General features: G+C 60.7%; 51 protein-coding genes, 1 tRNA gene and 1 pseudogene (2 of these 53 only partly in view). 35 read left to right on the top strand and 18 right to left on the bottom strand.

The window, feature by feature from the left end; genetic code table 11:
- The 3 genes from C9E91_RS16730 to C9E91_RS16720 all read left to right on the top strand — a co-directional run.
- Window positions 1-465, top strand: the final stretch of a protein-coding gene (locus C9E91_RS16730) for an aldose 1-epimerase (protein WP_331371032.1). It extends 486 nt beyond the left edge of the window; 465 of the gene's 951 nt are visible here — the last part of the coding sequence; its start codon lies beyond the left edge, outside the window; its stop codon occupies window positions 463-465.
- A 28-nt stretch (window positions 466-493) separates the two neighbouring features.
- Window positions 494-1270: an SDR family oxidoreductase gene (locus C9E91_RS16725; RefSeq protein ID WP_107109377.1), complete on the top strand. Its 777-nt coding sequence runs from the start codon at window positions 494-496 to the stop codon at window positions 1268-1270.
- A gap of 159 nt (window positions 1271-1429) precedes the next feature.
- Window positions 1430-3016, top strand: a complete 1587-nt coding sequence (locus C9E91_RS16720; RefSeq protein WP_107109376.1) for an aldehyde dehydrogenase (NADP(+)) — start codon at window positions 1430-1432, stop codon at window positions 3014-3016.
- Between the two features lie 209 nt (window positions 3017-3225).
- Here C9E91_RS16720 and C9E91_RS16715 read toward each other — a convergent pair whose 3' ends face one another.
- From C9E91_RS16715 to C9E91_RS16700, 4 genes are all read right to left on the bottom strand, one after another.
- Entirely contained in the window at window positions 3226-4131 is a 906-nt protein-coding gene (locus tag C9E91_RS16715) for an AraC family transcriptional regulator (RefSeq protein WP_107109375.1), read from the bottom strand.
- 217 nt (window positions 4132-4348) lie between these two features.
- Window positions 4349-5578: an adenylate/guanylate cyclase domain-containing protein gene (locus C9E91_RS16710; RefSeq protein WP_107109374.1), complete on the bottom strand. Its 1230-nt coding sequence runs from the start codon at window positions 5576-5578 to the stop codon at window positions 4349-4351.
- A gap of 33 nt (window positions 5579-5611) precedes the next feature.
- A complete protein-coding gene (locus C9E91_RS16705) occupies window positions 5612-7228 on the bottom strand; it encodes a DHA2 family efflux MFS transporter permease subunit (protein WP_107109373.1) in 1617 nt (538 codons plus the stop codon).
- 108 nt (window positions 7229-7336) lie between these two features.
- Window positions 7337-8503 (bottom strand): HlyD family secretion protein, encoded by a 1167-nt coding sequence (locus C9E91_RS16700; RefSeq protein ID WP_107109372.1) that lies wholly within the window; start codon window positions 8501-8503, stop codon window positions 7337-7339.
- A 136-nt stretch (window positions 8504-8639) separates the two neighbouring features.
- On the opposite strand from C9E91_RS16700, the gene C9E91_RS16695 reads away from it, so the two are divergent.
- Together C9E91_RS16695 and C9E91_RS16690 are read left to right on the top strand one after the other, a co-directional pair.
- Complete coding sequence (locus tag C9E91_RS16695; protein ID WP_107109371.1) at window positions 8640-9542, top strand: LysR family transcriptional regulator; 903 nt, start codon at window positions 8640-8642, stop codon at window positions 9540-9542.
- A 115-nt stretch (window positions 9543-9657) separates the two neighbouring features.
- Complete coding sequence (locus C9E91_RS16690; protein WP_107109484.1) at window positions 9658-10641, top strand: substrate-binding domain-containing protein; 984 nt, start codon at window positions 9658-9660, stop codon at window positions 10639-10641.
- Window positions 10642-10706: 65 nt separating this feature from the next.
- Here the strand turns inward: C9E91_RS16690 and C9E91_RS16685 are convergent, their stop codons facing one another.
- From C9E91_RS16685 to C9E91_RS16660, 5 genes are all read right to left on the bottom strand, one after another.
- Window positions 10707-11972, bottom strand: a complete 1266-nt coding sequence (locus C9E91_RS16685) for an ABC transporter substrate-binding protein (protein ID WP_107109370.1) — start codon at window positions 11970-11972, stop codon at window positions 10707-10709.
- A 137-nt stretch (window positions 11973-12109) separates the two neighbouring features.
- A complete protein-coding gene (locus C9E91_RS16675) occupies window positions 12110-12946 on the bottom strand; it encodes a carbohydrate ABC transporter permease (RefSeq protein WP_107109369.1) in 837 nt (278 codons plus the stop codon).
- On the bottom strand, window positions 12943-13866 hold the full coding sequence (locus C9E91_RS16670) for a carbohydrate ABC transporter permease (protein ID WP_107109368.1): 924 nt from the start codon (window positions 13864-13866) through the stop codon (window positions 12943-12945). The genes C9E91_RS16675 and C9E91_RS16670 overlap by 4 nt, the downstream gene beginning before the upstream one ends.
- The gene (locus C9E91_RS16665; RefSeq protein WP_107109367.1) at window positions 13859-15022 is read right to left on the bottom strand and encodes an ABC transporter ATP-binding protein; all 1164 of its coding nucleotides are present in this window, start codon (window positions 15020-15022) and stop codon (window positions 13859-13861) included. Before C9E91_RS16665 ends, C9E91_RS16670 begins: the two co-directional genes overlap by 8 nt.
- A complete protein-coding gene (locus tag C9E91_RS16660) occupies window positions 15019-15855 on the bottom strand; it encodes a metallophosphoesterase family protein (RefSeq protein WP_107109366.1) in 837 nt (278 codons plus the stop codon). The genes C9E91_RS16665 and C9E91_RS16660 overlap by 4 nt, the downstream gene beginning before the upstream one ends.
- A 236-nt stretch (window positions 15856-16091) precedes the next feature.
- On the opposite strand from C9E91_RS16660, the gene C9E91_RS16655 reads away from it, so the two are divergent.
- Together C9E91_RS16655 and msrA are read left to right on the top strand one after the other, a co-directional pair.
- A complete protein-coding gene (locus C9E91_RS16655; RefSeq protein ID WP_107109365.1) occupies window positions 16092-16301 on the top strand; it encodes a SlyX family protein in 210 nt (69 codons plus the stop codon).
- A gap of 159 nt (window positions 16302-16460) precedes the next feature.
- Window positions 16461-17213, top strand: a complete 753-nt coding sequence (gene msrA / locus C9E91_RS16650) for a peptide-methionine (S)-S-oxide reductase MsrA (RefSeq protein ID WP_107109364.1) — start codon at window positions 16461-16463, stop codon at window positions 17211-17213.
- Window positions 17214-17220: 7 nt separating this feature from the next.
- Here the strand turns inward: msrA and C9E91_RS16645 are convergent, their stop codons facing one another.
- Window positions 17221-17637 (bottom strand): NUDIX hydrolase, encoded by a 417-nt coding sequence (locus C9E91_RS16645; protein ID WP_107109363.1) that lies wholly within the window; start codon window positions 17635-17637, stop codon window positions 17221-17223.
- Between the two features lie 154 nt (window positions 17638-17791).
- On the opposite strand from C9E91_RS16645, the pseudogene C9E91_RS16640 reads away from it, so the two are divergent.
- The 9 genes and pseudogenes from C9E91_RS16640 to C9E91_RS16600 all read left to right on the top strand — a co-directional run bounded on the left by C9E91_RS16640 (window position 17792) and on the right by C9E91_RS16600 (window position 27161).
- Window positions 17792-18714, top strand: a pseudogene (locus C9E91_RS16640) (bestrophin family protein).
- A gap of 61 nt (window positions 18715-18775) precedes the next feature.
- A complete protein-coding gene (locus C9E91_RS16635) occupies window positions 18776-19312 on the top strand; it encodes a sigma-70 family RNA polymerase sigma factor (RefSeq protein WP_107109362.1) in 537 nt (178 codons plus the stop codon).
- Window positions 19299-20069, top strand: a complete 771-nt coding sequence (locus C9E91_RS16630; RefSeq protein ID WP_107109361.1) for an anti-sigma factor family protein — start codon at window positions 19299-19301, stop codon at window positions 20067-20069. Before C9E91_RS16635 ends, C9E91_RS16630 begins: the two co-directional genes overlap by 14 nt.
- Window positions 20070-20092: 23 nt before the next feature.
- Window positions 20093-20809, top strand: coding sequence for a Bax inhibitor-1/YccA family protein (locus C9E91_RS16625; RefSeq protein ID WP_107109360.1), 717 nt, complete (start codon window positions 20093-20095; stop codon window positions 20807-20809).
- Between the two features lie 405 nt (window positions 20810-21214).
- Entirely contained in the window at window positions 21215-22258 is a 1044-nt protein-coding gene (locus tag C9E91_RS16620) for a LacI family DNA-binding transcriptional regulator (protein WP_107109359.1), read from the top strand.
- Entirely contained in the window at window positions 22255-23265 is a 1011-nt protein-coding gene (locus C9E91_RS16615; protein ID WP_107109358.1) for a Gfo/Idh/MocA family protein, read from the top strand. Before C9E91_RS16620 ends, C9E91_RS16615 begins: the two co-directional genes overlap by 4 nt.
- Before the next feature lie 8 nt (window positions 23266-23273).
- Window positions 23274-24887, top strand: a complete 1614-nt coding sequence (locus C9E91_RS16610; RefSeq protein WP_107109357.1) for an acyl CoA:acetate/3-ketoacid CoA transferase — start codon at window positions 23274-23276, stop codon at window positions 24885-24887.
- Window positions 24880-25653 (top strand): enoyl-CoA hydratase/isomerase family protein, encoded by a 774-nt coding sequence (locus tag C9E91_RS16605; RefSeq protein ID WP_107109356.1) that lies wholly within the window; start codon window positions 24880-24882, stop codon window positions 25651-25653. The genes C9E91_RS16610 and C9E91_RS16605 overlap by 8 nt, the downstream gene beginning before the upstream one ends.
- The gene (locus tag C9E91_RS16600; RefSeq protein ID WP_107109355.1) at window positions 25653-27161 is read left to right on the top strand and encodes an aldehyde dehydrogenase family protein; all 1509 of its coding nucleotides are present in this window, start codon (window positions 25653-25655) and stop codon (window positions 27159-27161) included. Before C9E91_RS16605 ends, C9E91_RS16600 begins: the two co-directional genes overlap by 1 nt.
- Before the next feature lie 61 nt (window positions 27162-27222).
- On the opposite strand, the gene C9E91_RS16595 is transcribed toward C9E91_RS16600, so the two are convergent.
- On the bottom strand, window positions 27223-28275 hold the full coding sequence (locus C9E91_RS16595) for a LacI family transcriptional regulator (protein ID WP_414124348.1): 1053 nt from the start codon (window positions 28273-28275) through the stop codon (window positions 27223-27225).
- Between the two features lie 311 nt (window positions 28276-28586).
- Here C9E91_RS16595 and C9E91_RS16590 point away from each other — a divergent pair, with 311 nt between their 5' ends.
- The 7 genes from C9E91_RS16590 (at window position 28587) to C9E91_RS16560 (ending at window position 36926) form a co-directional block, all read left to right on the top strand.
- On the top strand, window positions 28587-29837 hold the full coding sequence (locus tag C9E91_RS16590) for an ABC transporter substrate-binding protein (protein WP_107109353.1): 1251 nt from the start codon (window positions 28587-28589) through the stop codon (window positions 29835-29837).
- Between the two features lie 237 nt (window positions 29838-30074).
- Window positions 30075-30956 carry a carbohydrate ABC transporter permease gene (locus tag C9E91_RS16585; RefSeq protein ID WP_107109352.1) on the top strand — a complete coding sequence of 294 codons (882 nt, stop codon included), beginning with the start codon at window positions 30075-30077 and terminating at the stop codon, window positions 30954-30956.
- Window positions 30953-31834 (top strand): carbohydrate ABC transporter permease, encoded by an 882-nt coding sequence (locus C9E91_RS16580; protein ID WP_107109351.1) that lies wholly within the window; start codon window positions 30953-30955, stop codon window positions 31832-31834. Before C9E91_RS16585 ends, C9E91_RS16580 begins: the two co-directional genes overlap by 4 nt.
- 4 nt (window positions 31835-31838) lie before the next feature.
- The gene (locus C9E91_RS16575; protein WP_107109350.1) at window positions 31839-32957 is read left to right on the top strand and encodes an ABC transporter ATP-binding protein; all 1119 of its coding nucleotides are present in this window, start codon (window positions 31839-31841) and stop codon (window positions 32955-32957) included.
- Between the two features lie 8 nt (window positions 32958-32965).
- Entirely contained in the window at window positions 32966-34471 is a 1506-nt protein-coding gene (locus C9E91_RS16570; protein ID WP_414124349.1) for an FAD-dependent oxidoreductase, read from the top strand.
- Complete coding sequence (locus C9E91_RS16565; protein ID WP_107109348.1) at window positions 34468-35238, top strand: 3-ketoacyl-ACP reductase; 771 nt, start codon at window positions 34468-34470, stop codon at window positions 35236-35238. The genes C9E91_RS16570 and C9E91_RS16565 overlap by 4 nt, the downstream gene beginning before the upstream one ends.
- Window positions 35239-35270: 32 nt before the next feature.
- Window positions 35271-36926, top strand: coding sequence for a GMC family oxidoreductase (locus C9E91_RS16560; RefSeq protein WP_107109347.1), 1656 nt, complete (start codon window positions 35271-35273; stop codon window positions 36924-36926).
- A 302-nt stretch (window positions 36927-37228) separates the two neighbouring features.
- Here the strand turns inward: C9E91_RS16560 and dgoD are convergent, their stop codons facing one another.
- Window positions 37229-38377, bottom strand: a complete 1149-nt coding sequence (gene dgoD, locus C9E91_RS16555) for a galactonate dehydratase (RefSeq protein ID WP_107109482.1) — start codon at window positions 38375-38377, stop codon at window positions 37229-37231.
- Between the two features lie 62 nt (window positions 38378-38439).
- A complete protein-coding gene (locus C9E91_RS16550) occupies window positions 38440-39207 on the bottom strand; it encodes a FadR/GntR family transcriptional regulator (protein ID WP_107109346.1) in 768 nt (255 codons plus the stop codon).
- A 223-nt stretch (window positions 39208-39430) separates the two neighbouring features.
- Between C9E91_RS16550 and C9E91_RS16545 the strand changes: the two genes are divergently transcribed.
- The 8 genes from C9E91_RS16545 (at window position 39431) to C9E91_RS16510 (ending at window position 49424) form a co-directional block, all read left to right on the top strand.
- Window positions 39431-40414 carry an arabinose ABC transporter substrate-binding protein gene (locus C9E91_RS16545; RefSeq protein ID WP_107109345.1) on the top strand — a complete coding sequence of 328 codons (984 nt, stop codon included), beginning with the start codon at window positions 39431-39433 and terminating at the stop codon, window positions 40412-40414.
- A gap of 69 nt (window positions 40415-40483) precedes the next feature.
- On the top strand, window positions 40484-41989 hold the full coding sequence (gene araG, locus C9E91_RS16540; RefSeq protein WP_107109344.1) for an L-arabinose ABC transporter ATP-binding protein AraG: 1506 nt from the start codon (window positions 40484-40486) through the stop codon (window positions 41987-41989).
- Window positions 41990-42006: 17 nt separating this feature from the next.
- The gene (araH, locus tag C9E91_RS16535; RefSeq protein WP_107109343.1) at window positions 42007-42972 is read left to right on the top strand and encodes an L-arabinose ABC transporter permease AraH; all 966 of its coding nucleotides are present in this window, start codon (window positions 42007-42009) and stop codon (window positions 42970-42972) included.
- A 221-nt stretch (window positions 42973-43193) separates the two neighbouring features.
- Window positions 43194-43625, top strand: a complete 432-nt coding sequence (locus C9E91_RS16530; RefSeq protein ID WP_107109342.1) for an OsmC family protein — start codon at window positions 43194-43196, stop codon at window positions 43623-43625.
- Between the two features lie 182 nt (window positions 43626-43807).
- Entirely contained in the window at window positions 43808-44287 is a 480-nt protein-coding gene (locus tag C9E91_RS16525) for a hypothetical protein (RefSeq protein ID WP_107109341.1), read from the top strand.
- Between the two features lie 130 nt (window positions 44288-44417).
- Window positions 44418-45026, top strand: a complete 609-nt coding sequence (locus C9E91_RS16520) for a TetR/AcrR family transcriptional regulator (RefSeq protein WP_107109340.1) — start codon at window positions 44418-44420, stop codon at window positions 45024-45026.
- A gap of 73 nt (window positions 45027-45099) precedes the next feature.
- Window positions 45100-46254: an efflux RND transporter periplasmic adaptor subunit gene (locus C9E91_RS16515; protein ID WP_107109339.1), complete on the top strand. Its 1155-nt coding sequence runs from the start codon at window positions 45100-45102 to the stop codon at window positions 46252-46254.
- 20 nt (window positions 46255-46274) lie between these two features.
- Entirely contained in the window at window positions 46275-49424 is a 3150-nt protein-coding gene (locus tag C9E91_RS16510) for an efflux RND transporter permease subunit (RefSeq protein WP_425503976.1), read from the top strand.
- A gap of 66 nt (window positions 49425-49490) precedes the next feature.
- On the opposite strand, the gene C9E91_RS16505 is transcribed toward C9E91_RS16510, so the two are convergent.
- The 4 genes from C9E91_RS16505 to C9E91_RS19845 form a co-directional block, all read right to left on the bottom strand.
- Window positions 49491-50246, bottom strand: coding sequence for a metallophosphoesterase family protein (locus tag C9E91_RS16505; RefSeq protein ID WP_107109337.1), 756 nt, complete (start codon window positions 50244-50246; stop codon window positions 49491-49493).
- Window positions 50247-50667: 421 nt separating this feature from the next.
- Window positions 50668-51684, bottom strand: a complete 1017-nt coding sequence (pdxA, locus tag C9E91_RS16500) for a 4-hydroxythreonine-4-phosphate dehydrogenase PdxA (RefSeq protein WP_107109336.1) — start codon at window positions 51682-51684, stop codon at window positions 50668-50670.
- Entirely contained in the window at window positions 51681-52883 is a 1203-nt protein-coding gene (locus tag C9E91_RS16495) for a four-carbon acid sugar kinase family protein (protein WP_107109335.1), read from the bottom strand. Before C9E91_RS16495 ends, pdxA begins: the two co-directional genes overlap by 4 nt.
- Before the next feature lie 15 nt (window positions 52884-52898).
- The gene (locus C9E91_RS19845; protein ID WP_181316097.1) at window positions 52899-53063 is read right to left on the bottom strand and encodes a hypothetical protein; all 165 of its coding nucleotides are present in this window, start codon (window positions 53061-53063) and stop codon (window positions 52899-52901) included.
- A 63-nt stretch (window positions 53064-53126) separates the two neighbouring features.
- Between C9E91_RS19845 and C9E91_RS16490 the strand changes: the two genes are divergently transcribed.
- Together C9E91_RS16490 and C9E91_RS16485 are read left to right on the top strand one after the other, a co-directional pair.
- Window positions 53127-53474 carry a CAP-Gly domain-containing protein gene (locus C9E91_RS16490; RefSeq protein ID WP_028753663.1) on the top strand — a complete coding sequence of 116 codons (348 nt, stop codon included), beginning with the start codon at window positions 53127-53129 and terminating at the stop codon, window positions 53472-53474.
- A gap of 255 nt (window positions 53475-53729) precedes the next feature.
- Window positions 53730-55709: an AAA family ATPase gene (locus C9E91_RS16485; protein WP_107109334.1), complete on the top strand. Its 1980-nt coding sequence runs from the start codon at window positions 53730-53732 to the stop codon at window positions 55707-55709.
- A 168-nt stretch (window positions 55710-55877) separates the two neighbouring features.
- On the opposite strand, the gene C9E91_RS16480 is transcribed toward C9E91_RS16485, so the two are convergent.
- Window positions 55878-55952: transfer RNA gene (locus C9E91_RS16480), tRNA-Thr, on the bottom strand.
- Window positions 55953-56106: 154 nt separating this feature from the next.
- Between C9E91_RS16480 and C9E91_RS16475 the strand changes: the two genes are divergently transcribed.
- Together C9E91_RS16475 and murA are read left to right on the top strand one after the other, a co-directional pair.
- A complete protein-coding gene (locus C9E91_RS16475) occupies window positions 56107-56376 on the top strand; it encodes a hypothetical protein (protein WP_245407507.1) in 270 nt (89 codons plus the stop codon).
- A gap of 141 nt (window positions 56377-56517) precedes the next feature.
- Window positions 56518-57492, top strand: the 5' portion of a protein-coding gene (gene murA / locus C9E91_RS16470) for a UDP-N-acetylglucosamine 1-carboxyvinyltransferase (RefSeq protein ID WP_107109333.1). Its footprint extends 318 nt past the window's final position; the window shows 975 of its 1293 coding nt (coding positions 1-975); its start codon is at window positions 56518-56520; its stop codon lies beyond the right edge, outside the window.

Raw genomic sequence — 57492 nt, 5'->3', positions numbered from 1 at the left:
GGAGCGGAGGCGCTTCCTTTCGGCCTGGGTTGGCATCCCTACTTCCCAATGACACCTGCCACGACCCTCAAGGCGCCGGCGCGGCGGTTCTGGACGGAAGTGGAGGGCTGGTTGCCGGGAGAGGCGGCGGATATTCCCGGCGACCTCGATTTCGCAACAGCGCGCGGATTGCCGCATCGCTGGGTCAATAACGGTTTCGAAGGATGGAACGGTGTCGCGGAGATCGCCTGGCCCGAGCATGATGCGCGGCTGCATCTGACGGCGGACCGGCGGCTCAAGCACTATTTCATTTTCATTTCGGATGCCGGCTTCGATCCGGGTTTCCAGCGCGACTATTTCTGTTTCGAACCGATGTCGCATCTCGCAAACGGCCAGAACCTGCCGGACCTCGGCGATCTCACCGTGCTGGAGCCGGGCGAGGCGATGACGGCTGGCCTGCAATTGCGCCCGGAAACGATCGCCTAGCGGTTTTCAGTTCAAGAAAGGGACCCCCATGAGCAACCGCCTTTCGGGCAAGCGTATCCTGATCACCGGCGCGGCGCAGGGTATCGGCCTTGCGATTGCCAAGGCCTGTGCTGCGGAAGGTGCGGCCCTATTCCTGATCGATATGGACGACGCATTGTTGACGCGCGAGGCGGAAGCGTTGAAGGCGGCGGGTGCTGTGCTCGGCTATGCGGCGGCTGACATAACTGACGCCGCAAAGATCGAGGCTGTGGTGGCGCAGGCGGGCAGGGAGATTGGTCAACTCAATGCACTGATCAACAATGCCGGCGTGAATGTTTTCTCCGAACCGCTGGCGACGACCGATGAGGAGTGGCAGCGCTGTTTCGACATCAATCTCAAGGGGGCTTGGAATTGCTGCAAGGCAGTGCTGCCCGGCATCATTGCAGGGGGCGGTGGTGCGATCCTCAACATTGCCTCCACGCATGCTTTCACCATCATCCCGCAAACCTTTCCCTATCCGCTTGCCAAGCATGCCCTGCTCGGCATGACAAAATCGCTGGGGCTCGAATATGCGGCTAGGGGTGTCAGGGTGAACGCGCTGGCGCCGGGCTATGTCGCGACGCAGAAGGTCATCGACTATTGGAACAGCTTTCCCGACCCTGAAGCCGCCAGGGCGGAAACGATGCGGCTGCATCCGGGCGGACGCATCGCGACACCGGAGGAGATCGCGCTCGCCGCCGTTTTCATGATTTCCGACGAATGCCCCTTCATGAATGCCACCTGCCTGACCGTCGATGGCGGTTTAAGCGTGCAGCAGCATCCTTGATTTCGAAACGCTGCAGTGCATAAGGTCGCAGCCGCTTTATCTCCCCGGATAAGGCTTGATATTTAGATGACGGTTATCATCTTACATCTGTCATTTCATCTTGCTATCTGCTTCTGAGGGGCGCAACTCCCGGCGCCCTGGCATCATCAAGGAATACCCATGACACAGTCTTTTGTGATTAGCGGCGATCTGCTGATCGGCGCGGATTCGACCGGCGACAACAAATCCGTGCGCGCCATCAACCCGGCGACCGGCGCGAATCTGGAACCAGCCTTCGCAATCGCTAGCGAGGCGGAGGTCGCCCGCGCCTGCGAGCTGGCGGGCAAGGCGTTCGATATCTATCGCGCCACCAGCCCCGAGGCACGCGCGACGTTCCTGGAGACGATCGCGACCAATATCATGGAGATCGGCGATGCGCTGATCGAGCGCGCCACCGAAGAAACCGGCCTGCCGGTCGCTCGCCTTCAGGGCGAGCGCGCCCGTACCGTCGGTCAGCTCCGGCTGTTCGCGCAGGTGGTTCGTTCGGGCGAATGGCTCGACCTGCGTGTCGATCCGGCGTTGCCGGAGCGTAAGCCGCTGCCGCGTTCGGACCTGCGCCTGCGCCAGATCCCGCTCGGCCCTGTCGCCGTCTTCGGCGCCAGCAACTTCCCGCTCGCCTTCTCGGTTGCCGGTGGTGATACCGCTTCGGCGCTGGCCGCTGGCTGCCCTGTTGTCGTCAAGGGCCATCTTGCTCATCCGGGCACTGGCGAACTGGTCGGCCGCGCCATCCGCGCCGCCGTCGTTGCCTGCGGCCTGCCGGAAGGCACCTTCTCGCTCCTGACCGGCGCCAATGAGACCGGTGCCGCGCTGGTGCGCAATCCGCATATCAAGGCGGTTGGCTTCACCGGCTCGCGCGCTGGCGGTGTGGCGCTTGGTGCAATCGCCGCAGCCCGGCCGGAGCCTATCCCGGTCTATGCGGAAATGAGCAGCGTCAACCCTGTCTTCCTGTTCCCGGCAGCGCTTGCGGCTCGCGCGGAAGCGATCGGCACGGGCTTCATCGACTCCCTGACGCTCGGCGCGGGCCAGTTCTGCACCAATCCGGGCCTGCTTTTTGCGATCGAAAGCCCCGATCTCGACCGTTTTGTGCAGGCTGCCAGCGATGCCCTTACCGGCCGCGCGCCGGCACCGATGCTGACGCCGGGCATTCACGCTGCCTTCGACAAGGGCGTTGCCGCACTGGCAGAGCATGACGCGGTCAAGACCGTGGCTCACGGCGCACCGGCCGAAGGCGTCAATCGCAGCCCCGGCATTTTCTTCGAGACGGATGTCGAGCCTTTCTTGGCTGATGAGCGCCTGGGCCACGAAGTTTTCGGCGCGGCAAGCCTTCTGGTGCGGTGCAAGGACATCGAACAGATGATCGCGGTCGCGGAAAAGCTCGAGGGTCAGCTCACTGCGACGCTGCAGATCGAAGCGGATGACCATGCCGTTGCCGCCAAGCTGCTGCCGGTGCTGGAGCGCAAAGTCGGCCGCATTCTCGCCAATGGCTGGCCAACCGGCGTCGAAGTCAGCCATGCCATGGTGCATGGCGGCCCGTTCCCTGCGACATCGGACAGCCGCACGACCTCGGTCGGCACGCTCGCTATCCGCCGCTTCCTGCGCCCGGTATCCTACCAGGACCTGCCGGAGGGGCTGTTGCCGGTCGAGCTTCGCGATGACGGCGTCAAGTCGCTGCCGCATCTGCTGGATGGCGTGCGCGGCGGCAACTGAGGGCGCCATCTCGACCTACCCTCGCCCCATCGGGAGTCCGAAGGACGGTTGAGACCCATGGCTCAACCCCGTTATGGGTAGCGCGGGGTGAGCGGGCGTTAAAGGCAATCTGACAGATAATGGTGCGGCGCTTTTGCGCCGCGCCCTCATCCGCCATCCTGAGTCTGTCGAAGGACGGGCATCTTCTCCCCGAGGGGAGAAGGAGGCTCTCAAACAACCGTAATCGGTGCCATATCGAAAGTGGCCGATATCTGCGATTCCCGCCATCGCCCCGGCGTGAGGCCGACGGAATGCGAAAAGACGCGGGTCAGGTGGCTTTGATCCGAAAAACCGCACATCAGCGCGATTTCGGCAAGCGGCATTCCTGCCCGCATCAGCTCCTTGGCGCGATCGACGCGGCGTTGCATCACCCAGCGATGCGGCGGGATACCGGTGCTGCGCGCGAAGGCGCGGGCGAAATGGCTGGTGGAGAGGCCGCAGTCGCTGGCAAGCTGCGCCAGGGACACATCCTGATCCAATCGGGCATTGATCGTGTCGCGGGCGCGGCGCAACTGCCAAGGCGTCAGGCCGCCGACCACGGTGGATCGCGTCATCTGCATGCGGCCGTAGCGCTGGGCGATATGGGCATTGAAGGCCTTGCCGACATGATCGATGAACAATGCGCTGACGCGATCCGGTTGTTCGAGGGCCGGGGTCAGGCAGGAAAACAGGTTTTCGATGACGGTGTCGCCGCTGGCGATGCCGGGCGCGAGGGGAAGTTCGATGATACGCTCAGTGCCAAGCGTGTCGGCGATCTGGTCGAAGGTCCGGCGCGACAGATAGATATTGGTCGTTTCCTCGCGGCGCATCTTGCCCGGCGGGTCGAGGATGAGGCTGGCAAGCCCTATCGTGCCTTGCGGAAAGGGAATGACGGGAACGAAGTATTCGCCGAGCTTTATCCGGTCCAGCGCCGGCTCCTGACGCTGCAGGCCAAGCACGAAACCGGCTTCACCGGCACGGCCCCCAGCCGTCTCGGGACAGTCCAGGGCAATTCCGTTTTTGCATAGGACAGCTTCCAGCGCAGACGCTGGCGTGCTCAGCCTGAAATAGTCTTCCGACCCCGCACCATGATGCATTGTTGCTACGCCCCAGCCTCACAACAACCGGCCCCTTCTCAGACCGATGCCAGTGACGATTACCAATTTTCGGACCACTATCCTAGATAGAGTGGCGCGAAAGCAGCAAATTGAGTCCAGGTGTGATATAAATGTCCTATCGCTAATATGTCATCCGCGTCAGCAGTCTCACTGCCGCAATCGATGGGGATATCCTCGCTCTGAGGCAGGATAGACGTCATCGGATGGGTGGCACAAACAGCTCGATTTCTTCGTCAAATCCCTTGAGCGGTCGGCTGCCGATCGAGATGCTCGGTTGATAGCCGAGCTTCTTGGCAAAATCCTCTGACATCAGCAGCGGCTCGCCGCTATCGCTGCACACGCCCTGTATCCGGCTGACGAGATTGACGTCGGGGCCGATGACGGTGAAATCCAGGCGGCGGCCTGAGCCGATATTGCCGTAGCTGACTTCGCCATAGTGCAGGGCGATGCCGGCCTGCAGGCGGGCATCGGGGAAATGCAGCGTTTCGAGGCGGGCGAGGATGGTATTGGCGGCGGCGAGCGCGGCATCGCTGGAGCGGGTTGCATCGTAGCCGGGGAAAACCGCGAGAACGGCATCGCCCATGAATTTCAGGACTTCGCCGCCTTCGCGGGCGATTGCCGGCACGACAGCGTCGAAATAGACGTTCAGCAGCTCCAGCACCCGCTCGCCGGGCAGGCGGTTGGAAAGTTCGGTAAAGCCGCGGAGGTCGCAGAGCATGAGCGCGGCCTCCATGGTCTCGATCTCGCCCTTGCGGATATGGCCGGCGAGGATGCGCTGCGCCGTCATCGGACCGATGTAGATATCGAGCAGGCTGAGCTCGACCTGGCGCAGCGTCCGCAGTTCGCAGGCATTGCGCAGCGACGGCATGATGCGCTCGATCAGTTGCCGTTCCGATGCCGTGAAGCCGCCGGGACGTTTGGTGGCGAAAGAGGCAGCACTGACGGGACCGTCGGCATTGCAGAGCGGCACGATCATCAGTTCCACCAGACCACGGCCGGCAAATGTGTCGAGCTGTTCCCACCGGTCGCCATCGTCGCCCCGGCCAGCAATGACGATGTCGCGGGTGTTCATGGCCTTCCATAATGCGCTGTGCAGGAACGTCTCGGTAATGGCCCCATGCTCGCGGTCGCGGATCTGTACAGGCTCGTTCGGTGACCAGGCGATGGAGCGGCCGAGGATTTCCGGATGTAGGGTCATGAGATGCAAGCTCAGCCGGTCGAGGGGAAGGCCGAGGCTCCTTAGGCGACGACCGAGGCCGAAGGTCAGGCCGGCCTCATCCAGCGCGTGGGCCTCGTCGCCCGAGAGCCATTCGATGAGGGCGAGGATGGCGGCCGGGCTGATGGCGCCCCGCTCGGAGACAGGATTTTCGATATCGAGAAGATCAGACAATGAAGCTGCTGCCTGGCGGGTTTTGACGGTGGTCATGATCGTATCTCCTTGGGGGCGGGGGCGCGGCGCTTAGTGAGCGCCGCCGCCTTCGATATGGCCGGGTTTCTTGAGTAACAGGCTGGCGATAAGCGCGGCGACCAGCGCGATGCCGAGTAAGTAGAAGGTGTCGCTGTAGGCCATGATATTGGCCTGTTCCCGCAGGCGCAGCGCGACGGCGACGATGGCCTTGTGCTGGGCGGTCGCAACGTCCGAGACGCCCTGGTTCATGAAATAGGCAGTCAGTCGTGCGATGCGGGCGCGGGTGGCTTCGTCGAAGACCGTGACCGAGTCCGTCAGAATGTTCGAATGGAACTGTTCACGCTTCTGGGCGAAGGTCTGCAGCATGGCGATGCCGACCGCGCCGCCGAGATTGCGCATCATGTTGAAGAGCGACGAGGCGGAACCGGCATTTTCTTTTTCAATGCCCGAAGTAGCGATGGCCGACAGCGGGGTAAAGACGAGAGCTTGGCCGATGGCGCGGACGATGTTCGGCCAGAACAGTTGGTCACTGGCATAGTCGGCGGTCATGTAGATGTTCATGAAGTTCGAGGTAGCGAAGAGGGCGAAGCCGACGACGATCATGATGCGCAGGTCGATACGCTTCATGAGGCGCGGAACCAGCGGGATCAACAGGAGCTGCGGGATGCCGGTCCAGGCGAGCACCATGCCGATCTGCTCGGAATTATAGCCCTGAATGCGGGTCAGGTAGATCGGCAGGATGAAGACTGAGCCATAGAGCGCGATGCCGAGCAGGAAGTTGGCGACGATGCCGAAGCCGAAGTTGCGGCGCAACAGCAGGCGCAGGTTCAAGAGCGGATGGGAGGCGCGCAGCTCGATGATCAGGAAGAGGGTCAGCGAGACGGCGGCGATGACCGACAGGCGGACGATGAAGGGCGAGCCGAACCAATCGTCCTTGTTGCCTTCTTCCAAGACGGTCTGCAGCGCGGCGAGGCCGATCGCCATGGTGACGATGCCGGGCCAGTCGCCCTTGGCGAGTAGGCCAAGGTTCATCGGCGCGCGGTCGAGCGAAGCCCAGAGCATGCCGACCATGATCGCGCCGGGAACCAGGTTGACGTAGAAGATATATTCCCAACCCCAGTTCTCGGTGAGATAGCCACCGATCGTCGGGCCGATGGCCGGCGCGAAGGTGGCCGACAGCGCAAAGAGGGCAAGGCCGATGGGCTGCTTGGCCTTGGGCAGCAGCGTGATGATGATGGTAAAGGCCATCGGGATCAGCACGCCGCCGGAAAAGCCCTGAATGGCGCGCAGGATGATCATCTGCTGGAGGTTGGCGGCGAAGGCGCAGGCGACCGAGAAGATGAGGAAGAGGATGGCGTTGACCAGGAGATAGGTGCGCACCGAGAACACGCGGACGAGCCAGCCGGTCAGAGGAATGACGACGATCTCGGCGATCAGGTAGGAGGTCGAAATCCAGCCGCCGTCATCCGTGCCGGCGCCGATCGCGCCCTGTATGTCGGCGAGCGAGGCGTTGACGATCTGGATATTCAGGACCGCCATGAAGGCGCCGAGGGTGGAGCCGATGACGGCGGTCCACATCTTCAATGGGCTCATGGTTGCCGCGCCACCGGCGAAGGGCACGGGTTTTGCGGAGGAATTGCTATTTGTGGCGATCTGAAGCGTAGCCATGACGTTTCTCCTCTGGCTCTCTGGGAGAGACAGTCTCACGGGGAGGTCCAAGTGATAATCGAGGAAGGAAGGGAAGGATCATCCAGTCTGGCTGGATAATCCCTCGTCTCAGTGTCCGCCTTGAACTGCGGCCTTGGTGTCGATCTCGGGTTCGACCGACATGCCGGAGCGGAGCAGGCCGGCAAGGCTTGCATCGTCGAGCGTGATCTTCACCGGGATGCGCTGGACGATCTTGGTGAAGTTGCCGGTGGCGTTGTCCGGAGGCAGCAGAGAGAATTCCAGGCCGCTTGCCGGCGATACACTGTCCACACGGCCTTTGATGGCGGCATCAGGGAAGCTGTCGACCTTGATTTCGACCGGCTGGCCGGGGCGGACATAGGTCAACTGCGTTTCCTTGAAGTTGGCGACGACATAGACCGCGTTGAGCGGAACGACGGCCATCAACTGCGTACCTGCCGTGACGAACTGGCCGATCCGCAGCGTGCGGGCGCCGACTGTGCCGCCTACGGGGGCGACGATTTCGGTATAGGAAAGATTGAGCTCGGCCTGATGGGCGGCGGCGGCGCTGCGGTCGCGCTGGGCAACGGCCTGGTCATGCTGGGTTTGAAGGACCGCGATCTTCTTCTGTTCGGCAACGAGAGCGGCTTGATCGCGCTGGAGATTGGCTGCGGCTTGATCACGGGCAGACTGGCTCTGCTCGGCGCGCTGCGTTGTGCCCGCGCCGTTGCGGATAAGGTTCTGCGAGCGTTGGGCATCGGCCTCGGCGAAGGTCAATGACGCCTGCGAGGCGACGATGGTGGCCTTGGCCTGGTCGATGACGGATTGCTGCAGGGCGATCTGCGCATCGAGATTGGTAACGGCCGCCCCGGCTGCCTTGACGTCGGCCTGGGCCTGGGTCAGCGCTGAGCGATAGTCGCGGTCGTCGACATGGGCGAGCACCTGGCCGGCCTTGACGTGATCGTTGTCGTTGACCAGCACCTCGGCGATGTAGCCGGAAATCTTCGGAGCAATGGTGGTGTAGTCAGCCTTCACATAGGCATCGTCGGTCGATTCGATGAAGCGGCCGGTCGTCCAGTAATGATAGCCATAGTTGCCGGCGAAGGCGGCGCCGGCCAGCAATGCGACGGCAATGATGGAGCGCTTGACGATTTTGCTGCCCGACTTGTTCTTCGGGGTTTCGGCGGCGGGGGTTCCAGTAACCGGAGCCTCGGCGACGGCGGGGGTTTTGACATCTGCTTCCAGAACGAACTGTTCCTTGCGCGGCAACTCAACCATTGTCTCTCTCCATGGTCTCGACCTCTGGGCGGAGGCCGGTGTTTCGTTGCCTGGAGAATGCTCCCTGACGCGTCGCGTGATAATGTGCTTAAATCGGGAAGGATCATCAACTCAGAGCGGATAATCGAGGGTCAATATGGACAGGCTGACGAGCCTCCAGGTGTTTGGGCGCGTGGTGGAATGCGGCGGGTTTTCGGCAGCGGCCCGGCGTCTCAACATGTCGGTCACCATGGTCGGCAACCATATACAATCATTGGAGGATCGCCTCGGCGTGCGACTGCTGAACCGCACCACGCGCAAGGTCAGCCTCACCGAAACCGGCAAGCTCTATTACGAGCGTTCCAGCCAGATTCTCGCCGATCTGGAGGAAGCCGACAGCGCCGCGGGCGCTGCGACCTCGACGCCGCGCGGCACACTGAAATTCTACACCAGCACGCATATCACCCGCTTCCTGTCGCCCGTCATCAGCGAGTATCTGAGCCTCTATCCTTCCGTGACGGTCGATTTGAGCATCGGCGAACGGATGATCGACCTGATCGAAGAAGGCTATGATCTCGCCATCCGCACGACGATGCCGCCCGATTCCAGCTTGGTAGCACGGCGATTGACGCCCTGGCGGCATGTACTCGTCTGCTCGCCGGACTATCTCCGGACGCATCCCGCCGTGACGGAGCCTGCCGATCTCGCGAGCCACAATTGCCTGCGTTACTCCTATTACCCCTATGGCGACGACTGGCGTTTTTTCACCGAGACCGAGAAACAGATTGATGTGAAGGTCGGCGGCAATATCGTCACGACGAGTGCCGAGACCTTGCGCTATATGGCGCAGAACGGGCAGGGTGTCTTCCTGGCGCCCAGCTTTCTCATCATGGACGATCTGGCCTCCGGCGCGTTGGTGCGGATGCTGCCGGACTACAAGCCGGCGGAATTCTCGATCAACGCCATCTATCCCAACCGCACCTATCTGCCGACGAAAACCCGGATCTTCATCGATCTCGTCGCGGAGCGTTTTGCGGAACATCGGAAATGGATGAGCTGAGAGGGACAAAAATCCTTCAAATAACTGTCACGGACCTCGGATAAATAGCCGGCCACTCCAGTAGCTCGATATTATCTCGTTGCTGCCGGACCTGAAGCCGGAGGTGCATGAGATCATGTCGACGCTCCAGCAGGTCGCCTTTCGTGCCGGCTGCTCGGTTGCGACGGCCAGCCGGGTGCTGAATCGCAACGGCCCGGTCAGCGACGAAATGGTGCGCCGCGTGCGTCGCGCCGCAGCCGAGATCGGCTATCGGGCGGGCAGCCGCAGCGGTAACGGCCGGCCGGCCATTGGCGTGCTCATTCCCAGCATCACCAATCCTGTTTTTGCGGCATCGCTTTCGAGCATCCAGAACAGGGCGTTGCATGCCGGGCATAGCGTACTGATCGCACAATCGAATTATGATCCGGCCCAAGAGGCCGATGCCGTCGCCTCGCTTCTCCAGCAGCAGCCGACCGGACTGATCCTCACGCTCTGCGATCCCGAACGCAGCCTGGTTTTGCCGTCTGCCCTGCCGCCGACCGTATTGCTCGGCAATCTGCCGACCGCTCGCTTCACCGCAGCCGTCGCGACCGACAATTTCGGTGCGGGCCGGGATTTGACGGGTCATCTCCTGCACAAGGGGCATCGCCGCATCCTGTTCATCTCCGGCCATTTTGCGGCATCGGATCGGGCGAAACTGCGCTATCTCGGCTATGTCAAAGCGATGGAAGCGGCGGGACAGCAGCCTCTCGATGCCCTTGAGATTTCCTTCGTGAGCAGCCTGGAACAGCTCGATCTTTCGGATGCGGTTTCGAGGCTAAGCCCGACGGCGATCATTGCTTCCAACGATCTTCTCGCGCTCGGTGTCATGGGTGCGCTTCGGCGCCAGGGGCTATCGATCCCGCGCGATATTTCCGTCGCGGGCTTCGACGGGCTTTCCCTCGGCCTGTTGGCGGAAGTTTCGTTGACGACGGTGGAAATACCGGACGGGACTATCGGGGCCGCGGCTGCCTCGCTGCTGCTCGACATGGCGGAAAATGCCGCCCCGCCGCGTCATCTGACCGTGCCCTATCGGCTGCGCTCGGGTGGAACAGTACGCAATCTCACCATTCCGTGTTGATGCATCGCCGCAATTGAAAACGCCGCCTCTCCGAGGAGAAGCGGCGCGGATTTTGCGATCAGATATCAGCTACGCGGCAACATGCCTTCGACATCGGAAGCAGCGTCATCAAGTGCTTCCTTCGGCTTGGCCGAGCCGTCGACGATGCGCGATAGGTTGTCGACGATGGTCTGCGTGACCTTGACTCCGTTGGCGCCCGGGAAGGCGTACCAGGGGATCATGACCGACATCTGGCTGAGGCCTGCCTGGAACAGTGGGTTCTTCTTGTAGAAGTCGCCGAGATATTCAGGAGATTTGGCGGCGAGTTCGTTGTTCGGAACATAGCCGGTGCCGGGAACGACGACCGAGGCGCCATAGGGGCCGGCGGCGAACTTGGCGAACTTCCAGGCAGCTTCTTCCTTGACCGGGTCATGGGTCAGGATGACGACGGCGTTGCCGCCGGTCGGCAGGCGGCCGTTGACCGGGTCGATCAGCGGGATCTTGGCGGTGCGCAGGTCGAACTTGGCGCCGACATTCTTGATGGTGTTGACGAGTGCACCGGTGGTCTGGAATTCGAAGCCGACCTTGCCGGCAGCGAAGGCTTGCTCGCCGGCAGGCTTGGTGAAGACCGGCATGCCGCCTTCCTTGACGAAGCGCTCGATCAGATCGACGGCCTTCTGTCCCTCAGGACCGTTGAAGGCAACTTTCGTCTCGTCGTCGCTCAGCATCTTGCCGCCGGCGCCGAAGAGGAGAGCGGAGAACATCCAGTCGTCGCCCTGCCAGCGGAAGTCCATGCCGTCGACGCCGTTGCCGAGCGCCTTGATTTTGCCGGCGAGCGCGATGACTTCATCCCAGGTCTTCGGCGGGTTGTCCGGATTGCCACCGGCAGCCTTCACCAGGTCGGCATTGTAATACATGATCGGGTTCGACGTCGCGAAGGCGAGGCCGACCTGCTTGCCCTTGACCTGGGCGAGCTTCAGGATCGTGTCCGAGAAGCCCTGGTCGGCCATGTTGCCCTCTTTTTTGACGAGGGGGCCGAGATCGACGGCGACATTGCGCTCGTCCATCATGCGCAGGCGGTTGAGGCCGATGAAGGTGACATCGGGCATTTCGCTCGTGCCGGCCTGGCGCAGGATGGTCTGGATGCCTTCCTCATAGGTGGCCGAAGGAGCGGCGAACTGGATCTTGATGTCGGGGTTTTCTTCCATGAACTTCTTCGAGATCGTGTCCATCACGTTCTTGAAGAAGCCGGGCATGGGATAGTGAACAGTCAGGGTCGTTTCGGCGTAGGCCGGGACCGTCACGACCATCGAAATGGCCGCGGCGGCGAGAATCTGGGTGATATGCTTCATCGCTCGTTCTCCTGTCGAGCATGATGCCGAAAAATGCATGCGGTTTTCGGACGACATCATGCTCTACTTCTTTGATTCTAGAGCGGATTCAGATTTTAGATCGATACGATCTAAAATCATCCGCTCTAGGGAACCAGTCAGCCTTTGAGACCGGTCATGGTGATGCCCTCGACGAAACGCTTCTGTGCGAGAAGGAACGCCGCGACGAGGGGAAGGGTGATGATCAGGGTTGCCGCCATGAGGGCGCCGTAGTCGTCGCCGGCTTCGGCGGCGCGGAAATACATGAGGCCCAGCGGCGGGGTGGCGTAGTCCTGCTTGCTGATGACAATCAGCGGCCAGTAGAGGTCGTTCCAATGCGCGACGACCGAGAAGATCGCGAAGGCCGTAACTGCGGGCCAGGCATTCGGCACGATCACACGAGCGACGATGCCGAGTTCCGACATGCCGTCGAGGCGGGCAGCGTGGATCAGATCGTCGGGCATGGCGCGGAAGAACTGCAGGAACATGAAGATCGCGAAGACCGAGATCGAGAAGGGCGCGACGAGGGCCGTATAGCTGTTCAGCAGCGATAGGCTGTTGAAGCCGACATAGAGCGGCAGAGCCGTTGCATGGATCGGAATCAGCAGACCGAGCATGACCAGCACCATCATCATGCGTGCGGCTGGAAATTTCAGCTTCGCCATAGCGTAGGCGCAAGGGATGGCGATCAGCACTTGGAAGAAGAAGATCAGGCCGCAGACGAGGACGCCGTTGAGCAGCAGCGTGCCCATCGGCACCTTGCTCAACGCATGGGTGATGTTCTCGATGTAGAAGAAATGCGTCGGGATCAGCTTCAGGGCGGAGGTGAAGATATCGTCCTGCGCCTTGCCGGCGGTCGAGATCATAAAGATGTAGGGCGCCAGGAAGACGAGCGAGCCCAAGATCAGCGCTGAGAGGCGCAGGATGCGGCCGGGAGTGAAGCCTGTCGAGGTCATGTGTAATGCACCTGCCGGTCTTGAACGCGATATTGCAGGAAGGTCAGCACCACTAGGATGGCGAGAAACACGGTCGTCATCGCCGAGGCGTAGCCGACCCGGAGATAGACGAAGCCTTCCTGGTAGATGGTGAAGAGCAGCACTTCCGAGGCATGGTTCGGGCCGCCGTCGGTCAGCGTCTTGACGGTATCGAAGACCTTGACGGCGTTGATGATGCTGATCGTGGTGACGAAGAGCGTCGTCGGTCCGAGCATCGGCCAGGTGACCAGCCAGAAGCGGTCGAGCGCCGATTTCGCACCATCCACTTCGGCGGCGGCGTAGAGTTCGCGCGGGATGGCGGTGAGGCCGGCGAGGAACAGCACCATGTTGAAGCCGACCGACTGCCAGACGCCGATGATCGACAGGCTGTAGAGCGCGGTCGCCGAGGAGCCGAGCCAGTTCGGGCCGCGTACACCAATCTCGGCCAGAAGCGCGTTGATCGGGCCGATGGTCGGATGGAAGAGATATTGCCAGACGGTCGCCATGGCGACGATCAACGAGGCGACGGGCAGGAAGTAGGCCGTGCGGAAGAAGCTGCGGCCGATGCCTTCACTCTCGATCAGCAGCGCCACGCCGAGGCCGAGTACGATCGAGACGGGCGCGACGATGGCGGTATAGACCGTCGTGTTCCACAGGGATTTCTGGAACGTCCGGTCCCGAAGCAGGTGTGCGAAATTCTCGAAGGCGACGAAGCGGAAGCTTTTGTCGCCGAGCTGGAAATCGGTGAAGCCGAGGAAGACGACGGCGACGATCGGCAGCAAAATGAAAATCACGATCAGGACGATGGCGGGCAGCGCCAGCAGCAGGGCCGTGCGGGCTTCGCTGCGCTCGCGCGCCGCCACCGACTGCATCGGCATCGACGTGGCGGCCATGCTAGCCATGGGCTTTCTCCCTGGCGGCATCGGCCGCAACAGGCACGGCGCGCAGACGGCGGCCATCTTCGGCAAAGACCATGGCCTGTTCCGGCGCCAGCGTCAGGGCGACGGGCATGCCCGCGGATAGGCCATTCGCATCGGCGGGGGTGAGCTTGGCGATCATGCTTTCGCCGATGCCATCGAGCCGGGCGTGCAGGATGACTTCGGAGCCGAGGAATTCCATCCGTTCGATATGGGCGGCGAGTGCATCCTGGCGACTGTCGGCCAAGCGGACGAATTCCGGACGGATGCCGAGCGTGACCGCAGTGCCTGCAAAGCTGGTTTCTGCGAGCGCCAGCCTGATGCCGCCGAAGGCGACGATGCCGTTTTCGGCCAGGGCCGGCAGGAGGTTGATACGCGGCTGGCCGACGAAGCGGGCGACTTCGATATGGGCCGGATCGTCATAGATCGTCTGCGGAGAGGCGAGCTGCAGCAACTGCCCACCGATCATGACGGCGACGCGATCGGCCATGGAAAGCGCTTCGGCCTGATCATGGGTGACGTAAACGGTGGGAACGCCGGCGCGGCGATGCAGGTCGACGATCTCGCCGCGGGCATGGACGCGCAAATTGGCATCGAGATTGGAGAGCGGCTCGTCCATCAAGAAGACGCTCGGCTGGCGCACCATGGCGCGAGCGAGCGCCACGCGCTGACGCTGGCCGCCGGACATCTGGCCGGGCTTGCGGTCGAGCAGATGGTCGATCTTCAGCGAAACCGCCATCTCGCGGACATCGCGGATGATGCCGGAGCGGATGTTCTTTTGACCCGGCAGCAGGGCGCCGATGAAGGGCAGGCGCTGTACGCGCGTCAGGCGGCGCATGGCGAGCGGCACGGCGATGTTTTCCGACGCCGTCAGATGCGGATAGAGCGCGTAGGACTGGAAGACCATGGCGATGTTGCGGTCGGCCGCAGCAACGCCGGAGACGTCGCTGCCGCCAAGGATGATTTCACCGCTGTCGGCGTGATCGAGCCCCGCGAGAATGCGCAGCAGCGTGCTCTTACCGCAGCCGGACGGCCCAACGAGGGCAATGAACTCGCCCTGCTCGACCTCGAGGCTGACGCCCTTGAGGATGGCGTTGCCGCCGAAGGACTTGGCGATGCCGCGAAGCGAAAGCGCGCTCATTCGGTCGGCTCCTTCTGTGCCTTGGGTGCGGCCTGCGGATAGACTTCCATGACAACGTCATCGAGGAAGTAAGCCGTCATGCCGGGCACGGCGACGAGCTCGGTCGATACGGTCTCGCCAAGCTCATGGATAGCGGCGCCGATCAGCCGTTCGCCGGGCATTTCACGTTCCATCTTGTCGAGGATGAAGGCGCCGGGCGGTGCCCATACCAGCTTCGTGTCGTTGAAGCCGCCTTCCCAGGTCCAATGCAAATGGCCGCTGCCGAACAGGGCCACGTCATGGGCCGCGATTAGATCATAGAGCCGGCCGCGCTGCACCGGGCGCACGCTCCAGTAGCCGGTATCGCCCTCATCCGGCGCATCGACGAAGAGCGGCTTGTGGGCGAAAAGGGCAACGCGGCGGTCGCCACGGCTTTCGAGCATATCCTGCAGCCAATCGAACTGCTTCTGTTCCTCGGCATCCTCGAAGCCCATCAGCAGGCTGTTGAGGCCGATCAGCCGCCAATTGTCGACGTCCTTCGCCCAATAGTCGGGACCGACGAGACGACGCCAGCGTTCCAGCCGCTCCGGATTGACGGGCTGATACGAGCCGGGCAGGTGGCCGACATCGTGGTTTCCGGGCACGATGAGCATCGGCGCGGAGACCTGCCGCATCATGTCCATGGAAAAGAGGAGATCTTCGTCCTTGTCGGCGCCGTCGACGCTGAGATCGCCGGTGTGAACGACGAGATCGGCGCCAGTCGCCTCGATCCATTTCGCCAGCGGCTCCCAGTTGCCGTTGAAATGCGGCTTGTTGGGGCTCAAATGCGTGTCGGTGATCTGGATGATCTTCAAGGCGCGTCTCCGAGGTCTTCAGAAAGGGTGCGCCTGCAAAGGGATTGCCTTCAAACTGGCGCGTCTCTGCGCTCTCTTTAGAAGGCCCTGATGTCAGTTAGGTAACGGGTCTTTTCATATGTTTTTCAGTTTTGTCACATCACCGTCAAATGGCGCCGGCGCCCGTCATATGCTTGATTGAGTCACTATACGTCTGCTGTCGGGGTGCTATAGATCGCTGCCGAAGGGAAACAGAGATGTCAGACGAACAAAGTCGTATCACCGCACTCGAAGAATTGGTGGCCTATCAGGCAAAGACGATCGAGGAACTGTCCGATCAGGTGGCGGAGCAGTGGAAAGTGATCGAGCAGACGCGGCAGAAGCTCGACCGGCTGACCGAACGCTTCCTGACGCTGGAAGAACAGAGCCTGGACGCTCCGGCCATCACGAAGCCGCCGCATTACTGAGCGGCTTTGTCGGCGCAATCAGATCGACGGCCCGCGCTTCCGGCTGTGGCGTACCATCACGTTTCGGTGTTTCACGCGCCCGTGTGTAACAAAATGCCCGGTCCTCCCGTATCCCCTGGTGACGAGAGATTTTATAATCTCCGCTGAAAGGAGATCATCATGAACCGTGCATCGAAAGATACGATCCGCAAACGCCTGCCGCGTCTTGCCCGTCCAGCGGCTTTCGCAGCCGGTGCAATCTTGCTTGCCGGCGTGGCGTTCCAGTTCGTTACCAGCGCCTCGGCCGAAGACGCGCGTGTCATTCCGGCGCCGACGGTCGATGAAAAGCCGGGTTCCGGCGGTACGGAGACCACCGTGCTCGCTGGCGGTTGCTTCTGGGGCGTGCAGGGCGTGTTCCAGCATGTCAACGGCGTCATCAGTGCCACGTCGGGCTATACCGGCGGCAACAAGGATGCGGCGCATTATGAGATGGTGAGCACCGGCGATACCGGCCATGCCGAATCCGTGCGCATCGTTTTCGATCCGCACAAGATCAGCTACGGGCATCTGTTGCAAATCTACTTCTCGGTCGCCCATGATCCGACGGAGCTCAACTATCAGGGGCCGGACAGCGGCACGCAATATCGCTCGGCAATCTTCCCGACCAATGCCGAACAGGCCAATGTCGCCAAGGCCTATATCGACCAGCTCAATCACGCCAAGGTTTTCGACGCGGCTGTCGTCACCAAGATCGAGCCGGCACGGCAATTCTATGCTGCCGAGGACTATCATCAGGACTTCCTGACGACACATCCCAATTATCCCTACATCGTCATCAACGATCTGCCGAAGATCAAAAACCTGCAGCGCATTTTCCCGAAAGACTATCGCGCCGATCCAGTTTTGGTCGAAGCGAATGCCTCGGCGAATTGACTGAGTTCTATTTCACGCCGGCGGCGAGCTGCTGCCGGTGAGTGGGCAGGATCTGGTGTTCCGTCAGGGGTGCTAAAGGGATATCGCCGGGATTGGTCGGAGATATCCACCGTATTTCTTCGATCTCGGCGGCGGGCTGAATGACATCGTCGCCGATATCGAGGCGGAACACCTCGGCAATCACTTGATGATCCGGCTCGTTGGCGGCCTCGGCTTCGAAACGGCCGATAGGACTTAACTGTGTCTCGGCAAAGCGCAGGCCGATTTCCTCACTCAGTTCGCGGATCAGTGCGGCCGCGGCGGTTTCTCCGGCTTCGATCTTGCCGCCCGGCTGCATGAAGGCTGACGTTCCCCGCTTGCGGACCAGTAAGGTGTCGCCGTTGCCCCGCAGGATCAAGGCGGCTGCAATACGGATGCTCTTCATCAAGTCGTCCTCTGTCGTTTCCGTGCCCCCTCGTCGATATATCCAACTATGATGGCTGGTGACAGTCGCTACCAATTGCGGAAGAGTGGATTGTTTCCTGCTTGTCTGATGTATTGCTCGGCAAATCAAATCCTAGCCGAGAGTTCTTGCCACAATGATCGTCCGAGACAGGCCGAGTCTTTTTCAGCTTTTTTCATCGTCCGCGGTTCGGTCATTCGCCGGATACTGCCGCAGATCGTGGTGATTTTCCTGTTGTCGGCGTTGATCGTCTGGGGGCATGAAGAGCGTCCGAATGTAATCCTCTCGTTCAATGGATCGCCTTTTGCCCTGCTCGGCATCGCGCTTTCGATCTTCCTCGGCTTTCGCAACAATGCCTGCTACGACCGCTGGTGGGAGGGCCGGCGCGTTTGGGGTCAGCTCGTTTATGTTGCCCGCGGTTTTGCGCGGCAGACGCTCATTCTGGAATCGGCGGGAGAGAATGGTCGCCAGGCGCGCAGGAATTTGTTGCGGCTGACGATGGCTTTCACGCAGGCGCTGGTCTGCCATTTGCGGCCCGGCGGCAACGAGAACAAAGTGTTGAACCACCTGTCGCCCAGCGAAGCCGATTTCTATCATATGGCTCAAAATCGGCCCGATCTCTTGCTGCGCCTCATGTCGACGGACCTTGCACGACTCAAGGCTGCGGGTGACATTTCGGACATCCAATATCAGATGCTCGATGCCAGCGTCGGTCAGATGGGAGTGGTGCAGGCGGCTTGTGAGCGCATCCGCAACACGCCGCTTCCCTTCGGCTATACGCTGCTCTTGCACCGCACGGCCTATCTCTTTTGCTTCCTGCTGCCCTTCGGTTTCGTAGACACGCTCGGCTGGGGTTCACCCTTCGTGGCCGCTTTGGTGGCCTATACCTTCTTCGGTCTGGATGCCCTCGGTGATGAGCTTGAAGATCCTTTCAGCAATCGCCCGAATGCGCTGGCGATCGGCGCGCTGGCCGATACGGTCGAAATCAACCTTCGCGAAGCGCTCGGCGAAGCCGATCTTCCTCCAATGCCGCAGCCGAAGGATTTCGTGCTGATGTAGCGTTCAAAAAATATTTGCCGGGCGATGGAATAGGATCGGCTCGGCTTCCGTATATTGGGGTATGGAACGCAAAGGACGAACATTCGATGTTTTGGGGCAGCTCGGTTCGCTGAGACGCTATGCCCGTTCGCTCGTCCATAATGCGGATGAAGCGGAAGACCTGGTGCACGATGCGCTGGTCAAGGCCTATGAGCGAAAATCCTCTTTCCGGCGCGGCGCGAACCTGCGCACCTGGCTGCTTTCGATCCTGCACAATGCCCATATCGACCGGCTGCGCCAGACGCGTTCGCTCAATCGCCGCCATGAAGAGGCGGCTGCCGAATTCGACCAGGCCCTGCCGGCTTCGCAGGATCATGCCGTGCGCCTGAAGCAGGTGCGAGACGCTTTCTTCAACCTGCCGGAGGAGCAACGCGAAGCGCTGCATCTCGTGGCGATCGAAGACCTTTCCTATCAGGAAGCGGCATCTGCACTCGGTATTCCCGTCGGTACGTTGATGTCGCGCATCGCCCGCGCCCGCGCCAGCTTGAGAGATTTCGAGAACACATCACCCACGGTTTCGCATCTTCGACTGATCGGAGGCGGCAATGAAAACAATTGATCCCGTCATCGACGCCGATCTCGACGCCTATGTCGATGGTGAGCTGACCGTCGCGCGCCGCGTCGAGGTGGAATCCTACCTCTCGGAACATCCTGCGATCGCCGCCAAGGTGATGGCCGATATGAGTATCCGTGGCGAGCTGCGCATGGCACTGGCCGGCGGAGGACTGGCGGCGAAGGCGGAAACCCGCGAGGCCGCGCGGCGGCTGGAACGCGGGCTGGCTTATGGCCGGGTGCTGAGCTCGTTCCAGCGGGTTGCCGCCGTTGCCATGCTGATGGCCGCCGGCTGGGTCGCGCATACGTCCTTTGGCGCTTTCACCGCGAGCGAAGTCAACGCGTCCGTTCCGGTGCCGGCTTTCGTCGATGATGCGGTACAAGCTTACCGGGCGACAGCCTTGCGCGAAACGATGAAGTCGCAGCCGGCGCAGGCTGCCTTTAATCCGGATGAAATCCGCGCATCGACGGCGATCGTCCTGCCGGAACTGCCGCAGGGCTGGCGTGTCACCGATGCGCAGATCTATCCGTCCGGTTTCGGCCCGAGCGTTGAAATGACGATTGATGCCGGCAAAGGCGGTCAATTGTCGCTGTTTGCCGTCCGTCCGGGCAGTTTCGGTGTCCAGAAGGTCAGCCATGTCAAGCGTGACGATGTCCAGGCTGCCTATTGGCAGATCGGCGAGGTCGCTTACGCGCTGATCGGCGACGGCAAGGCGGCCGAACTCGATGGCGAGGCCGAAAAGCTCGCCCGCAGTCTGTACTAGTTTTGAATCAAAGGAGAACGACCATGAACCCGACCAATCCGCGATACGGCTATGGAGCCGCCGCTGGCTCGCAGGCGCTCTTCGACGAAGGTCTGCGCAAGCATATGCTGCGCGTCTACAATTACATGGGCATCGGCCTTGTGGTGACCGGTATCGTCGCGCTGATCGTCGGCACGACGCCGGCGCTCTATGTGCCGATCTTCCAGACGCCACTGAAGTGGGTCGTCATGCTGGCGCCGCTCGCCTTCGTGCTGTTCTTCTCGTTCCGCATCCAATCGATGTCGGCAAGCACGGCGCAGACAATGTTCTGGGCCTTCTGTGCGGTCATGGGCCTGTCGCTCGCTTCGATCTTCCTGGTATTCACCGGCACCAGCATCGCGCGAACCTTCTTCATTGCCGCAACGATGTTCGGCGCGACGAGCCTTTACGGCTACACGACCAAGCGTGATCTTTCCAACATCGGCTCGTTCCTGATGATGGGCCTGTTCGGCGTGGTCATCGCCAGCGTCGTCAATATCTTCCTGGGTTCGAGCGCGCTGCAGTTCGCGATCTCGGTCATCGGTATCGTCGTCTTCGTCGGCCTGACCGCCTGGGATACGCAGAACATCAAGGAACAGTATGCCGAAAACTACGATCAGGAGTCGTCGCAGAAGCTGGCCGTCTTCGGTGCGCTGTCGCTCTACCTGAACTTCGTCAACATCTTCCAGCTTCTCCTGAACTTCACGGGCGAGCGGGAGTAACACCGACAAAGATTGCGTCCTGGGGGTTCAAAGGGACGCATGACGCGCCTGCGGTATCTGCGCCGATACCGCAGGCGCAACTTTTTTGGGGGATCAGGAAACGGCGCGTTCGTCCATCCGGTCGCGCAGCATGCTCCAGGGGAGCAGCATATTCGGCGCGTTTCTATCGATGCGATCTGGCCGGAAAGCTTGGCGATTTAGATCGTTCCAAATTTTGATGCAATATTTCGAAAAATTGACTGCCGAGCAGATAATGCCTTTCGGGCATTGAAGGCAAATTAAATCCTATATTTTCCATGCGGTTCGCGAGCGCGCTCGTTCATCTTCGTATTTCTTCATTGACAAAATTTGGAACGTTCCAAATAATCACCGCAACAAAAGAATTTGAATCTCGCGGGGAGACGGATGAACAAGGGACGTGTCACGGTCATCGATATTGCGCATGCCGCCGGCGTGTCGAAATCGACCGTGTCGCTCGTTCTGCAGGGCAGCTCGCTCGTCAATGAGGCGACGCGAGCCAAGGTGAATGCGGTGATCCGCGAGCTTGGATACGTCTACAATCGCGGCGCCGCCAATCTGCGGCAGGCGAAGTCGAAGATCGTGGGTATCGTCGTCAACGATCTCACCAACAGCTTCTTTGCCGAGCTGGCCGTCGGCGTCGATATGGTTGTGCAGTCGGCAGGCTATGTGCAGTTCCTGTCCAATACCGGCGAGAGCATAGACCGGCAGCGCGAGGTCGTTGCCTCCATGCGCGAGCACGGTATTTCCGGCCTGATCGTCTCGCCGGCGCGCGGCACGGAAGCGGCGGACTTCAAGTCGCTGACCAATGCCGGCATTCCGGTGGTGATCGTCGTGCGCAATATTCCCGGGGCGAAGGTCTCGTCGCTGGTGTCGGACAATTTTGCCGGCGCATCGGCGGCGGTGGAGCATCTGGCCGGTCTCGGTCACCGCCGCATCGCCTTCATGGGCGGCTTTGCCAATACCGCCGTTTTTGCCGAACGGCTCGGCGGCTATCGCGATGCGCTGGCCAAGGCGGGAATAGCTTTCGACGATGATCTCGTCGTTGCCACCGCGCCGTCGCGTGCCGGCGGCGTGGAAGCGGTCGGCCGTGCCATGTTGCTCGCCAATAAGCCGACTGCGGCCGTGTGTTTCAACGATGCGGTCGCCTTCGGCGTCTGCGATGGACTGAGGGCGCGGCGGCTGGAGCCGGGCGTCGATTTTGCAGTGGTTGGTTTCGACGATGTGATCGAGGCCGAAAGTGCGGTGCCTGCACTGACGACGGTTTCCGTGGATCCGCAGGGCATGGGCCGGCGGGCAGCACAGTTGCTCCTGAAGCAGATCAATTCCGGCAAGGTGGAGGCAGAGGCGATCGTCAGCGCCGTGCGGCTGGTGGTGCGCCAGAGCTGCGGAGCCGGGCTGGATACAACGGCTAGGAGGGTCGTGTCATGAGCGGAGGTGTGAAATGGGGCTTGATCGGCGCAAGCACGATCGCCCGTGAATGGATGATCGGCGCAATTCGCGCGACCGGCGGCGACGTCGTCTCCGTGATGAGCACGGATGCGGAGCGCGGCCGTGCCTATGCGGCAGAGAATGGCATTGCCCAATCGGTGACGGATGTCGCCGACCTCGTGAGCGATCCCGATGTCGATGCCGTCTATATTTCGACGACCAACGAATTGCATCGAGACCAGACCTTGGCGGTGGTCAAGGCCGGCAAGCATGTGCTCTGCGAAAAGCCGCTGGCGCTGACGGTGGAAGATGCGCGGCTCATGGTGCAGGCTGCGAAGGGAGCCGGTGTGGTCATGGGCACCAACCATCATCTGCGCAACGCAGCCAGCCACCACGCGATGCGGGAGGCAATCGCCGCCGGCCGGATCGGCAAGCCGCTGAGCGCCCGCGTTTTCCACGCCGTCTATCTGCCGGCGCATTTGCAGGGTTGGCGGCTGGACAAGCCACAGGCGGGCGGCGGCGTCATTCTCGACATCACCGTTCATGACGCCGACACGCTGCGCTTCGTGCTGAACGATGATCCGGTGGAAGCGATCGCGCTCGGCCAGAGCGGCGGCATGAGCAAGGCCGGGCTTGAGGACGCCGTGATGGGCGCTTTGCGTTTCAAATCCGGCGTCATCGCCCAGTTCCACGACGGCTTTACCACGAAATATGCGGAGACCGGCTTCGAGGTGCACGGCACAGATGGATCGCTGATCGGCCGCAATGTCATGACGCAGCAGCCTATCGGTCATGTCTTCCTGCGCAACAGGGATGGTGAGACGGAGCTGCCGCTCCATCACCACAATCTCTACGAGACGGCGCTTGCCGCCTTTCATGCCGCGATCGAGGGCCGGGGAAAACCGTCGGCTACCGGCGAGGATGGCGTGTGGTCGCTGGCAACGGGGCTTGCCGTCGTCAAATCGGCTGCGACCGGCGAAGCCGCCAAGATCGTTCCAGGACTTTGAGCGTCACGATGAACAAGCACATCCCCCCCGCCGAGGCGGCTGCCCTGATCCCGGATGGCGCCATCGTTTCCGTCTCATCCTCCAGCGGTCTCGGCTGCCCGGACCTGATGCTGAAGGCGATCGGCGCGCGTTTCGACGCGACCGGCCATCCGCGTGACCTGACGACGCTGCATCCGATCGCCGCGGGCGATATGAGCGGCATCAAGGGCGTCGATCATATCGCCAAGAAAGGCCTGCTGAAGAAGATCATCGGGGGCTCCTATCCGTCCGGGCCGTCCAGTTCCGAGCCGCCGCTGATCTGGCAGATGATCGGCAGCAACGATGTGGCGGCCTATAATATTCCCTCCGGCATTCTCTTCGACATGCATCGCGAAGCAGCGGCCAAGCGTCCTGGCGTGTTGACCAAGGTCGGCCTCGATACATTCGTGGACCCGGAGCGCGAGGGCTGCGCCATGAATGCGGCAGCCGAGGCTGAGCCGGTGGTGAAGCGAACCCGTTTCGAGGGTGAAGACTGGCTCTACTTCAAGGCGATCGCGCCGCAGGTGGCGATCATCCGGGCCACGACCGCCGATGAGCGTGGCAATCTCACTTATGAACATGAAGGTGCCTATCTCGGCGGGCTCGATCAGGCACTCGCCGCCCGCAACAATGGTGGCATCGTGATCGCTCAGGTCAAGCGCCTTGCCAAGGAAGGCTCGCTGAAACCGCATGACGTGCGCGTTCCCGGTGTTCTCATCGACTATATCGTCGTCGATCAGGATCAGAAACAGACGACGCAGACGCTTTACGATCCGGCGATCTCGGGGGAAATCTTTCGGCCGCTCGACAGCTTCCGTGTGCCGGAATTCAATATTCAGAAGGTCATTGCCCGGCGGGTGGCGCAGGAGCTGCAATCCGGCAGCGCCGTCAATCTCGGCTTCGGCATTTCGGCCAATGTGCCGCGTATCCTGATGGAAGAGGGGTTGCATGGCGCGGTCACCTGGGTGATCGAGCAAGGAGCAGTCGGCGGCGTGCCGCTGCTTGATTTTGCCTTCGGCTGTGCCTCCAACGCAGATGCCTTCATGCCGTCGCCCTATCAGTTCACCTATTTCCAGGGTGGTGGCTTCGACGCCTCGCTTCTCTCTTTCCTGGAGATCGACCGCGACGGATCGGTCAATGTCTCCCGGCTTAGCTTCCGCCCGCATGTGACGGCGGGCGCCGGCGGCTTTGTCGATATCACGGCGCGGGCGAAGAAGATCGTCTTCTCCGGCATGTTCAATGCGGGTGCCAAGCTCGGTGTCGAGGATGGACGGCTCATCATCGAGAAGGAAGGCAAGCTCAAAAAGCTGGTGAACGCCGTCGAACACGTCACCTTCTCCGGCCCACGCGGCGTCGCGCAGGGGCAGGATATCACCTATGTCACCGAGCGCTGCGTGATGAAGCTGACGCCGGATGGTTTGTTGCTGACGGAGATTGCGCCCGGCGTCGATTTGGAGGCGCATATTCTCGATCAGTCGGAATTTCCGCTGCTCGTCTCCGACCGGCTGAAGGTGATGGATGCAGCTCTGTTCCATGAGACGCCGATCGGTCTGACGCTGCCTGCGAAGGCGAGCCGTGTTCTGGAAGGAGCACGCCATGGGTGAGATCAAGGTTTCCGTTGAGGGTTTCATCGCGACCATCATGGTCTCGCGGCCGGAGAAGCTTAACGCCTTCGATATCGACATGCTGAAGGCGCTGGCGGCTGCCTGTGACGACGTGGAGGCGAATGGTGCTGTGCGGGTCGCGATCCTCACAGGCGAAGGCAAGGCCTTTTCAGCCGGGGGTGATGTCAAGGCCTGGAGCGATATGGCGGCCAATGAGTTCGGTCATGCCTGGGTGCGCTTCGGCCATCGTGTCTTCGATCGGCTGGCGACGCTGCGCATGCCGGTGATCGCGGCATTGAACGGTCACGCGCTCGGCGGTGGGCTGGAGCTGGCGGCGGCGGCAGATATCCGCATTGCGGAAAGCCAGATCAGGATCGGCCTGCCGGAGACAAGCCTCGGCATGGTGCCCGGCTGGTCTGGTACGCAGCGGCTTACCAAGCGGTTTGGCGCCCAGATCGTGCGCCGCATGGTGTTGGGCGGGGAGATGTTTTCCGCCGAGGAGGCACGCGGCTACGGTCTCGTGGACGCCGTCGTCGAAACCGGAACGGTGCTTGCCGCGGCGAGGGAGTATGCAGCACGTATTGCTGCGCGCGGACCGGCGGCGTTGGAGATTGCGAAGCTGATGATCGCTTCGGCCAATGGCGAGGATAATGGCTCGGCTGTCGAGGCGTTGGGATCGATCTTGGTCGCCAAGACCGGCGACCTCAAGGAGGGCGTTGCGGCCTTTGCCGGCAAACGCACTGCCGAATTCAAGGGAGAATGGTGATGACGGTCCTTGTGAAGCCCCAAGCGCTTCCAGATGTCAAAGTGCGTGACTTCAAGATGCTGATCGACGGCAAATGGGTCGAAGGCGTCGAGACCGGTACGATCGAGCGTGTGGCGCCGAGCCATGGCGTCACCGTCAGTCGGTATAAATCCGCGACCAAGGACGATGTGCATAAGGCGATTGCCGCTGCGCGCAAGGCGTTCGACCACGGTCCCTGGCCGCGCATGACGGCGGCGGAACGCTCTAACATCCTATTGAAAGTCGCCGACATGATCTCGGCACGAGCCGAAGAGCTCGCCTACCTCGATGCGATCGAAGCGGGCAAGCCAATCACCCAGGTGCGCGCCGAGATCAGCGGTTCGGCCGATATCTGGCGCTATGCGGCCGCCCTTGCCCGAGACCTGCATGGCGAGAGCTACAATACGCTCGGCGACGGCACGATGGGCGTGGTGCTGCGCGAAGCGATCGGGGTCGTCTCGATCATCACACCCTGGAATTTCCCATTCTTGATCGTAAGCCAGAAATTACCATTCGCGCTTGCGGCGGGCTGCACGGCAGTGGTCAAGCCATCCGAGTTGACGTCAGGTTCGACACTGGTGCTCGGTGAGATCCTGATGGAGGCCGGCGTGCCGGCCGGCGTCGTCAATATCCTTGTCGGCACGGGTGCCGATGTCGGTGCGCCGATGACCAGCCATCCGGATGTCGATATGATCTCCTTCACCGGTTCGACCGGCGTTGGGCGACTGACCATGGCGAATGCGGCGCAGACGCTGAAGAAGGTCTCGCTCGAACTCGGCGGCAAGAACCCGCAGATCGTCTTTCCGGATGCCAATCTCGACGAGTTCGTCGATGCCGCGGTGTTCGGCGCTTATTTCAACGCCGGCGAGTGCTGCAATGCCGGTTCGCGGCTGATCGTCCATCGGGATATCGCTGAGGACGTTACGGCGCGTATCGCCAGCCTGTCGGAGAAAGTGAAGGTCGGCGACCCGCTCGACCCCTCAACGCAGGTCGGGGCAATCATCACGCCGCAGCATTTGCAGAAGATTCAAGGTTATATCTCCGGCGCGGCAAAGAGCGGCGCAACCGTGGCGCATGGCGGCAGCCAGATCGACTTCGGCTTCGGCCAATACATGGCGCCGACCATCCTTTCGGACGTCAAGCCAGAGATGGCGGTGGCGAAGGAGGAGGTGTTCGGGCCCGTCCTTTCCGTGCTGACGTTCGACACGACCGAAGATGCGATCCGCATCGCCAATTCTGTCGACTACGGCCTTTCCGCCGGCGTCTGGAGCCGCGATTTCGATACGTGCATGACGATCGGGCGGCGGGTGCGGGCCGGCACGATCTGGATGAATACCTTCATGGATGGCGCGGCGGAACTGCCCTTCGGCGGCTATCGCCAATCAGGGCTGGGGCGTGAGCTCGGCCGGCATGCGGTGGAGGACTATACCGAGACAAAAACGCTCAACATGCATATCGGCCGACGCACCGGCTGGTGGATGCCGAGGTAGGATCGGATCGATGGCGGTTTGGGCGCGAACAACCCGACAAAACAGCGACGCGATAGCGGCATCAGCCGGTCGTCGTCGTCGTGGGAAAGCCGATTTGCGGCGGCTGCAACAATTGCAGGTCGTCGGCTTCCGGGTTGGCGATGCGCTTCAGCAGGATACGGCCGAGCTGTTCGCCCGCCGCCGTCAGGTCTTCATAAATCGTATCGACCTTCGGCTGAATCTGGCTGAGCAGCCGCGAGGTCTGCTTGGCAACGATATCGTAATTCACGCTCAGGGTGTGCCCGAGATCGCTCAGGGCACTGATGGCGGCGAGTGCGGAAACTTCGCCGGGACAGATGAAACCATCCGGGGCATCCGATGCCTCGGCGCGACGACGGAAGTGATCGCGCACCATATCGGCCGGCGAATCGAGGTTGATATTCTCGGGGATCTCATAGGCGATGCCGGCCTGGCGGACGGCCGTCATGAAACCGTGCAGCATGTGCTGGTGGAAGGTGAGGCGCTTTGGCGGCAGCACGATCGTCACCTTGCGCCGACCCTTGGCGATCAGGCGGCGTGTGGCCTCGTAGGCAAAGGCGAAATTGTCGTAGTCGACGAAGGGATGCGGTGTCGAGAATTCCGTGCGTCCATGGCACACGAAGGGAAAGCCGTGTTCCAGCAGCCGGCGCACACGCGGGTCGAGCGGCTCGGTTCGCGAGAAGATCAGCCCGTCGGCGAGATTGTTGCGCAGGATATAGTCGACCGCATCGATGTTGCTGGTCGCCAGGGAGTTGGGCATGACGATCAGGTGGTAGGAGGTCTTCTGCAGGGCCTTAGTGATGCCGTACATGATCGAGGTGCCGAAGCCGACGACCTCCTCGTGGGGGTCGAGAAGGATGCTGATCACATTGGTGCGCCCCGTTTTCAAACGCTGGGCGGCGCGGTCAGGCATATAGCCGATGTCACGAGCGACTTGATGCACCCGCTGCCGCGTCTCCAGCGAGATCTGCGGCGCATCACTCAGCGCTCGCGATACCGTGGTCACAGCGAGACCGGTCAATTCCGCAATCGTCCGCAAAGTCGGTTTGGCACTTCCAGGCTTAGTTGGAGAGGAGGGTAGGTCGGTCAAACTCACGGTCCTGTCATGGCTCGGTCCTGGCAATCTACCGCGAGTATCGGCAGTACACAATCCAACGAATGAAAACGTTTTAAATTTACGCTTCGCCTCGAAGTTCCCAGGAGAAGTAGCGTAATACGCTAGTTTTAAAGCGATTTCTGCATAGATCGACAGTTGAATTGGATGCTTGACATAGCTCATTTATAACGTTTTAAATTGAGCGTCTGACCCTGAAAGGCCATGACGAGTTTTGTTCTTTACGGGGAGTGAAGGGCAGGGGCGGCGGGAGGAGGTCTTGCTGCTCATCTAACGAAAACCGGGAGGAAAATATGCGTAAATTGATGACATCAGTGGCTGCTGCTGCCCTTTTGATGACGGGCGCGGTGACCATGGCGCATGCTGGCGAAAGCGTCGAAGTCCTGCATTGGTGGACCTCGGGCGGCGAGGCGACGGCACTGGAAGTGCTGAAGAAGGACCTGGAATCGAAGGGCATAAGCTGGGTCGATATGCCGGTCGCAGGCGGTGGCGGTAGCGAGGCCATGACCGTGCTGCGCGCCCGCGTCACCGGCGGCAACCCGCCGACCGCCGTGCAGATGCTCGGCTTCGACATTCTCGACTGGGCCAAGGAAGGCTCGCTCGGCAATCTCGATGCAGTCGCCAACAAGGAAGGCTGGGACAAGGTCGTCCCGACCGCCCTGCAGAAGTTTTCCAAATATGACGGCCACTGGATCGCCGCGCCTGTGAACGTCCACTCCACCAACTGGGTGTGGATCAACAAGGAAGCGCTGGACAAGGCCGGCGGCAAGGTGCCTGCGAATTGGGACGAGCTGATCGCGCTGCTCGACAACTTTAAGAAACAGGGCATCACGCCGATCGCCCATGGTGGCCAGCCGTGGCAGGATGCGACGATCTTCGATGCCGTCGTGCTCTCGTTTGGCAACGACTTCTACAAGAAGGCCTTCATCGATCTCGATCCCGATACGCTCGGCAGCCCGAAGATGAAGGAAGCTTTCGACCGCATGACGAAGCTGCGCTCCTATGTCGACGACAACTTCTCCGGCCGCGACTGGAACCTTGCTTCCGGCATGGTCATCGAAGGCAAGGCCGGCCTGCAGTTCATGGGCGACTGGGCCAAGGGCGAGTTCCTGAAGGCAAAGAAGGTGCCGGGCAAGGATTTCGTTTGCATCCGCTTCCCGGGAACGCAGGGCTCGGTAACCTTCAACTCTGACCAGTTCGCGATGTTCAAGGTGTCCGCCGACAAGGTCCCGGCCCAGATGCAGATGGCGTCCTCGATCGAAAGCCCGACGTTCCAGTCGGCCTTCAACGTCGTCAAGGGCTCGGTCCCGGCCCGCACCGACGTGCCGGATACCGCCTTTGACGATTGCGGCAAGAAGGCGATCAAGGATCTGGCCGAAGCCAACAAGAACGGCACGCTGTTTGGTTCCATGGCCCATGGCCATGCCAATCCGGCCGCCGTCAAGAATGCGATCTACGACGTCGTAACCCGCGAATTCAACGGCGATCTGTCGTCTGACGATGCGGTCAAGGAACTCGTCTCGGCGGTTGCGGCTGCGAAGTAAGGTATTCGGAGCGAGCCCCCCCCCTCATCCGCCCTTCGGGCACCTTCTCCCCGAGGGGAGAAGGGAATAGGGCGCCCTCGACGGTCTCTCGGCTTCTTTGGAATCGAGAGGATGCGGCGATCGAGGTCGTCCCCTCTCCCCTCGGGGAGAGGGCTAGGGTGAGGGGGCGTTCCGTTCGCAGTTCGCATGTTTGGAACCCGCGTCCATTCGGGACGCGTTAAAACTGGTGTTCGACCCATGAACAGTCGCAGCCGAATGCAGGAGCTGTTGCCCAAGCTGGTGCTGGCCCCGAGCTTCGTTGTCATTCTAATCTTCGTATATGGCTTCATCGCCTATACCGGCTATCTGTCGCTAACCGACAGCAAGATGCTGCCGTCCTATAACCTCGTCGGCTTTGCCAACTACAGCAAGCTCTGGGCGCTGCCGCATTGGTGGCGGGCGATCACCAATCTCGGCATCTTCGCCTCGTTCTATATCATCATCTGCTCGGTCCTCGGCGTCGCTTTGGCGATCCTGCTCGATCAGAAAATCCGCGCCGAAGGGCTGTTGAGGCCGATCTATCTCTATCCGATGGCGCTGTCCTTCATCGTCACGGGGACGGCGTGGAAATGGTTCCTCGATCCCGGCATCGGGCTTGAGAACACCATGCATCTCTGGGGCTGGGAGAGTTTTTCCTTCACCTGGATCAAGGATTCGAAGATGGCGATCTATTGCGTCGTCATCGCCGCCGTCTGGCAGTCCTCGGGCTTTGTCATGGCGATGTTCCTCGCCGGACTTCGCGGCGTCGACAATGAGATCATCAAGGCGGCGCAGATCGACGGCGCGTCTGCCATTACCACCTACCGCCGTATCATCATTCCGCTGATGCGGCCGGTGTTCCTTTCGGCCTTCGTCGTGCTCGCCCATCTCGCCATCAAGGCCTACGACCTGATCGTGGCGCTGACCGGCGGCGGGCCGGGGCAGGCGACCGAACTGCCGGCCACCTTCATGTATTCCTACACCTTTACCCGCAACCTGATGGGCATCGGCGCCTCGTCGGCGATCATCATGCTGGCGATGATCTTTGCCATCATCATTCCCTATCTCTATTCGGAAATCGGCGGAGGGAAACGCACATGAGCAGCCCCAATCCGCAAAACGCCATCTCGCACGGCAAGCTGACCCGCGGGCTGATCTATGCGGCACTGATCCTTTTTGCCGTCTATTACCTGCTGCCGCTCTATGTGATGTTGGTCAATTCCTTCAAGCCGCTCGAAGAGATCCGCCAGGGCGGGATGCTGAACCTGCCGAAGACCTGGACGGTCGAGCCATGGATTTCGGCTTGGTCGACGGCACAGATCGGCGTGCAGCCGACGGGGCTCAGGCCCTTTTTCATCAACTCGATCCTGATGGTCGTGCCCGCCGTTGCGATCTCCACCATGGTCGGAGCGCTGAATGGCTATGTGCTGACGAAGTGGCGCTTCCGCGGCGCTGAAATCTTCTTCGGCATGCTGCTGCTTTCCTGCTTCATCCCGTTCCAGATCGTGCTGATCCCGATGGCGCGCATTCTCGGTTTCTTCGGCATCGCCGGAACCATCTGGGGACTGATCCTCGTCCATATCGTCTATGGCCTCGGCTTCACCACGCTTTATTTCCGCAATTATTACGAGGCGTTTCCCACCGAGCTGGTGCGCGCTGCGCAGATCGACGGGGCGAGCTTCTTCCAGATTTTCCGGCGTATCCTGCTGCCGTCCTCCGGGCCGATCATCGTCGTCTCCGTCATCTGGCAGTTCACCAATATCTGGAATGACTTCCTGTTTGGCGCTTCGTTCTCCGGACCCTATTCGACGCCTATGACGGTTGCGCTCAACAACCTCGTTTCGTCGTCGACAGGGGTCAAGGAATACAATGTCCACTTCGCCGGCGCGATCCTCGCCGCCCTGCCAACCCTCATCGTCTACATCGTCTCCGGCCGGTTTTTCGTCCGTGGACTGATGTCCGGCGCCGTCAAGGGATAAGACCATGTCCTTCCTGAAAATCACCAATCTGCGCAAGTCCTATGGATCGCTCGAAATCCTGAAGGACATCAATATCGAGATCGAAAAGGGCGGGTTTCTTGTGCTCGTCGGCCCATCCGGCTGCGGCAAGTCCACCCTGCTCAACACCATTGCCGGGCTGGAGCCGATCACCTCGGGCGACATCGCCATTGCCGGCCGTTCGGTCAACGGCCTGCCGCCGTCTCAGCGCGACATTGCCATGGTGTTCCAATCCTATGCGCTCTATCCGAACATGACGGTTGCCGGCAACATCGCCTTCGGCATGGAAATCCGCAAAGTTCCAAAGGAGGAGCGCGAGAAGGCGATCAAGCAAGTGGCCGACATGCTGCAGATCGGCCACCTGCTCGACCGCAAGCCGAGCCAGCTTTCCGGCGGCCAGCGCCAGCGTGTCGCCATGGGCCGGGCGCTGGTGCGCGATCCGCAGGTCTTTCTGTTCGACGAGCCGCTCTCCAACCTCGACGCCAAGCTGCGCGTCGACATGCGCACCGAGATCAAGCGCCTGCACCAGCGCATGAAGACGACGATCGTCTACGTTACGCATGACCAGATCGAGGCGATGACGCTAGCGACGAAAATCGCTGTGCTGAAGGATGGCGTCCTGCAGCAATTCGGCACGCCGGCGGAAATCTACAATCATCCTGCCAATATGTTCGTCGCGGACTTCATGGGCTCGCCCGCCATGAACCTGCTGACTGCGACGGTCGAGAGCGGGCCGACGGGATTGCAGGTGTCGCTAGATCGGCCGAACGGTGCCGCGCCCTTGAAGTTGCCCGTCAACGGGAGCGGCGCTGCTCTCGGCGCCCATGCCGGCAAGGATGTGATCTTCGGCATCCGGCCGGAGGCGCTGACCGACCTTGACGGTGCAGACCGCAATGCCCATTCGCTCGCCGAGGGTGATTGCCTGATCGAGGTGGTCGAGCCAGCGGGTTCGGATACTTTCGCGATCGTCCGCCTCGGCGGCAAATCCGTGGTGGCGCGGCTGCGCGCCGACGCCCGTATCGCTGCCGGCCAGACGACGCGGCTTGCCTTCAATCTCGACAAGGCGGTGTTCTTCGATCCGCAGAGCCAAATTCGGATTGGATGAGCGGCCGCATGGAAGAACCGGATATCGTCATCATCGGCTCGGGAATTGGCGGCTCGACCATTGCTTCCGGCCTTGGCGCCTCGGGCGCCAATATATTGATCCTCGAGGCCGGCGAGAGACTGGAGGATCGGCCGGAAAACCGCGACCAGCGGGCGATCTTTGTGCGCGGCCATTTCCGCCCGAAGGAGACGTGGTACGAGAAGGGCGGCAAGGGGTTCAATCCCGGCAACTACTACAATGTCGGCGGCAATTCGAAATTCTATGGCGCAGTGCTGATCCGTTACCGGCGCGAGGATTTCGAGGAGATGCGGCATCTGGATGGCGTATCACCGGCCTGGCCCTTTCCCTATGAGGAGCTGGAACCCTGGTATAGCGAGGCGGAACAGCTCTACCAGGTGCGCGGCAGCCTCGGCGACGACCCGTGGGAACCACCGCATTCGCGCCCCTATCCGTTTCCACCCGTTCCCGATGAGCCGGCGATCGCCAGTGTCCGCAAGCGGCTGAAGCAAAACGGCATGCATCCGCATCCGCTCCCGCTCGGCGTCGATATCGATAAATGGCTTGCCAAGGGCCGTACGCCCTGGGATGCGCATCCCCATAGCGCCGATGGCAAGATGGATGCCGAGACGGTGGCGCTTGCCAAGGCTCTGCAATATCCGAACGTCAAGCTGAAGACCGGCGCGCGCGTCACGCGGCTTCAGGCCGCCGCTGATGGCCGGATGATCGCCGCCGTGCATTATTCCGCCTATGGGGAGGCGCATGTCGTGCGGCCGAAGCTGGTGATCCTTGCGGCCGGGGCTGTGCAGTCGGCGGTGCTACTGCTGAGATCGGCTGATGATGCCAATCCGCGCGGGCTTGCCAATCGCTCGGATCAGGTCGGCCGCAACTTCATGAACCACAATTCCTCGGCCTTGCTGGCGATTTCGCCCTGGTATCGCAACGATTCCATCTATCAGAAGACCTTCGGCTTCAACGATTTCTATCTCTCGGATGGTGAAGGCGGGCCGCCGCTTGGCAATGTGCAGCTTTTGGGGCGTGTTTCCGGCACGATCCTCAAGGCTAATATGCCGACCGTGCCGGAATGGCTGCTGAACAGGCTTTCCGCGCATGCCATCGATTTCTACGCCATGAGCGAGGATCTGCCGTCGCCGGAAAGCCGGATCATGGTCGAAGGCGACCGTATCGTGCTGCAATGGGTGCGCACCAATTGGCAGGCGCATCTCGATCTGGTGAAGAAGCTGAAGGGTGTGCTGCGCAAGGCCGGTTTCCCGATCGTTCTATCCCGTCCGTTCGACAAGCGCACGCCGTCGCATCAATGCGGCACGGTCAAGATCGGCACTGACGGCTCAAGCGCGCCGCTCGATGTCTATTGCCGCGCCTTCGATCACCCCAATCTTTTCGTTGTCGACGCCAGCTTCCTGCCGACGTCTGCGGCGGTGAATCCGGCGTTGACGGTGGCTGCTCAAGCGCTGCGCGTCGCGGACCATATCGTGCGGGAGGAGCTTCGGTCATGAAGGCAAGGCGCCCGGTCGCCGTCGTTACCGGCGGCCGCAAGGGGATCGGTTTCGGTATCGCGCAGGCACTGGCCGGGTGTGGTTTCGATCTGGCGATCACCGGTATCGAGACCGAGCCGCCGCTGGCGGAGCTCGTGGAATTGAAGGCAAGCGGCGGGCGGGCGATCTATCTACGGTCCGATCTTGCCGAGCTCTCGGGACACGCAGCAACCGTCGAGGCGATCCGGGCGGCTTTGGGCGAGATCGATTGCCTGGTCAACAATGCCGGCATCGGCCCCGTCGTGCGCGGCGATTTCCTGGATTTGGCGCCGGAAAATTTCGACCGGATCATCGACGTCAATCTGCGCGGTACGGTGTTTTTCACCCAGGCCGTCGTTCGTTCGATGCTGGTGGCGAAGACATCGCCGACGCCGCGTTCGGTGATCAACATCACCTCGGTCTCGGCAGCGCTGAGCTCGCCGGAGCGGCTGGATTACTGCATCAGCAAGGCCGGCCTTTCGGCCTTTTCGCAGGGGTTGGCGCTGCGGCTGGCGAAGACCGGCATTGCCGTCTTCGAAGTTCGCCCCGGCATCATCCGCACCGACATGACGGCGCAGGTGTCGGAGAAATATGACGCATTGATCGACGGGGGTCTCGTGCCGATGAGACGCTGGGGCGAGACGGGCGATGTCGGCAGCATCGTCGCAGCGCTTGCCAAAGGCGGTTTTGGCTTTGCCACGGGGTCGGTAATCCCCGCGGATGGTGGGCTGGGGATCGGGCGGTTGTGAGCCGCGGTCCATCATAAATTTGAGGACTGGAAATGACCTACGACTACATCATCACCGGCGCCGGACCCGCGGGTTGCGTGCTCGCCAATCGCCTAAGCGAGGACCCTTCGGTGAAAGTCCTGTTGCTGGAAGCCGGCGGCGGTGACTGGAATCCCTTGTTCCATATGCCGGCCGGCTTTGCCAAGATGACCAAGGGCGTGGCGAGCTGGGGGTGGGAGACGGTTCCGCAAAAGCATATGAAAGGCCGCGTGCTGCGCTATACGCAGGCCAAGGTGATCGGTGGCGGTTCCTCGATCAATGCGCAGCTTTATACGCGCGGCAATGCCGCCGACTACGATCTCTGGGCACGCGAGGATGGCTGCGAGGGCTGGGACTATCGCAGCGTATTACCTTACTTCAAACGGGCCGAGGACAATCAGCGTTTTGCCGATGACTATCATTCCTATGGCGGGCCGCTTGGCGTTTCCATGCCGGTGTCGGCGCTGCCGATCTGCGACGCCTATATCCGCGCCGGCCAGGAACTCGGCATCCCCTATAACCACGATTTCAACGGCAGACAGCAGGCGGGCGTCGGCTTTTATCAGTTGACGCAGCGCAATCGTCGCCGCTCGTCGGCCTCGCTGGCCTATCTGTCACCGATCAAGGATCGGAAGAACCTGACGATCCGCACCGGTGCGCGGGTGACGCGGATCGTGCTCGAAGGCCGCCGGGCTGTCGGCGTCGAAGTGACGACGGATAAGGGCGTCGAGATTATCAGTGCCGAGCGGGAAGTGCTGGTTTCCTCCGGCGCCATCGGCTCGCCAAAACTGCTGCTGCAGTCAGGCATCGGCCCGGCTGATCATCTAACCTCGGTCGGTGTGCCAGTGGCGCATGATCTTCGCGGCGTCGGCGGCAATCTGCAGGACCACCTCGATCTTTTCGTCATTTCGGAATGCACCGGCGACCATACCTATGACAATGTCGCCAAGCTGCATCGTACGCTCTGGGCCGGTCTGCAATATCTGCTCTTCCGCTCCGGTCCCGTCGCCTCGTCACTCTTCGAGACCGGCGGCTTCTGGTATGCAGATCCCGATGCCCGTTCGCCGGATATCCAGTTCCATCTTGGCCTCGGCTCCGGCATCGAGGCCGGTGTCGCGCGGCTGAAGAATGCCGGGGTGACATTGAATTCCGCCTATTTGCACCCACGCTCGCGTGGCACGGTGCGGCTCTCCTCGTCCGATCCAGCGGCCGCGCCGCTGATTGATCCGAACTATTGGAGCGATCCGCATGACGTGAAGATGTCACTGGAAGGGTTGCGGATCGCTCGCGAAATCATGAGCCAGGATGCGCTGAAACCCTTCGTGCTGGCGGAGCGGCTGCCGGGCGGCAAACTGAAGACGGAAGAACAATTATTCGACTATGGCTGCGCCAACGCCAAGACCGACCATCATCCTGTCGGCACCTGCAAGATGGGCACGGACGCCATGGCGGTCGTCGATCTCGAGCTGAAGGTGCGGGGGTTGGAAGGTCTGCGGGTGTGCGACAGTTCCGTTATGCCGCGCGTGCCTTCCTGCAACACCAACGGCCCGACGATCATGGTTGGCGAGAAGGGCGCGGATATCATCCGCAACCGCGATCCGTTACCGCCGGCGATTTTCTCCTGGGAAAGGAATGATACGCGGCCGCGAGCGCGGGCGGATGTGCGCTGACAGAGCGCTACTGGCAGAGTTTAGAGTTTGCGCGGGAGTGCGGTACCCCCCTCTGTCCCTTTCGGGACATCTCCCCCACAAGGGGGGGGATCGTTGGGAGAATTTGGCTCTCCCTCGTTAAAACAACAAACCTCAGTTGCTGCAGGTTCTGTGTTCGTTTGAGGCGAAGAGATACTGCGAGTTACCAATCTCCCCCCCCTTGTGGGGGAGATGTCCCGAAAGGGACAAAGGGGGATATCAGAGGTGCGGCATATTCAAAATTCGCTTCCTCCGCCCCCCTTCTCTGGAAGGCTAGCAGTTGCTTACCACTCGGCTACGCTGCCATCTTCATGGCGCCAGACCGGGTTGCGCCAGCGATGGCCTTCCTTGGCGCGTTCGATGACGTAGGCTTCGTCCACTTCCACGCCGAGGCCGGGGCCTTGTGGGATGCTGACGAAACCGTCGGCATATTTGAAGACCTCCTTGTTGGAGATGTAGTCGAGGATATCGTTGCCCTTGTTGTAGTGGATGCCGAGGCTCTGTTCCTGGATGAAGGCGTTGTAGCTGACGGCGTCGACCTGTAGGCAGGCGGCAAGCGCGATGGGGCCGAGCGGGCAATGCGGTGCCAGTGCCACGTCATAGGCTTCCGCCATCGCCGCGATCTTGCGGCATTCGGTGATGCCGCCGGCATGGCTGAGGTCGGGCTGCAGGATGTCGACATAGCCGTCAGACAGAACCGACTTGAAGTCCCAGCGCGAATAGAGCCGCTCGCCGAGCGCGATCGGCGTCGAGCAATGATTGGCGATTTCCTTCAGCGCTTCGCGATTTTCGGAGAGCACCGGCTCTTCGATGAAGAGCAGCTTGTAGGGCTCGAGTTCCTTGGCAAGAACCTTGGCCATCGGACGATGGACGCGGCCGTGGAAATCGACGCCGATGCCGATATAGGGGCCGATCGCGTCGCGGATGGTGGCGATCGTTTCGACGGCCTTCTCCACCTTGTCATAGGTATCGACGATCTGCATTTCTTCGCAGCCGTTGAGCTTGATCGCCTTGAAGCCTCGGGCGACCACGTCCTTGGCGTTGTTGGCGACGTCGGAAGGGCGGTCGCCGCCGATCCAGGAATAGACCTTGATCTTGTCGCGGACCTGGCCGCCCAAGAGCGAATGGATCGGCTGACCCAGCGCCTTGCCCTTGATATCCCACAGTGCCTGGTCGATGCCGGCAAGGGCCGACATATGGACGGCGCCGCCGCGATAGAAGCCGGCGCGGTACATGACGTTCCAGTGATCCTCGATCAGGAATGGGTCCTTGCCGATCAGATAGTCTTCCAGCTCGTGCACAGCGGCCTGGACGGTCAGGGCCCGGCCTTCGACCACTGGTTCGCCCCAGCCCGTGATGCCCTCGTCGGTCTCGATCTTCAGGAACATCCAGCGCGGCGGCACGATATAGGTCGTCAATTTGGTGATTTTCATGGGAAGCTTCCGTTTCGGCTTTTGGATCATATCAGCGGCGCCAGGCCGCGGATTTCGGGGTTTCAGGTCTTGTTTTTCTCCGCTCGCCCGCTCGCCTTTTCGGCGGCGCCAAGGTCGCGGGCGGCAAGGTCGAGCATGCGATGGGCGCAGTCGCGCGCGGCAGTGCGGTTGCGCAGGCGCAGCGCTTCCACCAGGTCGCCATGGACAGCGATTGCCTCGTCGCGGCTGTCGACGGCGACATTCGAGGCGTGCAATGCGTATTTCAGGCCGGCATGAATGGCGCTCGACAGGCGGCGGAACACCTGGTTGTGGCTGGCGTTCAAGAGCACTGTATGGAACATGACGTCGGCTTCGGTGAAGCGTTCGGGATCGTCGCCTGAGTCGCGCATCTGCCGCCAGGCCTTTTCGAGATCGGCAATCTCCTGGGCGGTGGCGCGCTCGGCGGCATATTCGGCGGCGACCGGCTCAATGGTGCGCCGCGCCTCGAGGATGCAGCCGAGAATATCGAATTCGACGATATAGGGCCCCATCCATTCCAGCACGTCCTGATCGAGGATATTCCAGTCGTCCTTGTCGCAGACGGTGGTGCCGATGCGCGGCTTGCCACGCACGAGCCCCTTCGATTCCAGGATCTTCAGGGATTCGCGAATGACGGTGCGGCTGACGCCGTAAATGTCGCAGAGATCGTTTTCGCGCGGTAGAGGCGAGCCGGAAGGGTAGCGTTCAGAACAGATATCCTGGGCGATCGCGGCGGTAACGTTCTTGCGCACGCGCGGACGGCGTTCCGGTGCCTCGTTCAGCCTGTGCTCTTGCTGTTCAAACGAATCCAATTGCCTTCTCCGCCGTCGCTCTCCCCACGCGGCCTAGCCTCTGCTTAGCGGAATTTATTCCGCATGGCGATAAGCGACGGCGCGTTTGGCGAGTCATCCTTTCCAAAAGTCACACTATTATAATCATCATACATTGGCAATTGACTGGTATGATGATTTATCATAATTCAAGAGCACTGCCAGGGAGGGCAGTTTCTTCGTTTCGGATTTTTGGGAGAGAGACATGCGCTTTTTCAAAGCAGCCATTTTGGCTGGCACGGTTGCGGTCATCGCCGCCACCTCCGCCTTCGCCGCAGATGTGAAAATCGGTTTCGTGGTCAAGCAACCGGAAGAACCCTGGTTCCAGGACGAATGGAAGTTCGCCGACATCGCCGCCAAGGAGAAGGGCTTCACGCTCGTTAAGATCGGCGCGCAGGATGGCGAAAAGGTTCAGGCCGCGATCGACAATCTCGGCGCCCAGGGTGCGCAGGGCTTCATCATCTGCACGCCCGATGTCAAGCTCGGCCCCGGCATCGTTGCCAAGGCGGCTGCCAACCAGCTCAAGCTGATGACCGTCGACGACCGTCTGGTCAGCGCCGACGGCAAGCCGCTGGAAGATGTGCCGCATATGGGCATTTCCGCCACCAAGATCGGCGAGAGCGTCGGCCAGGCGATTGTCGATGAAATCAAGAAGCGCGGCTGGGACATGAAGAATGTCGGCGCCATCCGCGTTTCCTACGACCAGCTCCCGACCGCCGTCGATCGCGTCGAAGGCGCCATCTCGGTGCTGAAGGGCGCCGGTTTCCCAGCCGCGAACATCTATGACGCGCCGCAGGCCAAGACCGACACGGAAGCAGCGCTGAATGCTGCGACGACCGTGCTCAACAAGCATGCCGACGTGAAATATTGGATCGCCTTCGGCCTCAACGACGAAGCCGTGCTCGGCGCTGTCCGGGCAACGGAATCTGTTGGCATTCCCGCCGCCAACGTCATCGGTGTCGGCATCGGCGGCGCGGACTCGGCGATCAACGAGTTCAAGAAGCCGCAGCCGACGGGCTTCTTCGGCACGGTTATCATCTCGCCGAAGCGTCACGGCTACGAAACCGCGATCAACATGTACGACTGGATCGCCAACAGCAAGGAGCCGCCGAAGCTGACGCTGACCTCCGGTTCGCTGGCGCTGCGCGGCGATTATCAGAAGGTCCGCAAAGATCTCGGCATCGAATGATCATCCTCCCGGTATGATCACGGCCCGGTGGCAACCTTGCCGCCGGGTCCTTTTACCAGCGAGAGAAACATGGCCTTTCTCGAATTCAACGGTATTTCCAAGAGCTATCCCGGCGTTCAGGCGCTGTCGAACATCACTTTCCCGGTCGTCAAAGGCGCGGTGCATGGGCTGATGGGTGAAAACGGCGCCGGCAAGTCGACGCTGATCCGCATCCTTTCTGGCGATCAGGCGGCGGATGCGGGCACGATCACCATCGACGGTCAGGAACAGCATTATCATTCGGTGCGGGATGCCTTTCACGCCGGTGTCACCGTCATCCACCAGGAACTGCAATTGGTGCCGGAACTGACGGTCGCCGAAAACCTGTGGCTCGGCCGCTTTCCGGCCAAAGCCGGTATCATCAACGGCAAGACGCTCATCGACACCGTGCGCGCCAAGCTCAGGGAGATCGGCATCGATGTCGATCCTGCGGCCAAGGTGTCGTCGCTGTCGATCGGCGCGCGGCAGATGGTGGAAATCGCCAAGGCCGTCATGGTCGATGCCCGTGTGATTGCGCTCGACGAGCCGACGTCGTCGCTCTCTTCTCGAGAGAGCGAAATCCTATTTTCGCTGATCGAGCGGCTGAAATCGAACGGCACCGTCATTCTCTACGTCTCGCATCGGCTGGACGAGATTTTCCGGCTCTGCGACAGCCTGACGGTGCTGCGCGACGGCAAGCTCGCGGCACACCATCCCGACATCAAGCAAGTAACGCGCGAGCAGATCATTGCCGAAATGGTCGGCCGCGAGATCAGCAATATCTGGGGCTGGCGCGAGCGGCCGCTCGGACCTGTCCGGCTGGAGGTTAGGGGCCTTTCAGGATCGAGACTTCCGACGCCGATCAATTTCTCCGTCTGCAGGGGCGAAATCCTCGGCTTCTTCGGCCTGATCGGCGCCGGCCGCAGCGAGATGGCGCGGCTGTTGTTCGGCGCGGATCATCGCCATCAGGGTACGGTCGCCATCGATGGGGTCACGGTTGCTCCGAACAATCCCAAGGCGGCGATCCATGCCGGCATGGTGCTCTGCCCGGAAGACCGCAAGCTCGATGGGATCATCCAGGGGCGCTCGATCCAGGAGAATATCGCCATCTCCTCGCGGCGGCATTTCTCACCGTTCGGCATATTGAGCCCTCGCAAGGAGGCGGCCCTTGCCGATCAATTCATCGCCAGGCTGCGCGTGCGCACGCCATCGCGCAAGCAGGACATCATCAATCTTTCCGGCGGCAATCAGCAGAAGGTCATTCTCGGCCGCTGGCTGTCCGAACAGGGCGTCAAGGTGCTAGTCATCGACGAGCCGACGCGCGGTATCGATGTCGGAGCGAAATCGGAAATCTATGAAATCCTCTATGAGCTTGCGGCCGGCGGCATGGCGATTGTTGTCATCTCCAGCGAGTTGCCGGAGGTCATGGGCATTTCCGACCGCATCATGGTGATGTGTGGTGGCAAGGTCGCCGCCGATGTGGCGCGGGCGAATTTCAACGAACACCAGATTCTGACCGCCGCACTGCCGGACAAAAACGCCGCAAGCGCATTCTGACTAGGGAAATCGCGACGATGTCTTCCTTCAAGTCCTCCTTGAAAAAAATCCTCCTCGGCGAACAGGGCCTCGTCGTCATCTTCGCGGTGGCCTTCGTCATCGTGTCGTTGACGGTTCCGAATTTCCTGACCGAGCGCAATATGATCGGCCTGCTGCAATCCGTGGTCACGATCGGCATCGTCGCCTGCACTATGATGTTTTGCCTGGCCTCGCGCGATTTCGATCTTTCCGTCGGCTCGACCGTTGCCTTCTGCGGCATGATCGCGGTCATGGCCTCGAATGTTACCGGCTCCATCATTCTCGGGCTGCTGGCCGCACTCGTCTGCGGCGGAATCGTCGGCCTCGTCAACGGCGCGCTCATCGCCAAGCTGCGCATCAATGCGCTGATCGCGACGCTCGCCACCATGCAGATCGTCCGTGGCCTGGCGCTGATCGCCTCGGACGGCCGGGCGGTCGGCATTAACGACCCGAATTTCTATCAACTGGCGCTTTCGACTTTTCTCGGCATTCCGACACCGATCTGGATCATGGCGATCCTGTTCATCCTGTTCGGCTTCGTGCTGAACCGTACTACCTTCGGCAAGAACACACTGGCGATCGGCGGCAATCCCGAGGCTTCGCGGCTGGCGGGCGTCAACGTCGCCAGGATGCGGATCTGGATCTTCACGCTGCAGGGTTTCATCTGCGCCATCGCCGGCATCCTACTGTCGTCGCGCATCACCTCCGGGCAGCCGAACGCGGCGATCGGGCTGGAACTGCTGGTCATTTCCGCCTGCGTGCTCGGTGGCGTATCGCTTGCGGGTGGCCGGGCCTCGATGAGCGGCGTCATCGTCGGTGTGCTGATCATGGGCATTGCCCAGAACGTGATGAATCTCCTCAATATTCCAGCCTTTTATCAGTATCTCGTCCTCGGCTCGATCCTGCTGATCGCGGTGACGCTGGACAATATCCGCTCGGCTGCGGCTGGGCGCAGCAGGGGATAAGCAAAGGGATTGGTCAGGCCCGCACGTTAATTGTTACGGTGGTGTCGTCTTCCGGGGATAGAGCGTTATATTGCCGCTCGAGGCAGTTCTGGAGCATCCCGCTTTCAAGCGACGCTGTGTTCGGATGAACGCGAGACGCGCTCCGGCGCTGCTTCTTATCGGCCACTGCGGGAAGGGCAAGGGCTCTCTCCCGACGTTCAATCAACGACAAGGAGGACGGCATGCAGATCAATCGTACAGGTTCGGCCCAGTGGTCCGGCGGTTTGAAGGACGGCAAAGGTCAGATCTCGACCCAGAGCGGTGCGCTCAATCACTATCCCTACGGTTTCGCCAGCCGCTTCGAAGGCGTTCCCGGCACAAATCCGGAAGAGCTGATCGGTGCGGCCCATGCAGGCTGCTTCACCATGGCTCTGTCGCTGATCCTCAATGAGGCCGGTTTCACCGCCGAAAGCATGGAAACGACCGCCAAGGTCACACTCGAAAGCGTCGAAGGCGGTTTTGCCATCAGCGCTATCCATCTGACGCTGACCGGCAAGGTTCCCGGCGCCGACGAAGCCAAGTTTACCGAACTCGCCAACAAGGCCAAGGCTGGTTGCCCGGTCTCCAAGGCGCTTGCTTCCGTTCCGATCACTCTGGAAGTGCACGCCGCCTAAGCGGCCTTTTCGATAAGGGCGCCGTGCCCATGGTGCGGCGCTTTTCGTTTGCAGTTCTGCGCTTTGGCGCCGCCGCACAAGCCGGCCAATTCGCGCATATTCCGCCGTAAATGTACAATCCCCCATTGAGGCCTCCGGACTATCCTCTCGCGGAAAATAGATTGCGCAAAGGGGATTGCCGCATGTCCGGACTTATGTTGATCCACGTCATTATCAGCCTGATCGCCATCGTTGCCGGCGTCATCGTCGCGGAGGGTTTGATTTCGGTGAAGCGCCATGAGCGCTCGACGCTTGTCTATATGGTCACCATTCTGCTCACGAGCCTGACTGGCTTCCTCTTTCCCTTCAACGGCGTTACGCCCGGCATCCTATTCGGCATCATCACCGTCCTGCTTTTCATTCCGACGGCGATCGCGCGCTACAAGCAGCGGATGGCCGGCGTCTGGCGGCTCGTCTTCATCGTCGGCAGCCTGCTGATGCTTTATCTCAACTGTGTCGTGCTGATCGTTCAGTCCTTCCAGAAAATTCCATTCCTCAATGCATTGGCACCCACAGGGAACGAGCCGCCGATCTTGGCCGTCCAGACCGTGTTGCTGGTTGCCTTCCTGATTGTCGGCTTCCTCAGCGTCCGCCGCTTCCGGCCGTCGCTTCTGCGGATCTGATCATCGTATTCTGAATCCACGACAAGCTTTCAGCCGCCTTGCTTCGCGGGGCGGTTTCTTGACATTTGCGCCTTGATGATTTACGAGTGACGAAAATTGAAAATCGTCACTCGTAAATCGGAAGTACCCAATGTTCGATCTTTCTGCGGTCAACGCTGATCCTGCACGTCAGGAAAACGTAACGCGGATTCTCGATTCCGCCGAAAAGCTGTTCCGTCACTACGGCTACAGCAAGACGACGGTCGCCGACATCGCCCGCGATCTCGGCATGTCGACCGCGAACATTTACCGGTTCTTCGCGTCCAAGACGGAAATCCACCAGGCTATCTGCGGCCGCATGCTCGCGCAGAGCTACAAGATGGCCTACGACATCCGCCACCAGCCGATCAGCGCTTCCGAGCGGCTGCGCGCCTATACCCATGCCCAGCACAAGATGACGCTCGAGACGATGCTCGACGAACAGAAGGTGCATGAGATGGTGATCGTTGCCATCGAGCGCGATTGGCATGTCATCGAAAAACACCTCGATCGGATCCATGACCTCATGGCTGAAATCATCGCCGAAGGCATCGCCGCCGGCGAATTTGCCGAACAGGATCCGATCGCGGCCTCGAAATGCTTCGGCGCGGCGACGATCATTTTGTGCCACCCACAAATGGTCGCGCAATGTCTTGCCAAGACCAACCGGGCCGAGCCCGACGAACTCATAGAATTCGCTATCAGAGCGCTAAAGAAATAGTAGTTCGCGTGTAGGATGATCCACGCGCCTTTGCATTGCGTTTGACTAAAGCCGTTTCATCAAGGAGAGCGACATGGTTTCGCTGATGACCACCACCATACGATCCGTTGCCGGCGCTGCAGCTTTTGCCGCCATAGCGCTCACGCTTTCGGGCTGCAACGAGAAGAAAGAGGAAACGGCGGAGGTGATCCGGCCGGTGAAGGTGGTCGAGATCGCTCAGGCGGATACGACGCGCAAGCTCGATTATTCCGGCTCGGTCAGGGCGCGGACGGATATGAACCTCGGCTTCCGGGTCAACGGCAAGATCGTCGAACGCAAGGTGGATATCGGCGAGAAGGTCAAGCCTGGCGACGTGCTCGCCCGCATCGATTCCACCGATTACGTTTTGGCTGTGCGCCGCTCGCAGGCCGATCTCGATGCGGCCGAGAAGCAGGTGCAGACCACGGAGCTTGCCCGCAATCGCGCCCAGCAGCTCTTCGACAAGAACGTTGCGCCGAAATCGCAGCTCGAACAGGCCGAGCTTTCCTATGATCAGGCCGTATCGACGCGGGATTCCGCCGTGTCGGCGCTGGCGGAAGCGAAGAACCAGGTCGCCTATACCGATCTGACCTCGGACATGAACGGCATCGTCACGACCATCAATGCCGATGTCGGCCAGGTGGTCGGCTCCGGCACGTCTGTCATCACCGTTGCCGTCGATGGCGAAAAAGAAGTGCAGATCGCCGTTCCGGAAATGGACATTGCGCAATTCAAGGTCGGCAAGGACGTCAAGGCGCGCTTCTGGTCCGACGATGCGCTGGTGATGGACGGCAAGGTGCGTGAGGTGTCCGGAAGTGCCGACGCGCAGTCGCGCACCTTTGCGGTCCGCGTCAGCCTGCCGAACGATCAGCGCGTGCTGCTCGGCATGACAGCGACGATCGAGGCGCAGGCCGACAATACCCAGCCCTATGTCGCTATCCCGCTGAGCGCGCTTGCCCAGAAGGACGGTCAGCAGATCGTCTGGCTGGTCGATCGCAGTGCCGGCACCGTGCATGCCCATAGCGTCAAGGTTGCCGATTTTGCCGATGACGGCGTGCGCGTCGCCGATGGCCTCAAGGCCGGCGATGTCGTCGTTGCCGCCGGCACGCAATTCATGACCGAGAATATGAAGGTCAAGGTGCCGACTGCGCAGCAAGCATCGGCAGAGACCAGCGGCAGCGCCGCGGCGGCTGCCGAAGTCGTACGCTAAACCGATCGAGGGGCGGGACAATGACTATGAACAGCACCTCCGACGAGAAGAAGCGTTTCAATCTGTCGCGATGGGCGATCGCCCATCCGAGCATTGCGCGCTTCCTGTTTGCGCTGATCATCATCGCCGGCGCGCTTGGGCTCACACATATGGGCCAGAAGGAAGATCCGGATTTCACCTTCCGCGTCATGGTGGTGCAGACCATTTGGCCCGGCGCCTCGCTGCAGGACATGGAAGACCAGGTGGTCAACAAGATCGAGCGCAAGCTGCAGGAAACGCCGCATCTCGATTGGGTCAAATCCTACACCCGCGCCGGCTTTGCCATCACCACCGTTCAGATCAAGGGCGACACCAATACCGAACAGGTGAAGGACGCCTTCTATCAGGTGCGCAAGAAGGTCGGCGACATCGCCAATACGCTGCCGGACGGCCTGCAGGGACCCTATTTCAACGATGAATTCGGCGATACTTTCATCACCCTGCATTCGATCAGCGGCGACGGCTACAGCTATCCCGAGTTGAAGAAATTTGCGATCCAGGCCCGCGACATGCTGCTTTCGACGCCTGGCGTCGAAAAGGCTGTGATCATCGGCGACCAGCCCGAGCAGATCTATATCGATGTCTCCTCCAAGGTGCTGGCCGAGCGCGGCCTGACGCTGACGGCCCTGCAGAACGCGATCGTCGGCCAGAACAAGGTCGATCCGGCCGGCTCCGTCGACACCAGCACGCGCTCCGTGCGCATCTCGGTCGAGGGCGACGTCAACAAGATCGAGGATATCAAGAACCTCCGGCTGACGGCCGGCGGCCAGGTGACGCGTCTCGGCGACATCGCAACGGTGAGTGCCGGGCTGCAGGACCCTTACACGGCCAAGTTCCTCTATAACGGTCACGAGAGCGTCCAACTCGGCGTCGTCATGGCCAACGGCAACAAGGTGACCGACGTCGGCAAGGCTGTCGAAGAAACCTACAAGCGTTTCGAGGCTTCGCTGCCGGTCGGCGTGCAGGTCGATCAGATCTCCAACCAGCCGGAAGTGGTGACCGACGCGATCAGCGAGTTCATGCATGCGCTCGGCGAGGCACTGGTGATCGTGCTGATCGTTTCCTTCCTGTCGATCGGCTGGCGTTCCGGCCTGGTGATCGCCATCGCCATTCCGCTGGTGCTGGCGGCGACTTTCGCCATCATGTACGAGCTCGGCATCGACCTGCAGCGTATCTCGCTCGGCGCCCTCATCATTGCGCTCGGCCTCCTTGTCGACGATGCGATGATCGTGGTCGAGTTGATGGAGCGCAAGCTGGAGGAGGGGCTGGTCAAGCTTGATGCGGCGAGCTTCGCCTATTCCTCGACCGCCTTTCCGATGTTGACCGGTACGTTGATCACGACGGCGGGCTTCATCCCGGTCGGCTTCGCGGCATCGACAGCCGGTGAATATGTCCGCACGCTCTTCTATGTCGTCGGTATCGCTCTAGTGATTTCCTGGTTCGTGGCGGTCTACTTCACGCCCTGGCTCGGCTATATGATCCTGAGGCAGCGCCATCATGCCGGTGAGCACCACGACGTCTTCGACACGCGTTTCTACCGTCGCCTGCGCTCGTCGGTGAGCTGGGCCGTTCGCCATCGTGTCATCGTGCTGCTTCTGACGCTCGCCGCCTTCGTCGGCAGCTTGTGGTCCTTCCAGTTCATTCCGCAGAATTTCTTCCCGCAGTCTTCGCGTCCGGAAATTCTGGTCGATCTCTGGCTGCCGGAAGGCACCAGCATCAAGGAAGTCGAACGCCAGGCGCAGACTTTGCAGGCCCGTATGGCCGATGATCCCGATAAGCGGTTCATCGCGACCTATGTGGGCGAGGGCGCTCCGCGCTTCTTCCTGCCGCTCGATCAGCAGCTCACCAACCCGAACTATGCCCAGTTGCTGATCATGGCCAAGGACGAGCCGGCGCGCGAGCGGCTGATCGTCAAGCTGCGCAGCATGCTTGCCACCGACTTCCCCTCGGTCCGCGCCAAGGTCGACCGCCTGTTCCTGGGCCCGCCGACCGGCTGGCCGGTGCAGTTGCGCGTCATGGGTCCGGACCGGCAGGAGGTTCGCCATATCGCCGATCAGGTAAAACAACGCTTTGCGCAGAACCCGCTGCTCGGCGCCATCCATGACGACTGGCTGGAGCCGGTGCCGGCCATGAAGCTGGTGATCGATCAGGACCGCGCCCGCGCACTCGGCGTCACCTCGCAGCGTATCCGCCAGATGCTGCAGGCCTCGATGTCCGGCGCTACCCTCGACAACTATCGTGAGGGCGAGGAGACCGTGGGCATCGTCGCACGGGAGCCGGAGGCGAGCCGCCACCTGCTGACCTCGGTCAACTCCATCTATATTCCGACCGACACCGGTGGTTTCGTGCCGCTGTCGCAGGTGGCGAAGGTCGAGCCAGTCATGGAGCAGAGCATCGAGTGGCGCCGCGACCGCCTGCCGACGATCACGGTCAGGGCGACGCTTCCCGACAATGTGCAGTCGAACGACGTGACGGCCAAGCTCTACAACGACATGGCCGATCTTAGGAACAGCCTGCCGGCAGGCTATAAGATCGAGATCCAGGGCGGTGCCGAAGACAGCGCTGAAAGCCAGGCCTCGATCGCCGCCAAGGCACCGATCATGCTGGTCATCATCGTCGTGCTCTTGATGGCGCAGCTCCAGCACTTCGGCAAGGCGATGCTGGTGCTCGCCACCGGTCCGCTCGGCATCATCGGTGCGGCCGGTGCCCTCTTGATCAGCGGCGCGCCCTTCGGCTTCGTGGCGATCCTCGGCGTCATCGCGCTGCTCGGCATCATCATCCGCAATTCGATCATCCTCGTCGACCAGATCGACCAGGATATCGCGGCGGGCATGGACCGGAAGGAGGCGATCATCGGCTCGGCCGTCCGCCGTTTCCGGCCGATCATGCTGACGGCGTTGACGGCGGTGCTGGCGCTGATCCCGATCTCGCGCGGCGTCTTCTGGGGTCCGCTCGCCTACGCCATGATGGGCGGCATCCTGGTTGCCACAGTGCTGACCATCTTCGTGCTGCCGGCAGGCTACGCGCTCTTCTTCGGCCGCGAGCCGAAAAAGAAAGGAGAGCCGCCGGTCGAGGAACAGCAGAACAACGACGTCGTGCATCACCTGCCACCGGCTATGGCAGCGGAATAAAGCGGAATAAAAAGCGCGGGCAAAGCGTGAAAGGGGTCCCGGCCTGTGCCGGGGCCCTTTTTATTTTCAGCGGGGTCGCTCGAAGGCCTGCGTCAGGATCGTGTACTCGCCGCCTGCGATCTTGAGGACCGTCAGGCTCCCACCCATGGCGGCGGCGGTGTCGATGCCGATGCGCTGATTACCAAAGACGGGCCGCGAGACCGGCGTATGGCCATGGACCACCAGCATCGGCAATTGCGGGCCTTCGGAGAGGAAGGGGTCGCGGATCCAGATCAGGTCTTCGTCGGTCTGCTCTGCGAGCGGTATGGCAGGCCGGATGCCGGCATGGACGAAGAGCAGCGGCCCGAAGGTGATGGCGATCGGCAGGGAGCGCAGCAATTCGACATGTGCCGGCGGGATGGCCTGGAGAACGGCTTCGCCGAGTTCTTCGATGCTCCGGCCTTCCTGGAACAGCAGATATTCCGCGTCGACGCCATAGGAGGCGAGTGTCTGGAAGGCGCCGAACTCCAGCCAATGGCTGTTGGCGCGCGGATCCTTCAGGAATTTCAGGAAGACATCGTCGTGATTGCCGCAAAGGATGTAGCGGTCGAAACCCGCGGGCGGCGGCTCGCACAGATGCTGCAGCACCTCGTTCGATCGCGGACCGCGATCGACATAGTCGCCGAGAAACAGCAGGAGCTTGCGGCCGGGAATCGTGCGGGCATCTGCAATGACGCACCTTTCCGCTTCGATCAGAGCGTCGTAGCAGCCATGGATGTCGCTCAGCGCATAGATGGCTGTATAGCCTTCCGCTGTCAGATCGATACGGGGTCGCGGCTCCATTGGCTTCGCCGCTCTCCTGCCGAAAAGTTGATCAATGAGTCCGTTCATGGACATCCGCATACCGCCTGTACAACGGCATAATCTTTTGAAAATATTCTAAGAATCCCGCCTTTTTAGGGCAGTGACGAAACGGTAGTTCAGTAGCGGGCCGGGCGCAAGGTACGCTGGAAGTGGCGACTTGCGTTAGGTTAATGAAAACAAGGAGTCAGGCATATCTGCCATCGCCGCAACTTTGTGCCTGGCCCCTCACCCCAACCCTCTCCCCGCTCATGCGGGGAGAGGGAGCTGATCGCGCTATATGCGGCTTCAATCTCAAGCAAGAGGCAAGTTGGTTGTCGTCCCCTCTCCCCGCTTGCGGGGAGAGGGCTAGGGTGAGGGGCCAGGCACGAAGTTACGGCATCGACATGCGTGCCTGACAATCTCATCGATCGGCTGCCAACCGCTCCGCAAACTCGATCGCCTCGATCAGGCTCCGCTCATTGGCAATGCCCTTGCCAGCGATGTCGAAGGCGGTGCCGTGGTCGACGGAGGTGCGGACGATTGGCAGGCCGAGGGTGATGTTGACGCCGGAGAGGTCCATCCATTTTCCCGTCGCCGGGTCAATTTCGAAACCAAGCAGCTTGACGGGGATATGCCCCTGATCGTGATACATGGCGACGACGGCGTCATATTGGCCGGCGCGCAGCTTGACGAAGACGGTGTCGCCGGAGACAGGGCCGATGATATCGAGACCGTCTTCGACCGCCTTGGCGATGGTCGGCGCGGAAATGTCGATATCCTGCCGGCCGAAGAGGCCGCCTTCGCCGGCATGCGGATTGAGCGCTGCGACCGCAATCTTCGGTCTGGCGATGCCGAGGCTGCGGAGTGCCTTGTCGGTCAAGTCGATGACGAGGCGTAGCCGCTCAGGCGTCAGGCGCTTCGGCACATCTTCCAGTGCGACATGGGTGGTGACGTGGCTGACGCGCATGTTGCCATGGGCGAGCATCATCACCGAGCCGCGGGCGCCGGTGAGTTCCGCAAGCAATTCGGTATGGCCGGCATAGTGGAAGCCGGCCTTGTTCAGCGCTTCCTTGTTGAGCGGTGCAGTGACGATGCCGCCGACCTTTCCGGCCATGGCGAGCTGAACGCCCTTCTCGATTGCCTTGAAAGCCATGCGGCCGCCATCGGCGGAAAGCCGGCCCGGCTGGATCGGCTCACCCTCCGCATCGGCCTGAATGAAGCAGAGGTTCGGCCAGTCGCCGTCTATCTGCGCTTCGGGAATTTCGATATCGAGGCCGAGTTGCTGTTCCGCGAGCCGCAGGGCCGGGCCGCTGCCAATTATTGTAAGTTTTAGCTTACCTTCATCAAACTTGTTCTTCAACCGGGCGGCGGCCTTGACGATGATTTCCGGGCCGATGCCGGCGGGATCGCCCATGGTGATCGCCAGGTGCCGTGTCATGGTTCTTCTCCTCCGGCGATGAGCGCGTTTTCACTCAAGAGATCGCGCCACAGGGTAGGGCCGCCGAATGCGCCTGATTTGGAGATCACCGTGGTGCCTTGCCACGGGCCGCCGACGATGGTGGAGCGGGGCAAGCCCGGTGCGGCCTGGCCGGTGAGGCTGAGGGCTGCAACATCGAGCGCCGCGCAAAGATTTCGCAAGGTTTCGCCGCCGGCGACAATCAATGTGCCCGGCGCCGGCAGAGCTTTGGCGATACGGCCGAAGGTCGCCGCGATCCGCTTTGCCGCATCGTCGCGTTCGAGCCCTGTCGGCAGATCGAGGCTCACCATGGCGACGCCGCTTTGCTGGATTTGTCTGTCGACGGCATCGGCATCCGCGCCTTCCGAAAGCTTCAGCCAATTGGGGCCACAGGCCTGGAGCTGCGCCAGCGTGATCGGCTGATCCGAGCCGAACAGGCCAAGCACCGGTCTTTGCAGCCTGCGCGAGACGGGAACAGCGGGCGCGGGGCGAGAAGACCGCCCTTCGCCCGCGTCTTTTCCGGAGTGAGGGCGATGATGCGTCGCCAAATCGATATTGCGCGCCAGGGCTCGCGCCAGCCCGCCGGTGCCGCTCCAAAGGACAGGTCCCTGTAGCGCAGATGAGACCCATGCGATGACGGCGTCCAAATCCTCATCCGAATGGGCGTCGAAAACATGGATGCCGTCCGCAATGGGTGTTCCGGCATCGACATGGTGGTGACTGAGCGCTGTGTTGAAGGCCGGCAGGCCCTCCGCTCTCAGTTGAGTGACGAGATCGCCGCTGATATCGCGCCAGGCATCCTTCCCGGCAAACAGCACCTGCCGGCCGCCCCGCGTGTGCCGGCCGTGATGCGGAAAGGCCGGCGCCAGAATGCAATGCCGCCAGTGGCCGAGCCGAAAGCAGGCCGCAAGTTCCGCCGCCCAAGGCCCGCGAAACAGGCTATCCACCTTCTTGAAGGCAAGATCGGCCCCCTCCAACACCGGCGCGACACTGCCGACGATGTCAGCCGCTTCGGTCGCCGATTTTTCGCGGGTGCCGCTATCGATCGCAAGGCAATCCGGCAGGCTTGCCGGAAGCGCATCTTCCCGCTGCACCTCGATCGGCCCATAGACGCCGACGAATTCAACCGCCGTGTCGAGCGCGCCGGTCAGATCATCAGCGATGAGGCGGAGGGTGGGCATGAACTTAAGATGCCTTCAGAGGGCCTTGCGGGTATCGGATATGGACATGGAAGCCAGGCCTTGCGGCTGCTCGGACGGCTTGCAGTCTTCAGCCTTCCACCAGGGCTTGTCAACGGGTTGCTTTGTCACCGTATCATTGATCCGGGCCGCGACATCAGCCGCGTTTACTTGGCTGCGCATGTGCGGCTATGCTTGCGCTCAACGACCGGGCAGGGTCGTTCCCATCGCCTCAAGGAGAACAGAGTGAGCTACGATTTCCATGTGGGCCAGAAGGTCGTTTGCATCAATGACACGTTCAAGCATGTCAGCATCGACCAATTGATCCGCAAGGGAACGATCTACACGATCCGCTGGGTCGGCGAATACACGCATTATGTCGACGGCACCTTCATCGGCGTGAAGCTCGAAGAAATCCACCGCGGCAACGACGACGGCCCCGAAGGCTACGGCGCCGCCGACATGCCCTACCGCGCCACCCGCTTCCGCCCGCTGGTGGAGGACAAGATAGCCTCGCTCAGAAAGCTGCTGGCGCCGACACCGGATGCGCCGGTGGAGAAGGGGAAGAAGGTTAGGAAGACGGAGAAGGTTTGATTGGGGATGGAACGGCCGGCGCCCGTACCTATGCCTTTATCGTTTAGGCTCGCCGCACCCCGTCGCAAGTCCATGCTCGATCAGTTTGTCACGAGTGCCGGATAGGAAATGCTGAGATATGAAAGCGCCATTCGCTTTCAGGTGGAAGTCTCACTGCAAGCTCAGAGCCCTAGCGTAAAAGCAAATCCGAGCAGCCGTTGAATAGAATTGCCGAACCGATTACTCTTCTTCCGGTTGCCAAGGGGAGAGTGCCGCGTGTTGATTCGAAAGCTCATCATTGAGAATGTCAGAAGCTTTTTGGATAGGCGCGAAATCCTTTTCGATGGACCCATTTCGATTTTTATCGGCCCCAACGGTGGCGGTAAGACAAATTTGCTTGATACGCTTGTGATCATGCTGCGCCGCTATGTTCTCAATACTCCATATTATCGTCACTCACCCACCGCTGACGAACCAAATCTTTGGGAGGAAACTTACAACGATCATCTCAACGGTCTGGTTTTTGACAAGAACAGCCAAGGCCGCAATAGGGATCAAACTGTCGAGCTTGAACTGGAAATAACGCCTGACGACATCGACAATATGCGCGCTATAAAAGCTCAATGGCCCGACGTGCACGCCACTTCCAAACGCAAATTCAGAATAAATCCTTGGAGTGGTGTGGAGAAGTGGAATGTTGATGAGGTTGTAGCGGGCACGAGGGTCGTTGTTTCGTGTATAAATGGTAATGTGCTTCCGCAGCACGATGCATCTTCAAGCGATTATCTCCACTACCTCCACTTATTTGAGACGGATAATTATTTTCGTTCTGAATTAAAGAAGGAGAGACTCAAGCTACCAATGGTGTATCTTCCAGTAAACCGCGCTGCGGGCGGCTTCAATTCATCGGTAGGTTTAGCTGGTTACAATGACTTTGATCAGAAACGTGCTACAGATGCGTCGTCTTCGAGAACGGGGTCGAATCTAATTCCACTGGCAATCTCGCGCATTGCAAGTAAATATCGTTTACTGCAGGAAGAATCCAATATTGATGCTAAGGATATTTTCTACAAAGATCAAAATTTGATCGACTTAACTAATGATCTTCGAGATTTGAACTACAGTTGGGATCTTGTTACAATAGATCCTTTAAGTAACATATATGATATCCGGCTGACGAAGCAGGGATCGTCGTTCTTAGTTAGTGCGGCTTCGTCAGGTGAGCGAGAGCTTCTTACATATCTCTTTGCGATTCATGCTCTGAACGTTCGAAACGCTCTAATCGTTGTTGACGAGCCGGAGCTGCATTTACATCCTCGTTGGCAGACGGCATTGCTCGGCCTTTTCGAAAAACTTGCTAAAACCACGGGTAACCAATTCGTTCTAGCGACCCACTCCCCAACATTTATATCCCCTGCCTCCATCCAATACGTTTCGCGCGTTTTCTCCGACAATCAGAGGAGCGACATCGTCCGGCTAAATTCAACTGCCCTGCCGAATTCGAAACACCTTTTTAATGTGGTCAATAGCCAAAATAACGAGCGAGTATTTTTTACGGAAAAAGTGTTGCTAGTCGAAGGCGTGTCTGACCGCATTGTTTTTGAGAGAGTGTTGGAGATCGTTGCCAGAGAAAATGGGGTAAATGGAATTCCGTCGCTTGAAGTCGTGAGCGTCGGAGGTAAAGGCCTCTTTTCAGCCTATCGGAAGCTTCTGGATGCGTGTCGGGTCTCTTGGGCTGTGATTGCCGATCGTGACTATATTGAGCAGGTTGGTAACGAAGTGGTAAAGAAATTATTTGTTCTAAATGCCGACGAAATTAAAAAGGATGTAGTAGATAATGTGAAAAGCTGTGACGGAGCGAGCATCGTTAAGAGTATTGAGGAAGCTTTGGTATCAGGAAACTGGAATCATGCTCAGGAAATATGGGATTACATTAAGTCACGGCGGGTACGTCTTCCCCCCGATCTTTCCGAAACTGATCGGCATACACTGGAGAAGTTTGTTGCGGAAAAGGAAACAGAGAATGTCTTCATTCTCAAGTTTGGCGCACTGGAGGACTATTTGCCCGATGGTTACAGAGCAAAAGATTTGGAAGCGTTGATCGCTTTGGTTGCGGCTGACGATTTCTGGGAGCGGCTTCCATCTAAGTCCAGAGCGGAACTCGATAGGCTTGCCAAGGCCATTCTAGGCATCGAAAACAAAGCAGGAGTGGCAATCGTTGAGCTTGAGAGCATTAACGGTTCAAACGGTGTCTGAGTGAAACCTCATATTGGTTTGCGGCTTACTTTCCGGCTCAATCGACGGCTAACATCGGGCGAAAACTCATCAGCTATTGTGGAACAAGTTGATGTGCGCGCCATAGCTTGTTGTAAGCATGCATCGACGTAAAGAGAACATAACCCGTAAATTCGAGATAAGGAAAACTGGTGCTGCTAGAGAGATTTGAACTCTCGGCCTCTCCCTTACCAAGGGAGTGCTCTACCCCTGAGCTATAGCAGCAAACCGTGGCGCGTTGGGTGCGCCGTATTGGGCGAGGCGGCTATTGCCATAGCTGAGAGGTAAGTGCAAGCCGCAAATTTCAAGTTCGGTGAAAGATCGATGGAAAAATTATGTCGGTCTTTTGAAGGCTGGGGATTTCAGCTATGGGAAGGGGATGTGTGCGGATAAGACGAAAAGTGGTGATGAACAGCGCTTGCAGGGCGGTTTGACGGTCGGCGAGGCGGGCGAAGGCGCGGGCGCGAAGCTGAATATCGAGGCGGAGCGCCGTCGCGAGCGGGCGGCTCAGAAGCTGCGGGAAAATCTTGCCCGCCGCAAACAGCAGGTTCGGGCGCGCCGCGCGGGCCAGGCGGACGAGACGGATGGGCTTCCCGCTGCAAATTCGTCCGATGCGAAGGATGCCGCCGCAAAAATGGACGAATCGTAATGATTCATGTCGGCCATCATCAAACAGCCATCAAACGAATTGAAGCCTTAAACTATTTCGTCTAAACAGCGCTTTTTCCCCATATGCGTGGAATTTGGCGCACGGAACTTCAGGAAAGGCGGGCCTCGCCCGTAGTCATATATGGATCGTATCAGGATTGTCGGCGGCAACGAGCTCAACGGTATCATTCCGATCTCCGGCGCCAAGAATGCAGCTCTGCCTCTGATGATCGCCTCGCTGCTCACCAGCGATACGCTGACGCTCGAAAACGTGCCGCATCTCGCCGATGTGGAGCTTCTGATGCGCATTCTCGGCAATCACGGCGTCGATGTCGCCGTCAACGGCCGGCGCGAACGCCAGGAAGACGGCTATTCCCGCACCATCCATTTCACCTGCCGCACCATCGCCGACACCACCGCGCCTTATGAGCTGGTCGCCAAGATGCGCGCCAGCTTCTGGGTCATCGGGCCGCTGCTTGCCCGCGAAGGCCAGGCGCGCGTTTCGCTGCCGGGCGGTTGCGCCATCGGCACGCGCCCGGTCGATCTCTTCATCGATGGCCTGACGGCGCTTGGCGCCACCATGGAAATCGACGGTGGCTATATCAATGCCACCGCGCCGAAGGGCGGCTTGATCGGCGCGCGTTATGTCTTCCCGAAGGTTTCGGTCGGCGCGACGCATGTGATGATGATGGCGGCAACGCTCGCCCGCGGCACGACGGTCATCGGCAATGCGGCCCGCGAGCCGGAAGTCGTCGATCTTGCCAATTGCCTCATCGCCATGGGCGCCAAGATTTCCGGCGCCGGCACCAGCACGATCACCATCGAAGGCGTCACCTCGCTCTCCGGCGCGCGCCACCGCGTCTTGCCGGATCGTATCGAGACCGGCACCTATGCCATGGCCGTCGCCATGGCTGGCGGCGACGTCACGCTCGAAAATACAGACATGGCGCTGCTCGACACGGCGCTGGAAAGCCTGCGCCGCGCCGGCGCCGACATTTCGGCGACCAACAACGGCATCCGCGTCCGGCGCAACGGCGGCGGCATCAAGCCGGTCGATATCGTCACCGATCCCTTCCCGGGCTTCCCGACCGACCTACAGGCGCAGTTCATGGCGCTG

It is taken from the genome of Rhizobium sp. SEMIA4064 (genome assembly GCF_003025035.1).
GTDB classification, from domain to species: domain Bacteria; phylum Pseudomonadota; class Alphaproteobacteria; order Rhizobiales; family Rhizobiaceae; genus Rhizobium; species Rhizobium paranaense.
The sequence above is the reverse complement of the archived record's forward strand: the minus strand, read 5'-3'. Positions and strand labels throughout refer to the sequence as shown.

Bases quoted from the DNA above. Each gene is read 5' to 3' on its own strand.
- C9E91_RS16520 (WP_107109340.1), top strand. From the start codon at position 44,418: ATGTTCGATCTTTCTGCGGTCAACGCTGATCCTGCACGTCAGGAAAAC.
- pdxA (WP_107109336.1), bottom strand. From the start codon at position 51,684: ATGACACGGCACCTGGCGATCACCATGGGCGATCCCGCCGGCATCGGC.
- C9E91_RS16710 (WP_107109374.1), bottom strand. From the start codon at position 5,578: ATGACCACCGTCAAAACCCGCCAGGCAGCAGCTTCATTGTCTGATCTT.
- C9E91_RS16565 (WP_107109348.1), top strand. From the start codon at position 34,468: ATGAAGGCAAGGCGCCCGGTCGCCGTCGTTACCGGCGGCCGCAAGGGG.
- C9E91_RS16505 (WP_107109337.1), bottom strand. From the start codon at position 50,246: ATGGAGCCGCGACCCCGTATCGATCTGACAGCGGAAGGCTATACAGCC.
- C9E91_RS16645 (WP_107109363.1), bottom strand. From the start codon at position 17,637: ATGAAGAGCATCCGTATTGCAGCCGCCTTGATCCTGCGGGGCAACGGC.
- araG (WP_107109344.1), top strand. From the start codon at position 40,484: ATGGCCTTTCTCGAATTCAACGGTATTTCCAAGAGCTATCCCGGCGTT.
- C9E91_RS16695 (WP_107109371.1), top strand. From the start codon at position 8,640: ATGGACAGGCTGACGAGCCTCCAGGTGTTTGGGCGCGTGGTGGAATGC.
- C9E91_RS16725 (WP_107109377.1), top strand. From the start codon at position 494: ATGAGCAACCGCCTTTCGGGCAAGCGTATCCTGATCACCGGCGCGGCG.
- C9E91_RS16560 (WP_107109347.1), top strand. From the start codon at position 35,271: ATGACCTACGACTACATCATCACCGGCGCCGGACCCGCGGGTTGCGTG.
- msrA (WP_107109364.1), top strand. From the start codon at position 16,461: ATGAACCGTGCATCGAAAGATACGATCCGCAAACGCCTGCCGCGTCTT.
- dgoD (WP_107109482.1), bottom strand. From the start codon at position 38,377: ATGAAAATCACCAAATTGACGACCTATATCGTGCCGCCGCGCTGGATG.
- C9E91_RS16675 (WP_107109369.1), bottom strand. From the start codon at position 12,946: ATGACCTCGACAGGCTTCACTCCCGGCCGCATCCTGCGCCTCTCAGCG.
- C9E91_RS16620 (WP_107109359.1), top strand. From the start codon at position 21,215: ATGAACAAGGGACGTGTCACGGTCATCGATATTGCGCATGCCGCCGGC.
- C9E91_RS16630 (WP_107109361.1), top strand. From the start codon at position 19,299: ATGAAAACAATTGATCCCGTCATCGACGCCGATCTCGACGCCTATGTC.
- C9E91_RS16495 (WP_107109335.1), bottom strand. From the start codon at position 52,883: ATGCCCACCCTCCGCCTCATCGCTGATGATCTGACCGGCGCGCTCGAC.
- C9E91_RS16720 (WP_107109376.1), top strand. From the start codon at position 1,430: ATGACACAGTCTTTTGTGATTAGCGGCGATCTGCTGATCGGCGCGGAT.
- C9E91_RS16575 (WP_107109350.1), top strand. From the start codon at position 31,839: ATGTCCTTCCTGAAAATCACCAATCTGCGCAAGTCCTATGGATCGCTC.
- C9E91_RS16665 (WP_107109367.1), bottom strand. From the start codon at position 15,022: ATGAGCGCGCTTTCGCTTCGCGGCATCGCCAAGTCCTTCGGCGGCAAC.
- C9E91_RS16635 (WP_107109362.1), top strand. From the start codon at position 18,776: ATGGAACGCAAAGGACGAACATTCGATGTTTTGGGGCAGCTCGGTTCG.
- C9E91_RS16515 (WP_107109339.1), top strand. From the start codon at position 45,100: ATGGTTTCGCTGATGACCACCACCATACGATCCGTTGCCGGCGCTGCA.
- C9E91_RS16655 (WP_107109365.1), top strand. From the start codon at position 16,092: ATGTCAGACGAACAAAGTCGTATCACCGCACTCGAAGAATTGGTGGCC.
- araH (WP_107109343.1), top strand. From the start codon at position 42,007: ATGTCTTCCTTCAAGTCCTCCTTGAAAAAAATCCTCCTCGGCGAACAG.
- C9E91_RS16605 (WP_107109356.1), top strand. From the start codon at position 24,880: ATGGGTGAGATCAAGGTTTCCGTTGAGGGTTTCATCGCGACCATCATG.
- C9E91_RS16700 (WP_107109372.1), bottom strand. From the start codon at position 8,503: ATGGTTGAGTTGCCGCGCAAGGAACAGTTCGTTCTGGAAGCAGATGTC.
- C9E91_RS16690 (WP_107109484.1), top strand. From the start codon at position 9,658: ATGTCGACGCTCCAGCAGGTCGCCTTTCGTGCCGGCTGCTCGGTTGCG.
- C9E91_RS16600 (WP_107109355.1), top strand. From the start codon at position 25,653: ATGACGGTCCTTGTGAAGCCCCAAGCGCTTCCAGATGTCAAAGTGCGT.
- C9E91_RS16715 (WP_107109375.1), bottom strand. From the start codon at position 4,131: ATGCATCATGGTGCGGGGTCGGAAGACTATTTCAGGCTGAGCACGCCA.
- C9E91_RS16570 (WP_414124349.1), top strand. From the start codon at position 32,966: ATGGAAGAACCGGATATCGTCATCATCGGCTCGGGAATTGGCGGCTCG.
- C9E91_RS16585 (WP_107109352.1), top strand. From the start codon at position 30,075: ATGAACAGTCGCAGCCGAATGCAGGAGCTGTTGCCCAAGCTGGTGCTG.
- C9E91_RS16530 (WP_107109342.1), top strand. From the start codon at position 43,194: ATGCAGATCAATCGTACAGGTTCGGCCCAGTGGTCCGGCGGTTTGAAG.
- C9E91_RS16475 (WP_245407507.1), top strand. From the start codon at position 56,107: ATGTGTGCGGATAAGACGAAAAGTGGTGATGAACAGCGCTTGCAGGGC.
- C9E91_RS16625 (WP_107109360.1), top strand. From the start codon at position 20,093: ATGAACCCGACCAATCCGCGATACGGCTATGGAGCCGCCGCTGGCTCG.
- C9E91_RS19845 (WP_181316097.1), bottom strand. From the start codon at position 53,063: ATGCGCAGCCAAGTAAACGCGGCTGATGTCGCGGCCCGGATCAATGAT.
- C9E91_RS16610 (WP_107109357.1), top strand. From the start codon at position 23,274: ATGAACAAGCACATCCCCCCCGCCGAGGCGGCTGCCCTGATCCCGGAT.
- C9E91_RS16510 (WP_425503976.1), top strand. From the start codon at position 46,275: ATGACTATGAACAGCACCTCCGACGAGAAGAAGCGTTTCAATCTGTCG.
- C9E91_RS16525 (WP_107109341.1), top strand. From the start codon at position 43,808: ATGTCCGGACTTATGTTGATCCACGTCATTATCAGCCTGATCGCCATC.
- C9E91_RS16580 (WP_107109351.1), top strand. From the start codon at position 30,953: ATGAGCAGCCCCAATCCGCAAAACGCCATCTCGCACGGCAAGCTGACC.
- C9E91_RS16685 (WP_107109370.1), bottom strand. From the start codon at position 11,972: ATGAAGCATATCACCCAGATTCTCGCCGCCGCGGCCATTTCGATGGTC.
- C9E91_RS16705 (WP_107109373.1), bottom strand. From the start codon at position 7,228: ATGGCTACGCTTCAGATCGCCACAAATAGCAATTCCTCCGCAAAACCC.
- C9E91_RS16545 (WP_107109345.1), top strand. From the start codon at position 39,431: ATGCGCTTTTTCAAAGCAGCCATTTTGGCTGGCACGGTTGCGGTCATC.
- C9E91_RS16590 (WP_107109353.1), top strand. From the start codon at position 28,587: ATGCGTAAATTGATGACATCAGTGGCTGCTGCTGCCCTTTTGATGACG.
- C9E91_RS16670 (WP_107109368.1), bottom strand. From the start codon at position 13,866: ATGGCTAGCATGGCCGCCACGTCGATGCCGATGCAGTCGGTGGCGGCG.
- C9E91_RS16615 (WP_107109358.1), top strand. From the start codon at position 22,255: ATGAGCGGAGGTGTGAAATGGGGCTTGATCGGCGCAAGCACGATCGCC.